This window comes from Oscillospiraceae bacterium, assembly GCA_022483045.1.
Taxonomy (GTDB): Bacteria; Bacillota; Clostridia; order Oscillospirales; family Acutalibacteraceae; genus Caproicibacterium.
The window spans coordinates 1,233,992-1,280,000 of the sequence record JAKVOA010000001.1; the positions used below are offsets into that span (position 1 = coordinate 1,233,992).

The 46,009-nt window shown below is 50.5% G+C and carries 40 protein-coding genes and 2 other RNA genes (1 of these 42 only partly in view); 23 read left to right on the forward strand and 19 right to left on the reverse strand.

The annotated features are described in order from the left end of the window. The 16 genes from LKE53_05935 to LKE53_06010 all read left to right on the forward strand — a co-directional run. Nucleotides 1-481, forward strand: the end of a protein-coding gene (locus LKE53_05935) for an extracellular solute-binding protein (GenBank protein MCH3972293.1). The gene continues 824 nt to the left of window position 1, outside the view; 481 of the gene's 1,305 nt are visible here — the last part of the coding sequence; its start codon lies beyond the left edge, outside the window; it ends in the stop codon at nucleotides 479-481. A gap of 18 nt (nucleotides 482-499) precedes the next feature. Then, nucleotides 500-1,390 carry a sugar ABC transporter permease gene (locus tag LKE53_05940; protein ID MCH3972294.1) on the forward strand — a complete coding sequence of 297 codons (891 nt, stop codon included), beginning with the start codon at nucleotides 500-502 and terminating at the stop codon, nucleotides 1,388-1,390. Continuing rightward, nucleotides 1,387-2,241 (forward strand): carbohydrate ABC transporter permease, encoded by an 855-nt coding sequence (locus LKE53_05945; GenBank protein ID MCH3972295.1) that lies wholly within the window; start codon nucleotides 1,387-1,389, stop codon nucleotides 2,239-2,241. The genes LKE53_05940 and LKE53_05945 overlap by 4 nt, the downstream gene beginning before the upstream one ends. Nucleotides 2,242-2,355: 114 nt before the next feature. After that, nucleotides 2,356-3,009: a hypothetical protein gene (locus LKE53_05950; GenBank protein ID MCH3972296.1), complete on the forward strand. Its 654-nt coding sequence runs from the start codon at nucleotides 2,356-2,358 to the stop codon at nucleotides 3,007-3,009. Between the two features lie 165 nt (nucleotides 3,010-3,174). Then, nucleotides 3,175-4,179, forward strand: a complete 1,005-nt coding sequence (locus LKE53_05955; GenBank protein ID MCH3972297.1) for a LacI family transcriptional regulator — start codon at nucleotides 3,175-3,177, stop codon at nucleotides 4,177-4,179. A gap of 211 nt (nucleotides 4,180-4,390) precedes the next feature. Continuing rightward, nucleotides 4,391-5,689, forward strand: a complete 1,299-nt coding sequence (locus tag LKE53_05960) for an extracellular solute-binding protein (GenBank protein MCH3972298.1) — start codon at nucleotides 4,391-4,393, stop codon at nucleotides 5,687-5,689. Between the two features lie 76 nt (nucleotides 5,690-5,765). After that, on the forward strand, nucleotides 5,766-6,641 hold the full coding sequence (locus LKE53_05965; protein ID MCH3972299.1) for a sugar ABC transporter permease: 876 nt from the start codon (nucleotides 5,766-5,768) through the stop codon (nucleotides 6,639-6,641). Further along, nucleotides 6,638-7,483, forward strand: a complete 846-nt coding sequence (locus tag LKE53_05970; GenBank protein MCH3972300.1) for a carbohydrate ABC transporter permease — start codon at nucleotides 6,638-6,640, stop codon at nucleotides 7,481-7,483. The genes LKE53_05965 and LKE53_05970 overlap by 4 nt, the downstream gene beginning before the upstream one ends. Nucleotides 7,484-7,525: 42 nt before the next feature. Continuing rightward, a complete protein-coding gene (locus LKE53_05975; protein MCH3972301.1) occupies nucleotides 7,526-9,217 on the forward strand; it encodes an alpha-glucosidase in 1,692 nt (563 codons plus the stop codon). A gap of 426 nt (nucleotides 9,218-9,643) precedes the next feature. Further along, nucleotides 9,644-9,985 carry a (2Fe-2S)-binding protein gene (locus tag LKE53_05980; GenBank protein MCH3972302.1) on the forward strand — a complete coding sequence of 114 codons (342 nt, stop codon included), beginning with the start codon at nucleotides 9,644-9,646 and terminating at the stop codon, nucleotides 9,983-9,985. Continuing rightward, on the forward strand, nucleotides 9,982-11,562 hold the full coding sequence (locus LKE53_05985; protein MCH3972303.1) for an FAD-dependent oxidoreductase: 1,581 nt from the start codon (nucleotides 9,982-9,984) through the stop codon (nucleotides 11,560-11,562). The genes LKE53_05980 and LKE53_05985 overlap by 4 nt, the downstream gene beginning before the upstream one ends. Before the next feature lie 52 nt (nucleotides 11,563-11,614). Next, nucleotides 11,615-11,938 (forward strand): (2Fe-2S)-binding protein, encoded by a 324-nt coding sequence (locus LKE53_05990; GenBank protein ID MCH3972304.1) that lies wholly within the window; start codon nucleotides 11,615-11,617, stop codon nucleotides 11,936-11,938. Beyond that, nucleotides 11,938-13,068, forward strand: a complete 1,131-nt coding sequence (locus tag LKE53_05995; GenBank protein MCH3972305.1) for an FAD-binding oxidoreductase — start codon at nucleotides 11,938-11,940, stop codon at nucleotides 13,066-13,068. Before LKE53_05990 ends, LKE53_05995 begins: the two co-directional genes overlap by 1 nt. A 129-nt stretch (nucleotides 13,069-13,197) precedes the next feature. Next, nucleotides 13,198-14,325, forward strand: coding sequence for a tyramine oxidase subunit B (locus LKE53_06000; protein ID MCH3972306.1), 1,128 nt, complete (start codon nucleotides 13,198-13,200; stop codon nucleotides 14,323-14,325). A 72-nt stretch (nucleotides 14,326-14,397) separates the two neighbouring features. Next, nucleotides 14,398-14,745 (forward strand): P-II family nitrogen regulator, encoded by a 348-nt coding sequence (locus tag LKE53_06005; protein MCH3972307.1) that lies wholly within the window; start codon nucleotides 14,398-14,400, stop codon nucleotides 14,743-14,745. A gap of 18 nt (nucleotides 14,746-14,763) precedes the next feature. After that, nucleotides 14,764-16,170: an APC family permease gene (locus LKE53_06010; protein ID MCH3972308.1), complete on the forward strand. Its 1,407-nt coding sequence runs from the start codon at nucleotides 14,764-14,766 to the stop codon at nucleotides 16,168-16,170. Between the two features lie 94 nt (nucleotides 16,171-16,264). Here the strand turns inward: LKE53_06010 and LKE53_06015 are convergent, their stop codons facing one another. Both LKE53_06015 and LKE53_06020 read right to left on the reverse strand, forming a co-directional pair. Next, complete coding sequence (locus LKE53_06015) at nucleotides 16,265-17,032, reverse strand: LuxR C-terminal-related transcriptional regulator (GenBank protein ID MCH3972309.1); 768 nt, start codon at nucleotides 17,030-17,032, stop codon at nucleotides 16,265-16,267. 549 nt (nucleotides 17,033-17,581) lie between these two features. After that, nucleotides 17,582-19,972: a phosphoketolase family protein gene (locus tag LKE53_06020; protein MCH3972310.1), complete on the reverse strand. Its 2,391-nt coding sequence runs from the start codon at nucleotides 19,970-19,972 to the stop codon at nucleotides 17,582-17,584. Between the two features lie 329 nt (nucleotides 19,973-20,301). Here LKE53_06020 and LKE53_06025 point away from each other — a divergent pair, with 329 nt between their 5' ends. After that, nucleotides 20,302-21,378 (forward strand): DUF5067 domain-containing protein, encoded by a 1,077-nt coding sequence (locus tag LKE53_06025; GenBank protein MCH3972311.1) that lies wholly within the window; start codon nucleotides 20,302-20,304, stop codon nucleotides 21,376-21,378. 96 nt (nucleotides 21,379-21,474) lie between these two features. Here the strand turns inward: LKE53_06025 and LKE53_06030 are convergent, their stop codons facing one another. The 9 genes from LKE53_06030 to ffs all read right to left on the reverse strand — a co-directional run bounded on the left by LKE53_06030 (nucleotide 21,475) and on the right by ffs (nucleotide 29,705). Further along, nucleotides 21,475-22,374: a carbohydrate ABC transporter permease gene (locus tag LKE53_06030; GenBank protein ID MCH3972312.1), complete on the reverse strand. Its 900-nt coding sequence runs from the start codon at nucleotides 22,372-22,374 to the stop codon at nucleotides 21,475-21,477. Beyond that, nucleotides 22,371-23,345 carry a sugar ABC transporter permease gene (locus LKE53_06035; GenBank protein ID MCH3972313.1) on the reverse strand — a complete coding sequence of 325 codons (975 nt, stop codon included), beginning with the start codon at nucleotides 23,343-23,345 and terminating at the stop codon, nucleotides 22,371-22,373. Before LKE53_06035 ends, LKE53_06030 begins: the two co-directional genes overlap by 4 nt. Before the next feature lie 129 nt (nucleotides 23,346-23,474). Beyond that, complete coding sequence (locus tag LKE53_06040; GenBank protein ID MCH3972314.1) at nucleotides 23,475-24,899, reverse strand: carbohydrate ABC transporter substrate-binding protein; 1,425 nt, start codon at nucleotides 24,897-24,899, stop codon at nucleotides 23,475-23,477. Between the two features lie 734 nt (nucleotides 24,900-25,633). Beyond that, nucleotides 25,634-26,030, reverse strand: a transfer-messenger RNA (tmRNA) gene (ssrA, locus tag LKE53_06045). A gap of 71 nt (nucleotides 26,031-26,101) precedes the next feature. Continuing rightward, entirely contained in the window at nucleotides 26,102-26,569 is a 468-nt protein-coding gene (gene smpB / locus LKE53_06050; GenBank protein MCH3972315.1) for an SsrA-binding protein SmpB, read from the reverse strand. A gap of 26 nt (nucleotides 26,570-26,595) precedes the next feature. Beyond that, nucleotides 26,596-27,198, reverse strand: a complete 603-nt coding sequence (gene recR, locus LKE53_06055) for a recombination mediator RecR (GenBank protein ID MCH3972316.1) — start codon at nucleotides 27,196-27,198, stop codon at nucleotides 26,596-26,598. Continuing rightward, nucleotides 27,199-27,540, reverse strand: a complete 342-nt coding sequence (locus LKE53_06060) for a YbaB/EbfC family nucleoid-associated protein (GenBank protein MCH3972317.1) — start codon at nucleotides 27,538-27,540, stop codon at nucleotides 27,199-27,201. It abuts the gene before it with no gap. Nucleotides 27,541-27,646: 106 nt separating this feature from the next. Then, nucleotides 27,647-29,410, reverse strand: a complete 1,764-nt coding sequence (gene dnaX, locus LKE53_06065) for a DNA polymerase III subunit gamma/tau (GenBank protein MCH3972318.1) — start codon at nucleotides 29,408-29,410, stop codon at nucleotides 27,647-27,649. Between the two features lie 200 nt (nucleotides 29,411-29,610). Next, nucleotides 29,611-29,705, reverse strand: an RNA gene (gene ffs, locus LKE53_06070) — signal recognition particle sRNA small type. Between the two features lie 228 nt (nucleotides 29,706-29,933). Between ffs and LKE53_06075 the strand changes: the two genes are divergently transcribed. The 4 genes from LKE53_06075 (at nucleotide 29,934) to LKE53_06090 (ending at nucleotide 33,475) form a co-directional block, all read left to right on the forward strand. Next, a complete protein-coding gene (locus LKE53_06075; protein ID MCH3972319.1) occupies nucleotides 29,934-31,307 on the forward strand; it encodes a Sapep family Mn(2+)-dependent dipeptidase in 1,374 nt (457 codons plus the stop codon). An 87-nt stretch (nucleotides 31,308-31,394) separates the two neighbouring features. Next, nucleotides 31,395-31,817, forward strand: coding sequence for a flavodoxin (locus tag LKE53_06080; GenBank protein MCH3972320.1), 423 nt, complete (start codon nucleotides 31,395-31,397; stop codon nucleotides 31,815-31,817). 10 nt (nucleotides 31,818-31,827) lie between these two features. After that, a complete protein-coding gene (locus LKE53_06085) occupies nucleotides 31,828-32,643 on the forward strand; it encodes an SDR family oxidoreductase (GenBank protein ID MCH3972321.1) in 816 nt (271 codons plus the stop codon). A gap of 481 nt (nucleotides 32,644-33,124) precedes the next feature. After that, the gene (locus LKE53_06090; GenBank protein MCH3972322.1) at nucleotides 33,125-33,475 is read left to right on the forward strand and encodes a hypothetical protein; all 351 of its coding nucleotides are present in this window, start codon (nucleotides 33,125-33,127) and stop codon (nucleotides 33,473-33,475) included. Nucleotides 33,476-33,559: 84 nt separating this feature from the next. On the opposite strand, the gene LKE53_06095 is transcribed toward LKE53_06090, so the two are convergent. From LKE53_06095 to LKE53_06120, 6 genes are all read right to left on the reverse strand, one after another. Next, a complete protein-coding gene (locus LKE53_06095; GenBank protein ID MCH3972323.1) occupies nucleotides 33,560-34,798 on the reverse strand; it encodes a glycosyltransferase family 4 protein in 1,239 nt (412 codons plus the stop codon). A 7-nt stretch (nucleotides 34,799-34,805) separates the two neighbouring features. After that, nucleotides 34,806-35,894, reverse strand: coding sequence for a UDP-N-acetylglucosamine 2-epimerase (non-hydrolyzing) (gene wecB / locus LKE53_06100; protein ID MCH3972324.1), 1,089 nt, complete (start codon nucleotides 35,892-35,894; stop codon nucleotides 34,806-34,808). Between the two features lie 21 nt (nucleotides 35,895-35,915). Then, nucleotides 35,916-37,016 (reverse strand): Gfo/Idh/MocA family oxidoreductase, encoded by a 1,101-nt coding sequence (locus LKE53_06105; GenBank protein MCH3972325.1) that lies wholly within the window; start codon nucleotides 37,014-37,016, stop codon nucleotides 35,916-35,918. Nucleotides 37,017-37,109: 93 nt separating this feature from the next. Next, nucleotides 37,110-38,429 carry a nucleotide sugar dehydrogenase gene (locus tag LKE53_06110; GenBank protein MCH3972326.1) on the reverse strand — a complete coding sequence of 440 codons (1,320 nt, stop codon included), beginning with the start codon at nucleotides 38,427-38,429 and terminating at the stop codon, nucleotides 37,110-37,112. A 74-nt stretch (nucleotides 38,430-38,503) separates the two neighbouring features. Next, on the reverse strand, nucleotides 38,504-39,631 hold the full coding sequence (locus tag LKE53_06115; protein ID MCH3972327.1) for a DegT/DnrJ/EryC1/StrS family aminotransferase: 1,128 nt from the start codon (nucleotides 39,629-39,631) through the stop codon (nucleotides 38,504-38,506). A gap of 48 nt (nucleotides 39,632-39,679) precedes the next feature. Continuing rightward, a complete protein-coding gene (locus LKE53_06120) occupies nucleotides 39,680-40,255 on the reverse strand; it encodes an N-acetyltransferase (protein ID MCH3972328.1) in 576 nt (191 codons plus the stop codon). Nucleotides 40,256-40,686: 431 nt separating this feature from the next. On the opposite strand from LKE53_06120, the gene LKE53_06125 reads away from it, so the two are divergent. Together LKE53_06125 and LKE53_06130 are read left to right on the forward strand one after the other, a co-directional pair. Beyond that, entirely contained in the window at nucleotides 40,687-41,865 is a 1,179-nt protein-coding gene (locus tag LKE53_06125) for a DegT/DnrJ/EryC1/StrS family aminotransferase (GenBank protein ID MCH3972329.1), read from the forward strand. Nucleotides 41,866-41,930: 65 nt separating this feature from the next. Next, nucleotides 41,931-43,040, forward strand: a complete 1,110-nt coding sequence (locus LKE53_06130) for an ABC transporter substrate-binding protein (GenBank protein ID MCH3972330.1) — start codon at nucleotides 41,931-41,933, stop codon at nucleotides 43,038-43,040. Between the two features lie 221 nt (nucleotides 43,041-43,261). Here the strand turns inward: LKE53_06130 and LKE53_06135 are convergent, their stop codons facing one another. Beyond that, nucleotides 43,262-44,449, reverse strand: coding sequence for a pyridoxal phosphate-dependent aminotransferase (locus LKE53_06135; protein MCH3972331.1), 1,188 nt, complete (start codon nucleotides 44,447-44,449; stop codon nucleotides 43,262-43,264). Between the two features lie 110 nt (nucleotides 44,450-44,559). Continuing rightward, nucleotides 44,560-45,702, reverse strand: a complete 1,143-nt coding sequence (locus tag LKE53_06140) for a PLP-dependent aspartate aminotransferase family protein (GenBank protein MCH3972332.1) — start codon at nucleotides 45,700-45,702, stop codon at nucleotides 44,560-44,562. Between the last annotated feature and the right edge of the window lie 307 nt (nucleotides 45,703-46,009).

Genomic DNA, 46,009 nt, shown 5'->3' on the forward strand with positions numbered 1-46,009 from the left:
GATTAAGACTGTCAACGCCGATATCGACATTGACTCCTTTGTTTTGCCGGCCAGCAGCAGCGCCACCGAAAACAAGCTGAACTCTGGTAATGACCTGCAGTTCAGCATTATGAAAGGGACGAAAGACAAAGCCACCTGCTACCGTGTACTGGACTATATGCTGAAAGACGAAAATGTACAGAAATATGTAGATGATCAAAACGCTGTTTCCTGCAAGACCGGCAGCTTTACGCTTCCCTCTATGCTTGACGGCATGAAGTTATATATCCAGCAAAACAAGATGGCAGACTATCAGGACCACCACTATCCATCTGAAATGTCTGCCGATGCGCTGATTCAAACCTATCTGCTCGGCCAAAGCAAAGCGGATTTTCTGCAGACCTTTGATACAAACTGGAAGCGGTATAACCGTGACACTATTGCAAAGCTGAAAAAATACGAAACAGAGCACGGCTCTGTTTCCACCAGCTCTGTATCTTAAGAGAGGAGTTCTGTGCGTATGAACCGTCAAAAAGCAAAGAAGCCGCTTGGCAGCCGGGAACGCTCTTATTTCTTCATTTTGCTGCCTATCCTGATTCTATTTTTCCTGTTTAACACCCTGCCGCTCATTCAGGGCTTTCTGTACAGCTTCACAAATTTCCGTGGTTTCGGGAGCTACGACTGGGTGGGCCTGCGAAACTACGCTGACCTTTTCGGCGACGGCCGTGTCGGAAATTCGTACCGTTTTACCTTTCTTTTTGCCGTTGTATCCACTGTACTGGTTAATGTGGTCAGTTTAATTCTTGCCCTTGGCCTGAACTCTAAAATTTACGCAAAATCGGCCCTGCGCGGCATTTATTTTGTCCCAAACGTACTGGGTGGACTGGTGGTTGGCTATATCTTTTCATTTTTCTTTACCTATATTCTGCCCGCAATCGGCACTGCACTGGGCATTGCCGACCTCAGCTCAAGCTGGCTTGCCCGCACAGACCGCGCTTGGTTCGCCATTGTGCTGGTTGCCGCGTGGCAGTCTATTGCGATGAATACACTGATTTATATTTCCGGTCTGCAGACTGTACCATCAGATGTCTATGAGGCCGGCGCAATCGACGGTGCAACTGGCTGGAAGCGCTTTCGGTCCATTACCCTGCCGCTGATTATGCCCTTTGTCACGGTGAACTTGGTGCTGAGTATGAAAAACGCGCTGATGGTTTTTGATCAGATCATGTCCCTGACACAGGGCGGCCCTGCACAGAGCACGGAATCTATTTCTTACCTGATTTACAACAACGGCATGGGTGGCGGACAGTTCGGCTACCAAAGCGCCAACGCGGTCGTGTTCTTCATTGTCATTGTCGCGATTTCCGTATTCCAGATGAAATATCTGGGAAGCAAGGAGGAGCAGCTATGAATCAGAAAACATCTGTAAAAACCAGGAATTCGAAAAACGTCCCTATCACGGTTCTGCTGCTGATTGGCTGTATCACAATCTTTTTCCCACTTTATATGACGATCGTAATCGCGTTCAAGAAGCCCGCCGAGATGACAAACGACATCATGGGTGCACTGAAGCTACCTATGCAGTGGAGCCTGTCAAATTTTTCTGAAGCGATGCAGGTGACAGATTTCTGGCACTCCCTGCTGAACTCCATGGTGATTACCCTGTGCACCGTGGCGCTGTGCGTGCTGATCCACCCGCTGGCGGCCTACGCCATAGGCAGAAACATGAAGCGACACAAGTTTTACAAATTTTCTTATATGTACCTAGTAAGCGGTATGTTCGTTCCTTTTGCCATTCTGATGATGCCGGAAGCAAAGCTGACTGCCTTTTTCCACTTGACAAACTGGGCCGGTGTCATTATCCTTTATGTGGTCTTTTACCTGCCTATGGACCTGATGCTTTACACCGGATACCTGAAAAATGTTCCCCTTTCGCTGGAGGAAGCCGCCTACGTCGACGGCGCAAGCGTCTGGACTGCCTACTGGCATATCATCTTTCCCAACATGAAACCGATGCACGCAACTGTAGCGGTCTTGGCCGCACTCGGCGCATGGAACGACGTAATGACACCGCTGATTCTGATGGGCGGCAGCGGCAGCAACACTCTGCCGCTGGCACAGCTCAACTTTCAGAGTCAGTTCAGCACAAACTACAACCTGGCCTTTGCGTCTTACCTGCTGGCGCTGGTACCCATTCTTGTATTTTACCTGGTGTGCCAAAAGCAGATTATCAGCGGCGTTATCAACGGCGCTGTCAAATAAAGCAACGCTTTCTTTTTCAAAAAGTCTGTACCGCCGCGGAGCAGCGTCCCGGGCGGTGCAGGCTTTGCCTGTTTTACACACTACAAACTGCAATTTTGGGAGGCAATTAGTCAGATGCTCAAAAAATATGGATTTCGCGCCGCAAATGTTGTACTGGGAATTTTTCTAATTGGCATTGCCGTTGGGTTTTTACGCATGGCAGCCTTTGGCTGCGACCCCTTTACAACTATGAACCTCGGCATTAGCGGCCTGCTAAAGCTGCAGTTCGGCAATCTGCAGCTGCTCGTCAATTTTATTCTGCTGGTACCGGTGCTTTTGCTGCGCCGGAAAGACCTGATCGGATTTGGCACTGTCTTCAACATGGTTTTTGTCGGTTATCTCGCGGATTTCACCGTGTTTCTGTTTCACGCCGCCGGTATCACCGCCTCTGCCATGCCCGCCCGCATTTTCCTTTTTGCTGCCGCTTTCTTTATCATCTGCTTGGGAGATTCCCTGTATATCGGCGCAAGCATGGGGGTTGCCCCCTATGATGCGGCAGCCTATCTTTTGGAAACACTGACGCACAAAAAACTACCTTTCAAATATGCCCGTATTTTAAGCGATGTTTCCTGTGTTGTGGCAGGCACACTGACCAGCCTGCCCACCGGGAAGCTTTGGAGCATTGTCGGCCTAGGCACGATTGTGATTGCCTGCGGCACCGGCCCCATGGTTCAGCTTTTTCTTGACCGGATTGCTTCCCCGCTCTTTACCCACTATGCGTATGACTAAGACCTACAAAGGACCCGCATTGCCGCCTGGCAGTGCGGCCTTTTTGTATACAAAAAAGAAAAGTACAGAAAAATGAATAAATTATTTTAACTTTCTATTGACTTTTTATTCTATAAGTGCTATCTTAGCTGTAGTAAACGATTACGTAGTAAGGGAGCGACAAACATGGCGAAAAATCCAACTGTAAAGGACGTTGCCGAAAAAGCAAACGTTTCTGTCGCGACCGTTTCAAGAGTTCTGAACGGCCTGCCTGGATTTTCGCCGGAAACAAAAGAAAAAGTACAGGAAGCCATTGACTCGCTCGGTTACCAGTGCAACATTGTCGCACGCAACCTGAAAACAAAGAAGTCAAACATTGTCGCCGTTCTGCTGCCAAAAGTAGAAACCACATTCTATGTCAAAATACTAGATGGCATTGAGGACGCCGCGCAAAAGCAGGGCTACAACGTAATGATGTGCCATGTCGGCGTTTCCGGCAACCGCACCCAGCAGTACATAAAAATGCTGATGGAACGCCAAACAGACGGTATAATCGGCTGCAGCCTGCCACCAAAAGAGAAAATCGACGCATTGGTCAGCCAAAGCGGGATTCCGTGTGTGCTGGTCTCTACCCTCTCGCCGCGTTACCCAATTCCCTACATTCGTGTAGATGACTTTCAGGCTTCCTACAAAGCAACTGCTTACTTAATCGAAAAAGGCCACCGCAAAATTGCGATGCTTTCCGGCTCAAAGCACGATATGGTCGCCGGCAGACTTCGCCTGGAGGGATACCGCAAGGCACTGGAAGACCACGCTATTCCCTACAGTGACGACTTGGTACGCTACACCGGATTCATCTATGAAAAGGGTATACAGGCAATGAAGGAACTCATCAAAAGCAGGCAGTCCTTTACTGGCGTTGTCGCCTGCTGCGACGAAGTTGCTGCGGGTGCTATGACAGCTGCTTCCCTTTTAGGCTGCAAGGTCCCGGATGATTTTTCTATCATAGGTTATGACAACACCCGCACCGCAAAAATGACCGTACCACAGCTGACCACTGTTGCACAGCCGCTCTACCGCATGGGGCGCGAAGCTTTTGCAATGCTGAAAATGGGAATGGAGCATCAGCCGGTGCAGAGCAGGATTCTTCCCTTTAAAATTGTCGAAAGAGATTCTGTACGCAAAATTTAATTGCCGCGCTTTTTTGGCACTTTACGTAAACGATTACTCAGCATTCTGTACAAATTTTCTAAATATAATCAGTCATTGTCTTTTACGTAATCGATTACTAAAATGAGCAGTTCTACTCAGCAGCGCACAAGTTGTGTGCGCTTTTTGCCGGAGGATTCTCCTGTTTTGGGAGTTTCACATATTATTATTTTTTCTCTAGGAGGAGTAAAAGATGAAAGGTTTTACCAAAATAACAGCTGTATCGCTAAGTGCAGCAATGACGCTCTCTATGGCCGGGTGCGCAGGCGGCGGGGCTTCCACAACCTCTGCTGCAGGCTCTACCACAGCAGACAGCAGCAAGGCTGTCTCTCTGGAGCTTTTCTCAACAAAGACAGAGAATGCTTCCACTCTAAAAGAACTGATTGCTGCATTCCACGCCAAGCACCCGAACATCACCATTACGCTCTCCAGCCCGCAGGACGCCGGCACGGTCCTGAAAACACGGCTTACAAAAGACAATATTCCAGACATCATTGCCATGGGCGGCGACTCGACCTACACTGAAGTGCAGAGCGCCGGCGTGCTGGAAGACTTGAGCAGTGAATCCTATGTAAGTGGCATACAGAACGCCTATAAGAAGATGGTTTACGACGTACAACAGGACAAAGAACAGAAGCTTTACGGCATTCCTTATGCCACCAATGCTTCCGGTGTACTTTATAATGAAGATTTGTTTAAGAGCAAGGGTCTGTTTGTACCAAAGACGTGGGATGAATTCATCGCCCTATGCAAAAAGCTGCAGAGCGGTGGCACTACACCGTTTGAGCTGACCTTTAAAGACAGCTGGTGCACCCTGCCGGCATGGAACAGCCTTGCCCCGGACCTGCAGCCCGCGAACTTCACCGATGACCGCAAAAACGGTAAGACCACCTTTGCAGCAACTCATAAAGAAATCGCTCAGAAGTATCTGGACCTGCTGCCCTTTGCACAGAAAGATTACATGGGCACAACCTATGCAGACGGCAACACCGCCTTTGCACAGGGAAAAGCTGCTATGATGATCAACGGCAACTGGGCAATTCCAGAGTTTAAGAAAGTCAACTCCAGCTTTAAAGTAAACATGTTTGCGTTCCCCTCCAGCAACGACAGCAGCAAAAACTATGTCACTTCCGGTGTCGATGTCCTTTTGGCAGTCAGCTCTAAGTCTGCAAACAAAGAGGCCGCTAAAGAATTCGTCAGCTTTATGATGCAGAAAGAAAATGCACAGAAATACATCACCGAACAGTTTGCTTTCTCTGCGATTAACGGTGTTGAGCAGAACGACAAAACAGTTGCCGGCGTCAAAGAAGATATCGCAAGCGGCAAAGTTGCGAACTACCCTGACCACTACTATCCCTCTGGTTTTGACCTGGCATCTCTCGCACAGAACTTCGGCAAAAATGCGGCGGCCGGCATGGCTGCAGACAAAAACATTGCCGATTTCTTAAAGCAGTGCGACACAAAGTATGACGCTGCAAATGTTTCTGACTGATGGGAAACCGATGAAGCAGCTGCCGCGGCTTTGACAGCTGCTTTTTCAAGACTGATTTATAGAATGAGGTGTTCAGATGAAACACAAAAGAAGCAGAGTGTCACCGGTTTTTTACCTCATGGTGCTGCCGATGACCGTACTATTCTTCCTATTGCACACCTATCCGTTTTTAGAGGGTATTTTCTACAGCTTTACAAACTGGAAAGGCTATGGGCAGTGGCACTTTGTGGGTCTGCGCAACTACGCCCATATCTTTACGGACCCCGATATCGGCCACGCCTATGGTTTCACATTTGTTTTTGCTATCCTGGCAACGGTACTGGTCAATGTCATCAGCCTGCTGCTGGCCATCTGCCTGACCAAGCGAATCAAGCTGAAAAAGACGCTGCGCGCTGTCTACTTTCTGCCCTACATTCTCGGCAACCTGATTGTCGGCTATGTTTTCAACTTTATCTTTGCAAACCTGCTGCCGCAGGTGGGCAAAGCACTGGGAATCGGCTGGCTGAGTGTCAACATTCTCGGCACAGACAACGCCTGGATAGGCCTTTTGTTTGTCACAGTATGGCAGTCGCTCGCGTTTAACACACTGATTTACATTTCCGGACTGCAGACGGTTGACCCTGACCTGTACGAAGCCGCTGACCTTGATGGCGCCTCTGGCTGGGCGCGTTTCTCAAAAATCACTTTCCCACTGATTGCCCCCTTCTTTACCATCAACATGGTACTCTGCGTAAAGAACTTCCTGATGACCTTTGACCAGGTCATGGCTATGACAAACGGCGGCCCGGGCACAGCAACCACCACGGTCTCTGTGTTGATTTACAAGCGCGGGTTTCAAGGCGCGCAGTTTGCCTATCAATCTGCAAACGCGGTCCTGCTGTTCCTGATTATCGGCGGCATTTCCCTGTTCCAGCTTCTTGTCCTTGAGAAAAGGGAGGAAAAACTATCATGAAAAAAAGGCACACTGAGGTAAACACAAAGACCCGCTGGCCCGCAACCATCCTCCTGATTGTACTGGCAGCCGCATTCATTCTGTTTCCGTTGTATTTGACCATCATTATCGCCCTAAAAACGCCAAACGAAATGGGCAATATTCTCGCGCTGCCAAAGACCATTCGCTGGCAGAACTTCGCCGACGCATGGAAAATGGTGAATTATCCGCAGAAATTTCTCAACACCTTTCTAATCACTGTATTTGCGCTGATTTTTACGCTGCTTACAAACTCCATGGTGGCCTATGCCATTTCGCGCAACCGCGCCAAGAGCAAATTTTTCAACTTGCTTTATTACTACTTCATCAGCGCAATGTTCATCCCCTTTGCGGTGTTAATGCTGCCGCTGGTGAAGCAGGCCAACACCCTGCACATCGACAACGTAGCCGGCATTACCCTGCTGTACATTGTCATGGGCCTGCCGATGAACACCTTCCTTTACAGCGGGTACTTAAAGTCTATTCCGCACTCTCTGGACGAGGCCGCTATGATTGACGGCGCAAGTCCATGGCAGACCTTCGTACATATCATTTTCCCGCTGATGACCCCCATGCACGCGACCGTCGCCATCTTCACTTTTATGTGGACCTGGAATGACTTCTTAATGCCCCTGGTATTGCTCAGCAAACCAGAAGAACAAACGCTGCAGCTTTCACAGTATGTTTTCCAGGGACAGTTCTCGACCAACTACAACCTTGCGTTTGCCTCGTACCTCATGGCTCTGCTGCCAATCCTCATTTTCTATTTGGTCGGACAAAAATGGATTATCGGCGGCGTTACAAAAGGCGCTGTAAAACAATAAGCATATACCGCGCATACTTTCTTTACAAAGGAATGATGTACAATGAATGAAAAGAAGTGGTGGAAAGAAGCCACAGTCTATCAAATTTACCCCCGGAGCTTTATGGACAGCAGCGGCGATGGCATCGGCGACCTGCCAGGCATTCTCAGCAAACTGGACTATATTCGTGAGCTGGGTGCAGATGTCATCTGGCTCTGCCCCATCTATGACTCCCCAAATGCCGACAACGGATACGATATCCGCGACTACCGCGCCATTATGCGGGAATTCGGCACCATGGCAAATTTTGACCAGCTGCTGGAGGCAGCACACAACAAGGGCCTGCGCATTGTCATGGACCTGGTAGTAAACCACACCTCTGACGAACACGAATGGTTTCGAAAAAGCTGCCAAGCCCCCGCAAACAAATACCGCAATTACTACATCTGGAAAGACGGCAAAAACGGCGGTGCACCCAACAACTGGGGAAGCGTCTTTGGCGGGTCCGCGTGGAAGTACAGCGACAGCACGCGGCAGTACTACCTGCACATGTTTGCAGAAAAGCAGCCGGACCTCAACTGGGAAAATTCAGAGGTACGCCGCTCTGTATACGATATGATGAAGTGGTGGCTCAACAAAGGCATTGATGGTTTCCGTATGGATGTTATCAATCTGCTTTCTAAAGAACCGGCCTTTCCCGATGCTCCTCTTGCCAAAGGGGAAAAGTACGGCAACGGCTGGCCCTATGTCTCTAATGGCCCGCACGAGCACGCTTTTCTGCAGGAAATGAACCGTGAGGTCCTGAGCCACTATGATATTATGACAGTCGGCGAAACAGGCGGTATCGCACCTGACGACGCCCTGCGTTATGCCGGCTTTGACAGCCGCGAACTCAATATGGTATTTCAGTTTGAGCATGTAGACCTGGGGATAAACGAAGATGGGAAATGGAACGATGCGCCTGTTGCCCTGAAAGACCTGAAATCCATCGTAACCCGATGGCAGACGCAGCTAGACGGAAAAGCCTGGAACAGCATTTACTGGGGCAACCATGACCAGCCGCGCGCTGTCTCGCGCTTTGGCAGCAGGAACCCGGCATACCGCGAAAAATCGGCAAAGCTGCTCGCCACACTGCAGTTCACTTTGCAGGGAACACCGTATGTCTTTCAAGGGGAAGAAATTGGCATGACGAATGTGCCGTTTACGGATATTTCTCAGTACAGAGATCTCGAAACGCACAACGCGTACCGGGAATTGTGCAAAAAGTACCCGGACGACAAAGAAAAAGTCATGCGCGCCATCCGCTTTAAAAGCCGCGACAACGCACGCACGCCCATGCAGTGGGACAGCTCGAAAAACGCAGGATTCTCTCGCGGCAAGCCCTGGATTGGCGTCAATCCAAACTGCAAAACCATCAATGTACAAGAAAATCGACAGAATCCCAATTCGGTATTTCACTACTACCAAAAACTGATTCGTCTGCGCAAAACATATTTAGGGCTAGTGTACGGCTCTTATACGCCTCTTTTGGAAGACGATAGCCAGGTTTTTGCCTATCTGCGAAAAGACGGACAGCAGACGTTTTTAATCCTGCTAAATTTCAGCGGCCGGCCCGCACAAGTAAACTTGCCAAAGCTGCCGCAGGCCGAAAACGCCGCTCTGCTGATTTCAAACGAGGCGGCAGACTCCGACTGCACGCTTAAAGAGCACATGTCCCTCTCCCCTTACGAGGCAAATGTCTACCTGCTGCCGTAAGGATCTGAGCGGCCGCACCTATCTTTTAATACGTCAACAAGCTTTTCACTCCTCTCTCTTTCAATTTCTTTTGGCCTGCTATTTGCAAAAAGTTCCCCGCAAATGCAGGCACAAGCACCGCCCTGAAACCGACAGCTGCCTGCTGTCCTTTGGGGCGGTGCTTTTAGAATACACAAAGGAATGCTGCCTGGGTACAGAATTTTGTTTTATACTCCTTTTAGGTCATTTTTACGCAAAAAAGATTATTTAAATGGGGAAAATGAGGACTTGAAAGGTCACATTTCCTGTTATATAATTTATCCAAGTCAAATGAAAAAACATTGGCAAGGGCGCCGCTGCAGATTTGCAGCGGCGCTTTTTGATTGTCAAAATCAATCTGATGAAGAGCAAGTCATCTTTTTCTTTTCGCAAAACAGGAGGCAGACGATGGAAAACCGTATCACAGAGCACCCGATTCTGGGTACATTTGAAAAAGGCAGACAGGTTGCCTTTACTTACGACGGCAAAACCCTTATGGGCTATGAGGGCGAGCCGATTGCCGCAGCGCTGAAAGCAAATGGCGTCATGGTGCACCGGTACACAAAAAAGCAGCACAAGCCGCGCGGCATCTTCTGTGCAATCGGCAGATGTACCGACTGCGTGATGGTCGTAAACGGTGAACCAAACGTACGCACTTGTATGACACCGCTTGCGGCCGGCATGACCGTACAGACACAGTACGGCACATCGGCAGAACCCTTCGCTGTGAAAGATGGTGAAAAAGCATGAAAAGATATGATTTAATCGTCATCGGCGCAGGCCCCTCCGGCCTTTCCGCCGCCATAGAGGCCGCCAAGCGCGGTGCTTCCGTACTGGTCTTTGACGAAAACGCGCGCCCCGGCGGGCAGCTCTTTAAGCAGATTCATAAATTTTTCGGCTCAAAAGAACACCGGGCAAAAATCCGGGGCTTCCGCATCGGACAGCAGCTGCTGGACGAAGCCGGAAAAGCAGGTGTTCAGGTTCGGCTGAACGCAGCCGTCATCGGCATTTATCAGGACAAAGAAGTGGTGGTGCGCATCAGCGACGCAATCGAGCACTTTAAGGCCGACACCATCATTGTGGCAACCGGCGCTTCTGAAAACATGGTGCCCTTTGACGGCTGGACCCTGCCGGGGGTCATCGGCGCAGGCGCCGCGCAGACGTTGATGAATCTGCACGGCGTAAAACCCGGAAACCGTATTCTAATGCTCGGCTCCGGCAATGTCGGCCTGGTTGTCAGCTACCAGCTCAAACAGAGCGGCTGTGAAGTGGTGGCTCTGGCAGACGCGGCCCCGAAAATCGGCGGCTATGGCGTACATGCCGCGAAAGTGGCCCGTACAGGCATTCCTTTCTACCTTCCTTATACCATACAGAAAGTAGACGGCACCGACCACGTGACCGGCGTGACCATTGCGAAAGTAGACGCGCATTTTCAGTTTATTCCGGGTACGGAGGTTCACTTTGATGTCGATACTATCTGTGTGGCGGTTGGTCTTTCGCCCATGAGCCAGCTGCTGAAAATGGTCGGCTGCAAAATGGACGACAATCCGAAAAAAGGCGGCCAGGTGCCGGTGATTGACGCGCACGGTCAGACCTCCATTCCGGGTATTTTCGCAGCAGGGGATGTTTCCGGCATTGAGGAGGCGAGCTCTGCGATGATTGAAGGACGGCAAGCCGGCATTTACGCTTCTGAATATCTTGGCTACATGAATAAAGCAGCGCTTGACAGTGAGGAAGCTGACCTGGATAAAGCTCTGGATGGCCTGCGGCAGGGCATGTTTGCCCCCGGAAATAAGGGCAGAAAAATTGACAAAACTGAAGAGGGCATTCCTGTTTCGAAAAGTCTGTTGCAGCACGGCTTTGTCGCCGACGAAGAGATTGGACGCTTCCCGGGCGTGGTACAGAAAGCCGGCATTCATCCGGTTATGGAATGTACACAGAATATCCCCTGCAACCCGTGCCAGGACGCCTGCCCGAAACACTGCATTCGCATTGGCAGCAACATTACCTCCCTGCCGGCGGTCGAAGCAGACGCGCAGTGCATCGGCTGCGGCATGTGTGTAGCCTCCTGTCCGGGACAGGCAATCTTTCTGGTAAATGAAGACTGCGGCGACGAAACAGCAGAAGTAACCCTTCCGTATGAATTTTTACCTCTGCCAAAGGCCGGTGACAAGGGCAAGGGCCTTTCCCGCAGTGGAAAACCAATCTGCGAAGCTGAAATTGTATCCGTCAAGTCATCGCCGGCATTTGATAAAACAAATCTGCTGACTATGAAAGTGCCGAAAGCATACGCGGGAAAAGCGCGCTTTTTTCAGGCGGAAAATTGAATGACCCGCAGGCAGAGCGTGTCTGCGTTTATAGAAACCCGGAGGCTGTGAAATGAGCAAAAGAATCGATCGTTCCAAAGACATCGGCGAATTTACCGCGCACAGCGACGACGATATGATTATCTGCCGCTGTGAAGAGATTACAAAGGGAGAAATCAGGCGCGCCGTACACGATGGCATGTGGACTATGGCAGAAATCCGGCGGTACCTGCGCTGTGGCATGGGCCTCTGCCAGGGACAAACCTGCGGCAAGCTGGTAAAGGGCATTGTCGCACGCGAACTGGGTGTTTCGCCGGCAGAGCTGGAGGCAGCAACCTCCCGCTCCCCCATGCGCCCAACGGAAATGAACGTTTTTGCGAAGGAGGTCGAAGAGTAATGTCAGAACATACAGCAGAGGTCGTCATTGTCGGCGCCGGCGTCATTGGCTGCGCGACCGCCTATTATCTTTCCAAAAAAGGCGTTTCCGTTACCGTGCTCGACTGCGATGAAGTAATCGGCAACGGCGGCTCCAGCCGAAACGGCGGCGGGGTGCGCCAGTCAGGCCGTGACCCGCGGGAACTGCCACTGGCTATTTACGGTGTAGAGCATGTCTGGCCGTCTCTTTCCGAAGAACTGGGTACAGATGTCGAATACCATAAAGAGGGCAACCTGCGCCTAGGCAAGACCGAAAAACACCGGCAAATTCTGCAGGGGCTGACAGCCCGCGCAGCTGCCTGCGGGCTGGGTGTGCGCATGATTGACGGCAGCGAGGTCCGCAAAATCAACCCCTATCTTTCCGATGAAGTCATCTGCGCCAGTTGGTGCCCAACAGACGGCCACGCAAACCCGCTGAAAACCACCCTTGCCTTTTACCGGGCCGCTCGGCAGCGCGGGGTTCGGTTTATTACCGGGGAAAAGGTGACCGGCCTGCAGAAAGTGTGCGGTGAAGTCAAAGAAGTGCTGACCGAAAAGGCTGTGTACGGCTGTGACAAAGTGATTGTCGCCTCCGGCTATGACAGCCGCGCAATCACCGCCTCTGTCGGCATTGACATTCCCATGAAAAAAGAGCTGATTGAGGCTCTGGTCACAGAGGCTGAGCCGCCCATGTTTGCGCAAATGCTCGGCACCGCAGATGCGGATTTTTACGGTCACCAGACCAACCACGGTTCTTTTGTTTTCGGCGGTGCATCGGGATATGAAGAGGAAAATAAAGACAACGGCTGCATGGCTACTTCCAGTATCACTGCGCCGTGCATCTGCCGTGGTATTATGAAGTATATCCCACGGCTGGCACACGCAAAGATTGTGCGCACCTGGGCGGGCTATGAGGATGACAGTGCCGACAAAGTACCCGTCATCAGTGAAGTTGAGGAAGCGCCCGGCCTGATTCTCGCCTGCGGCTTTACCGGCCACGGTTTCGGTATTTCCCCTGTGGTAGGGCAGCTTTTGGCGCAGATGACCGTCGGCGAAAAGCCAATGCTGGACCTTTCCGCGTTTCGCTACGACCGCTTCAAAGCCTGTATTTGATTTTGATACAGAAAGTGGATACGTCAATTCTTTTTATACACAGCTGAATCAAAAAGGAAACCGGCGGCGCCATTCTTTCCGCGTTTCGCTACGACCGTTTCAAAGCCTGTATTTCATTGGAGGTAAAAAATGGATACATCAATTTCGTTTTTATACTTGGATGAGCCGGACATGATAAAAGCCGGCGTCAAGGATATGAGCAAGTGCATTCTTTCCATGGAGGATATGTTGCTGCTGCTGAAAAAAGGCGACTACGTCATGGGCGGCGAAAATCACAACTCTCACGGCTGTATGATTACTTTCCCAAATGACCCGCAATTTCCGGGTATGCCAAAAAACGCATTTGACCGGCGCTTTATGGCAATGCCCGCCTACCTTGGCGGCAAATACCAGATGGCAGGCGTAAAATGGTATGGCTCCAACGTAGAAAATAAAGAAAAAGGCCTGCCGCGCTCCATCTTGATGATGACTTTGAGTGACAAAGACACAGGCGCACCGCTCGCTTTTATGTCGGCAAACCTCTTGAGTGCCTACCGCACCGGCGGCATTCCAGGGGTGGGTGCCAAATATCTGGCAAGGAAAGATTCGCGGACAGCTGCCGTGATTGGCCCCGGCGTCATGGGCAAGACTTCGCTTGCCGCGTTTGCTGCCGCCTGCCCCAAACTTTCCCGTGTGCAGATTAAAGGCCGCGGCCAGCGCTCGATTGATTCCTTTATCACTTTTATTAAAGAAGAGCTGCCGCAGATTAAAGAAATCAAAGTCTGTGACACCGTGGAGGAAGCCGTACGTGGCAGCGACATCATCAGCTTTACAACAACCGTAAAAGACGACGTTTCTACCTTCCCTTACATTAACGGCAGCTGGATTAAAAAAGGCGCCCTCATCAGCATGCCATCCGCCGCCCGGTTTGACGACGATTATCTGTCCCAATGCCGTTTGGTAGTTGACAACTCCAAACTTTACGAGGCATGGGAGGAAGAGTACCCGTACCCCACCTACCCCAAAATGCAGATTATCGGCACCAAATTCACAGACCTTATCCATGATGGGCTGGTAAAGCGCGAAGATGTAACAGACATTACCGATATCATCACCGGCGCGGCCCCGGGCAGAAAAAGTGAAGACGAAGTCATTGTATACTCTGTGGGCGGCATGCCAGTAGAGGATATTGCGTGGGGCTGCACCGTTTACCGCAGCGCCCTGGAAAAAGGCATTGGCCGCGTGCTTCCTTTGTGGGAAAAGCCGGAAATGGCATAAAAGCAGACAGGCACCTACACAAAAAATACCCTGCGGTATTTTCCCGCAGACACTCCGGAAAGGAAATGAAATATGAGCGAATTATCAAAGATCGAAATTATCACCGATATGTCGAAATATACAGACCTGAAAGCTTCCCTAAGCAAACTGCAGATTGGCGGCATGACCATGATGCAGGTACTGGGTTGCGGCGTAGAAAAGGGCACAAAGGAATACGAAGTGGATAAGAACTTTGAAATGGAGCTGCTGCCCAAAATTCAAATCAACATCGTGGTAGAAACCGCTAAGGCAAAGGAAATTGTAGAGATGGTAAAGCAGGTGCTCTACACGGGCCATATTGGCGACGGCAAAATTTTTGTGTACGATATTACGAATGTCGTACGTGTAAGGACAGGCGACGAAGGCAAAGATGCCCTGTAACAGGGAGGCTGGCAAAACATGAAAAAGCAAAAGAAGCTCGGGCTTGGCAGTGTTATTTCCATCTCTGTCGGGCTGGTAGTTGCGACCAGCAGTCTGGTATCCCTGGGGCAGGGCGCCGGCACGCTGGGTACCATGTTCATCATTCCGATGATCATTGCCTGTATTCTCAACATCATTACTATTGCCTCACTCTCTGAGCTAAACGCGCTGATGCCAAACACCACTGGTGGGCTGGCACAGTACACTCTGGCCTGCATGGGGCCGTTTCCCACGATGATTTCCATGGTGGGCGGATACTTAATCTGCAATATCATGTCGTGCGGGGTTGAAGCCTCTATCTTTGCCTATGCCTGCGCGCAAACCATTCCACTTAAAATTCCAAGCATTGTCTACACGCTCGTTATGACTGTGGGCGTAACGATTGCGAATTTGTACGGGGTCGATATTTTTGCGAAGGTGCAGAATCTGGTTGCTTTCCTTTTAGTCGGCTCCATGCTGGTAATGGGGATTATCGGCGCCTGCAGCGCTGGTACACAGCCCACTGTCAGTCAACCGGCTGTCATCTCAACCAACTTTAACGACATTGTTTCCATGACAGCCGTGGCATTTTGGCTCTTTATTGGTGCTGAATACGCCATTCCAGTATCAAAGGATGTAAAAAATGCGAAAAAGAATGTTCCCCTCGGCATGATGCTCGGCCTGGTGCTGATCGGGATTGTACAGGCAATTATGGTTTTTGGCTTTCACAACTACACCGCCTGGGGTGACCTGACAAATTCACCGGCACCGCACCTGTTGTACGGCGAAAAGCTGCTGGGACAGGGCGGAAAGATTTGGATGACCTGTGTCTCCGCTCTGGCTGTCATCAGCACACAGAATTCCACGGTCAACGGCCTGAGCAGCATCAGCGAAGGCATGGCGAAAATGAACATGATGCCGCGTGTTTTCAGCAAAACGAATAAGCGAAACGTACCCTGGTTCGGCGTTCTGTTTGTCAGCGTCTTCATTTTTGTATTCGCAGCAATCAGCGATAATTCCTCCAGTATCATTTCGTTCCTGATTCTGGTAGGCTCTGTGTTCTGGATGGTTTCGTATATCCTTGCACACATTGATGTACTGATTTTGCGCCACAGACTGCCCAAAGCGCCGCGCTCCTTTAAGGTACCGCTCGGCCCGGTGCTGCCGATTATCGGCATTGCCGGCACAGCCTACATGATTCTCAATATTTCCACTGATCCGGTTGAACGAAACAACATTTGGCTCATCACGGGTATTACATTCCTGCTGCTGGGCATCTTCTCGTATTTCTGGATTAAGAAACGCATGAAGCGCCCCGTCTTTCAGCATGTGCCTATGGAAGAAGTCATGGCAATGGAAAACAGCATGTACTACACAATTCGGAAAAAGCGCGGCATTTGGAAATAACCGCTGCCTGCAAATCTCATAAACCGAAGAAGGCAGTCCCACAAAACGTGTACCGCAAAAGCTGCGGCGCGCTGTGTGGGACTGTCTTCTTTTTTTACGAGTTTTCTTCCGGCAGTTCGCATTCCACAATCATTTGAAACATCTGCAGACGTTTGCAAATGCCAAGTTTGCGGTAAAGATTGAGAATATGCTTTTTCAGCGTATTTGGGCTGATAACCAATTTTTCGCAGATGGCGTCTTTGTCCAGTCCACACATTTCCAGCCGCAGCACAGTGGCCTCTCTTTTGGTAAGCCCATATTTTTCCGCCGCCTCTTCCACGGTAATTCTGCCGCGGGCCGCCCGGCTTTTTCGCCGCTCCTCTGCCAAGCGGTAAGCAAGGTGGTCTTTGAGCATATCTAAAATTTGAATATCATCGTACAAGAAATTATTCTTCCCGATAGTGCGGTAAAACGTGATAACCCCCAAAAGCTTTTTGTCCTTTGCCATAATCATCTGCAGGGAAAAGTGCCAGTTGTTTGGCTGATAAACTTTACGATAATACTCTGTCTGCACCCGCTTTTCATCGCTGATGATGTCCGTTTCGCGGTAAATCAGACTTTTGCCGCCGTACAGGATTCCCCGGCTGTAGTCGAGAAAATCGTAGGTCTGTGAGCAGGCGCCATCGCAGTTGTAAGTAACGGGGTCGGTCAGCGCATCGCTGCCATCCTGTGCAGCCAAAAAGAAATCAGCGCTGTCAAAGTCAAGCAGCATTTTCAGCTGCTCTAAAAGCTGCGTACGCATGGCACAAAAATCTTTTGTCGTATAGATTTTATAAATAATGCTGTTTAAAAGAAGCCAATCATTTGTCTCAAGCTGTCTCATGCTATTGCCCCCTGCCATATAAAAAGGCGCAGAAGCATATAAGCTTCTGCGCCTTTGCGAATACGTTTATGGTATCATGCCACCAGACGAATTGCAATAGAAAGCAATAAAATACGCAAAATACACCCGAAAGAATACTAAGAATCGTTCTTCTAAATCAGTAACGCTTTCTTTCCCGCATATTTTGAGGCCATTTTTCTTTTCTGCGCACAGCACAGGCTTTAATGGACGAAAAGCCGGCGCAAATTCCTGTTATGACCAAAAAAATTTCCAGCCTGCCCATAAACATGCCGGTCATTTCGGCAATCCCAAATTCAGCGGCATAAGATGCAGTAATCGTGTATTTTTAATGCAGTTGCAATCAGATTAGGCATAGCAGAACCGCCTTCCGTCATATGAACACTTTAGCCTGTAATGAAGACCGCACAAAGGGAAAAATTCGAAGCAAGTGTAATCGCCCGCCCAAAAAGCGCCTACCCCCCAAAGGAAGTAAGCGCTTTTCTATCTTCATTCTATTTTATTTTCTGTACAGAAAACAGTTGCACAGAATCAGGCATTGTCCTTGGGGGTATGCCATTTCCAGTCACGCACTTCCGGCAGATCCTGCCCGTAGGTGGAAATATACTGCTTATGTGCCACCAGGGTATCGTTCATCTTCTGCACAAGGTAAGCTCCGCGGTTGCCCAGCTGCGGCAAACGCTCGATGACATCCTTTACCAGGTGGAAACGATCGATGTGGTTCTGCACACGCATATCAAACGGCGTGGTAATGGTGCCCTCTTCCTCATAGCCGCATACGTGCATGTTGCGGTTATGGCGGTGATAGGTCAGCTCGTGTACCAGGGTCGGGTAGCCGTGGAAAGCAAAGACGATAGGCTTATCTTTGGTGAAGAGTTCATCATACTCAACATCGGAAAGGCCGTGCGGGTGCTTGTATTTTGGCTGCAGCTTCATCAGGTCTACAACATTGATGACGCGAATCTTCAGCTCTGGCATGTTGTCGCGCAGAATGGTAACCGCAGCCAGCGTCTCTAAAGTTGGGGTGTCGCCGCAGCAGGCCATGACAACGTCTGGTTCAGCACCCTGGTCGTTGCTCGCCCACTCCCAGATACCGATACCCTGAGTGCAGTGTTTTACAGCTTGGTCCATCGTAAGCCACTGCGGGCGCGGATGCTTGGAAGTAACCATGACATTCACATAGTTTTTGCTGCGAATGCAGTGGTCAAATACGGAAAGCAGGCAGTTGGTATCCGGAGGCAGATACAGACGCACCACGTCTGCTTTTTTGTTGGCAATATGATCCAGAAAACCGGGGTCCTGGTGCGTGAAACCGTTGTGGTCCTGCTGCCAGACATTAGAGGTCAAGATCAGGTTCAGCGAAGCAATAGGCTGGCGCCATGGAATCTGATTGCAAACTTTTAGCCACTTGGCATGTTGTGAAGCCATGCTGTCGACAATACGGATAAATGCCTCATAGCTGGCAAAGAAGCCGTGGCGGCCTGTGAGCAGGTAGCCCTCAAGCCAGCCCTCGCACATGTGCTCGCTGAGCATAGAATCCATTACGCGGCCGTCAGAAGCAAGGAATTCGTCGCTGTCCAGGCGCTTAGCGTTCCAGTCGCGGTTTGTCGCCTCAAAGACTTTGTTCAGGCGGTTCGACATCGTCTCATCCGGCCCAAAGATGCGGAAGTTGCGGCTTTCTTCATTCAGTCTGAAGATATCACGCACAAAACCGCCAAGTTCAATCATATCCTGTTTTTCTACCTGGCCAGGCGCGGGCACATCTACGCCGTAGCTGCGGAAATCGGGCAGGCGCAGGTCGCGCAACAGCTTGCCGCCGTTTGCGTGTGGGTTTGCGCCGATACGGTGGTTTCCGGTAGGGGCAAGTGCCTGCAGCTCAGGAATCAGGCGGCCGTTTTCATCAAACAGCTCTTCAGGGCGATAGCTGTGCAGCCAGTCGCTGAGAATCTGCAGATGTCCTGGGTTTTCCATCGTCATTGGCACCTGGTGTGCGCGGAAAGAGCCCTCAATCTGCTTGCCGTCCACCACTTTAGGGCCGGTCCAGCCCTTGGGGGTGCGCATCACAATCATCGGCCAGCGTGGGCGGGTGGTATCGCCTGTCTCGCGGGCATGCTTTTGGATTGCTTTGATTTCTTCAATAACGGTATCAAGGGTTTCGGCCATTTTGCGGTGCATTGTCATGGGGTCATCGCCCTCGACAAAGTAAGGCTTCCAGCCGCAGCCTAAGAAGAAGTCCTCCACCTCTTCATGCGACATGCGTGAAAAGATGGTCGGGTTGCTGATTTTGTAGCCGTTGAGGTGCAGAATAGGCAGCACCGCGCCATCGTTAATAGGATTTAAGAATTTGTTGGACTGCCAGCTGGTGGCAAGCGGGCCTGTTTCGCTCTCGCCGTCGCCTACAATGCAGGCAGTGATGAGGTCGGGGTTGTCAAACACAGAGCCAAAAGCATGGGCAATGGAGTAGCCCAGTTCGCCGCCCTCATTGATAGAGCCGGGAGTTTCCGGCGCAACATGGCTGGAAATACCGCCCGGGAACGAGAACTGTTTAAAGAGCTTTTTCATACCCTCTTCGTCCTGGCTGATGTTCGGGTAAACTTCGCTGTAGGTGCCCTCCAAGTACGTGTTGGCAACAAAGAAGTTTCCTCCGTGGCCCGGGCCGGAAATAAGGACCATATCCAGGTCGTACTTCTTAATGACGCGGTTCAGGTGCACATAAACGAAATTCTGCCCTGGCACCGTGCCCCAGTGGCCTACAATCTTCTTTTTGACATCGTTCATCGTGAGCGGGCGGCGAAGCAGCGGATTGTCCAGCAGATAGAGCTGGCCTGCGCCAAGGTAGTTGGCGGCGCGCCAGTAGGCATTCATTTTCTGCAGATAATCGTCGGTGAGGGGCTGCTTTTCGACACACGCCTGGTCCTGCATGGCTTTTGTCATTTTGTATCCATCACTTTCCATTAGAGTATTCCGCGGTGCATGTGCACGAGCACATGATAGACCCACTGCGGCATTTACAGAATGATATATATGAAGAATAGGACGGCACGCCGAGTTTGTCAAGCCTTATTGAGAATTCTTTTTTCCACGCTACACAAAAAGTTTTCGTTTTTATGCAGACCGATGTGTTTGTAAAGGCAAAGGTCCAAAAATGGGCCACAGCAAAAAGATTGTATACGATTTCCGTTTAAGCGGGTGTACATGTATCAAAAGGAATATTATAGTAAATACAGAGTAAATTTTTAGGAGGAAATTTTATGAAAATGAAAAAGACTGCCGCTGTTATTTTGGCCCTGCTTATGTGCCTTCCCATAAGCGCGTGCCAAAGCGCAGCAAAACCAGAAAATACTGTAACAGGCTTTTTTGAGGCAGGAAAGAGCTGCGATACTGCAAAGATGCGCTCTTTCATTAATCCAAAGAATGCAAGTTCCAGCAGTTCTTCAAGTGCATCTTCCGACAAAAATGGTGCTGACTTTCAGAAATACTGCACAGATTACCTGAAAGGCAATGCGAAAAAGATCACCTACAACATCAAAGACAGTAGCATCAAAGATTCTTCTGCCACTGTCACTGTGGACTGCAAATATGTTGATGCCTCTGCAATTTTAAAAAGCGCAGTTTCAGAATATATGGTAAAAGCATTTGGCGAAGCTTTCTCCGGCACACAGGCTTCAAGTGATTCTTCTTCTAAAGAAATAAGTCAGCTTATAACCGATAAAATCAAAACGACAAAAGAAACTTTTGTTTCAAAGACAGTGAAAATAAATTGCGTAAAGGTCAGTGACAAATGGTATATCGATAAATTAAGTGATGACCTTGCCGATGTCTTCCTCTCTGGATTTGTATCAGCCGGAAATGAAATTTCAAAATCATTTAACAGTGCAGGTTCCTCATCATCAAATTCCAGCAGCAAATCCAGTTCATCAGCATCTGCTTCTGAATTCAAAAACCATGTTTTAACAACCAGTCATTTCAAAATTGAAATTACAAAAAGTAAAGTAATTGCTCCTGGAGAAAAAGGAAATGAGTATGGTGACAAGTCACTCATCGCTTTTTGGTACAAAACGACAAATTTATCTGGAGAAGAACTGGACCCCTGGAGTGCCTGGTCCACAGCATTTGATGTGATTCAGGATAACAACCCAAACTCTGTAAACAGCTTAAAACTCAGCGGCCTGCCCGATGACAAATTTTCAGATACTGAAATGGAGAAAATCAAAAAGGGCGGTACAGTAGAGAATGCTATATCGTATGAACTCAGTGATACAAAAACGCCGGTAACCGTAAAGACGAATGACAACGTCGGTGAGCAGGTGTTTCCTGTAAAAAAATAGAAAATAGCATTTTATCTGCTTTCATACAAAACAAAAACCGGTTGCGCTAAGGCAACCGGTTTTTTTCGTCATACAGAAGATATTAAAATAAAAGGTTTAGCCCTTAACGCCGCCAAGTGCAACACCGCGGACAATAAATTTGGACAAGCACAGGTAAACAATGATGACAGGTACAATTGCAATGGTGATAAGCATATAGACCTGCCCCATATCAAACTTTAAGAAATCGGCGCCTCTGAGCTGCGCAATGAGAATTGGCAGAGTCTTTTTATTTGCCGAGTCAAGCAGCAGCGCTGGCACGAAGTAATTGTTCCACGCACCTACAAAGGTAAAGATTGCCTGTACAGCGATTGCCGGTTTCATAATCGGCAGTACAATTTTGTTGAAAGTCATAAACTCACTGCTGCCGTCAATTCTGGCAGCCTCCACAATCTCCATCGGCATATTGCTGTCCATGTACTGCTTCATAAAGAAGAAAACGACTGGACTGGCGATTGCAGGCAGGAACAGAGGAATCAGAGAGTTTTTCAGACCTATGGCCGTCATTTCATTGACAAAACCGACAGCAGAAATCTGAGTTGGCATAGTCATAATCAGAAGAATAAGCGCAAACGCGGCTTTCTTCAATTTAAAATCGTAGGCGTGTATCGCATAAGCGGTGAGTGTAGAAAAATAGGTTGCCAACAGCGCACTGAGTGCAGAAACGATGAGGCTGTTCATAATACCGCTGAGTACTGGAATATTTGCGTTGTTAAGTGTGTTGTTCAAGTTGATCCAAAAACTTCTGCCCGGCAGGAAAGAGAAACCCTGCTGAATCTGGAATGTGTTTCGGGATGAATTGATGAGCAGCATATAGAAGAAGAAGAGACACAAAAAGCATAGAAAGCACAGCACAATATAGCAGCCGACTCTGGCCGCGGTCAGTTTACCTTTTCCGCTTTTGATTTCCGGGAAAGCGCTTGTCTTTTCAGTTGAAACCTGCTTATTGTTTGTCATTCCTTTGCGCCCCCTTTATGTGCTTTCGCCTTTCTCAGGCTTTGCGCGGATTCGTTATCCCGTGTCAAAGAGAAATAAACCAGCAGGCAGAGTACCGCGCACAGAATAAACAATACCGTAGAAATGGCACCGGCCATGCCGTAATTCTTACTGTACATATAATTATTCAAATACATAATCATTGTGGTTGTGTTGCGGTCCGGCGCACCGGTGCCGTTTGTCAGGATCTGCGGAACATCAAACATCTGCAGGCCGCCGATCAGTGCCGTGATAAACGTGTAAACAAGGATTGGGCGGATCAGTGGAATCGTAATGCGCCAGAACATCTGTTGCGAAGAGGCACCATCGATTTCAGCTGCTTCATACAGACCAGGGTCCACACCCATGATAGCAGCCAGTAGCACAATGGTTGTGTTTCCAAACCACATTAGGAAGTTCATAAAGCAAACCAGCCCGCGTGAGCCAAGCACTGTGGAAAGGAACTGAATCGGTGTTTTAATAATACCCATCGACATCAGTGACGCATTTACCGGACCATTGTCAGAAAACAGAGTGAAAAACAGCATTGCGAAAGCAGAAGCCATAATAAGGTTTGGCATATAAATCACTGTTTTGAAAAATCCCTGGCACCGCAGCTTGAGGCGTGTGTTGGTAAACCATGCCGCCAGCAGCAGCGCAACAATGATCTGCGGTACAAAACCGATCACCCACATCAGCAGAGTGTTGCCCATGTATTTTGGCAGATCGGTCTGAAACAGACTGGCATAGTTTTTCATTCCTATGAATGTAGGGCCTATGATGCGCAGCCCAGAACGAAAATACTGGAAAAAACTATAATAAATTGTCTGAACAAGCGGGACAAATTGGAAAATAGCAAAAGCCGCAAAAAACGGAATCAAAAATATGTATCCATACTTTGCGTAATTTACTCTTTTCGCTTTCTTCCTCTCTAGTAAATTTCCGGTGCGCATTAGAAAGTCCCCTCTCCTCTGAAAACAAAAGCTGCGCTGCCGTGGGTTTGAAAAATCCGGCTCGCGGCAGTGCAGTCTCTTTATGTAGTCCTCTTATGCTGCTGTGTCAGTCGGCTGTGCTGTGTTTTTTCAGTCAGCAGGCCATTTGATGTCTGTAATTTCCGGATATTTTTCTTTTACAATCTTTTCAAAGTTTGATTTGCACTTTGCTTCGTTGGCATTGCCGGTAAAGTAGTCTTTAAAAGCAGTCTGGATACCTTCATTCATTCCCTGGTCATAAGCACCGGCTTTGCTCATGTCGATTTTCGGTGCAACTTCTGCGAAAAGCTTGATGTGGTTCTGCCCGCCGAGGAAAGCTGACTTGTAGTCACTATTTGCAATTTCTTCCATAGCGGCCTTGTTGTTGGTGTAGTCCTGGCTTTGCTCGGTAATCTTTTTCATATTGTCTTTGTCGCAGGTCATCGACTTCATAATGTCTTTAATTGTGCCCAAGTTGTCAGAACCTTTGCAGGCGCACATCCAAGTGCCGCCCCAGTAGTAGCTCTGTGGCCCTTTGCAGACAGCATAGTCGCCATAAATGCCGTTGCCCACTTCTTCTTTGCCGCCCTCTTTGGTCGGTGTTTTCAGAGAGTTGCCAACCAGTGTAAAGTTAATTCCCCAAGTGGAGTAGAAGAAGCCCATAACTTTGCCAGTCGGGCCCTGGTCTGCCTGCCACTTGTCATCCCACAGGGAAGTCTTGTTGTTGTAGCCTTTGTTCGTGTAGTCTTTTGTCTGTTTTACCCACTTCATTATATTCGGGTCAACAGTTGCGGTCGTGCCCGTTACCCACGGTGCAGAAACGTTATTGGAAAAGACACGGTAGCTGTCATCGAAGCCAGAGAGCATCTTGTAGCCCATCGTATTTGTTTTTTTTGCAACTGCGTCAAATTTTGCCCAGTCAGAGAGCTGTTCTTGCACTTTATCCGGGTCATCTGTGCCTAGCACTTTTTTGGCAATAGAACGGCGGTAAGCAAAAAGGCCTGGGGTTGCCTGCCAAGATGTACCCTTGATTGCCTTATTTTTATCCGTTACAATATCTTTTGTATACTGGTACTGATTGGAAAGGTCATCATCTGTCAAACCGACATCTTTCTTTATATCCAGTGTGTATTCGGAGTCGACGTACTTCAAAGCATAGTCCGCCTCTACCAAAAACATGTCAATCTTATCATCTGTTTTTGCTGAATCCTGCGCCTGCAAAGCGGCATCCAGTTTGTTTTGGTAGTTGTTGTTATCGTTGGGATTAATCGTCCACTTTACGACTGTGCCATCTTTGAGTGTGGTTGTTGATTTATCTTTTGCCACCCCTTTGACATTCGGATAGAACTTGTTGAACTGTCCTTGGAATTCATCGTTCCAGCACCAAATATTCAGTGTCTTTCCTTCCTTTGCAGCAGTGCTGCTTGTGGCAGCGCCGTTTTGAGAACTTGACGATGCTCCACCACAGGCTGCTGCCGATACGGCGATTGCCGCTGCCAATGCAACTGCGGCCCATCTTTTTACGCTTTTTTTCATAATACTTATCCTCCTTTGATTTCCATATAAAATCAAATATTGTATATCAGGTGCTCCTCACCTGTTGATACGCCGAAACCATTTTGCCCGGTAAGTACGTAAGGCTGCTTTGCCGAAAGTTAGCCGTCCCGTATCTAATTTGGCAAATTCCTTTTCATAAAGCTATGTTAAAACGTTTTCATGAGTCTAATATAGCATATGTATTCAGCAAATGCAATAGTTTCTATTGAAAAAATAAAATATAAATTAGAGAAATTATCTTAATAATCCCCAGATAATTTCCTAATAAAATTTTTTTAGATTTAAATTTGTACTTTTACATCTTGATTGCGCATAAAATCAGTGTTTTTACGAAATCGTTTAATTTTTTTGCACGTGTGGATCCTTTCTGCCTCTGATAGTATGTAAAATAATTTGTATATCCTGTACAAAATTCTTTCTGATAAGGAGTTTTCCGTACAGGCACTTGCTTAACTTTCCGCAAAGCAAAAGAGAATTCCAATATTAAGAAAACGTTTTCAAGCATGCCCTTTCGTATTCTACACAGCACAGCAGCAAACTCAATACCCTGAAAGGAAGCCATTTTCACATTCTTTACAGCTGCCCTTGCTGCACAAAAAAATTCCTCGGACTACCTTTTTCGGTAATCCGAGGAATTTCTATTTATGCTGCGAAATGTTACAGAGCGAGCAAACCCTGTCGCTTACAATAAGACTTTTCGCATGGCACTTATTTGGTGGAGATGAGGAGAGTCGAACTCCTGTCCGAAAGCCGTTTGCCTAGGTTTTCTACGAGCGTAGCCAGTGGTTTTATTCTCCCGGTGCACAGCGCCCTACTGGCAGGCTCAGTGCACCGGCAGCCCCTGCTTCATGACCGGGCGAGGGGCAGCGCTCGGTTCACGTTCACCGCTGAGTTACGCCCTCAGCCGGGCCGCGGTACTCCCGGAGAGGACGGCAGCTTTTTAATTAAGCTGCAACAGCCATCCCATAATTGTTAAAGTTAACGTTCATGACATTGCTGTTTTTCTTAGAAGATTTCTCAACTAAATTTAGGGTGCGGATTGATGAAGCGGTCCCGCTCCGCTACTCGCTTGCCGAGGTTCTCAGCCCCCGTCGAAACCTTTACATCCCCCTAAAAGGCCGGATTCCAGCCTAATTTTAGTATAGCATAGAATCCAGCAGAATACAACATACAGAAAATGTTCAGCGGTACTGCGTCTTTACTGCACGGTCAATGTCGCGTTTTGCTGCGCGTGCAGCCATATCTGCGCGCTTATCATACAGCTTTTTACCACGGCACAACCCAACCTGCACTTTTACCAGACTTCCCTTAAAATATACAGAAAGCGGAATGAGCGAATAGCCCTGCTGTTTGACAATACCGAAAAGGCGCATAATCTCGCGCTTGTGCATCAGCAGGCGGCGCGCACGCACTGGGTCGCGGTTAAACTGATTGCCGTGTTCATAGGGGCTAATGTGCATTCCCCGCACCAGCAGCTCACCATTTTCGACCGCACACCACGCGTCTTTCAGATTGCAGCCGCCAGCACGCAGGGACTTTACCTCTGTGCCGCACAGCTCAATGCCCGCCTCGAAAGATTCCTCTACAAAATAATCATGGTAGGCTTTTTTGTTACGGGCAATCGTCTTGAAATTTTCTTTGCGTTCCATTTGCACACCCCGTTTCCGGCAGCTTTTTACAGTTCGCTGCGGCCCTCTAATGCGCGCAGCAGCGTCACTTCATCCGCGTACTCCAAATCGCCGCCTACAGGAATACCGTAGGCAAGGCGTGTTACCTTAATGCCCAGCGGCTTTATCAGGCGCGATATGTACATGGCAGTCGCTTCTCCCTCTACTGTGGGGTTCGTAGCCATAATCACTTCTTTTACCGTGCCATCGTGCAGACGGTCCAAAAGTTCCTTAATACACAGCTGGTCCGGCCCAACATCGGAAAGCGGCGAAATTGCCCCATGCAGCACATGGTATGTACCGGTATACTCATTAGTGCGCTCCATAGCAGCCACATCGCGGGGATCCTCTACCACGCAAATGACCGACTTGTCGCGGCGGTCGTCCCGGCAGATAGGACACAGCGGCTGGTCAGTGAGATTACAGCAGACCTTGCAGTAATGAATTTTCTCGTGCGCTTCCAGCAAAGCATCGGCAAATGCCTGCACCTGCTCTTTGCTCATACCAAGCACATGGTAAGCAAGGCGCTGAGCGCTTTTGTGCCCAACCCCCGGCAGCTGCTCAAACTGGTCGACCAAGCGCGCCAGCGGCGCAACATGATACCCTGCCATTTAAAACAGCCCTGGCACATTCAGCCCGCCGGAAAGGGCCTCCATCTGCTCATCTTTGTCTTTAGCTGCCGCGCGCAGCGCTTCGTTTACCGCAGCCATGACCAAGTCAGACAGCATCTCTACGTCCTCCGGGTCAACAACCTCGGGCTTAATTTCAATACTCTTTACTTCCATTTTTCCCAGTACTGTTGCCTTTACAGCATCGCCGCCAGAGGTGGCAGAATACTCTTTTTCGTCTAATTCCTGGTTCAGTTCATTCATCTGCTCCTGCAGTTTCTGTGCTTGTTTGGCAATCTGCTGCAGGTTCTGCGGACCTTTGCTCTGGGGAACTCTTGCCTTCATAATTGAAACCTCCGCCTATTTCTGTTTTCTATCTGCGCTTTGTGCGCGGACTTTTTTCTGTGTCAAACCATCATATAACATCCCAGCCAGACAGGTCAAGGAGTTTTTATTTTTCAATAACAGGAATTCCCTGTTCCTTTGCGCGCTGCTCCATTTCTTTGAGCGGGTCGCTCTGTTGCTCGCGCTTTTGCGCTGAGCGGTACGGTCCCAGGTGATACATCTTTCCTGTCACCTGCTGGATTGCGCGGCGCATACTGTCCCGCTGAGAGGACTCACGTAAAAGACGAAACGCCAATTCATTATTGGCATCAATTAGAACATAGTTTCCGCTGACATACGCTTTCGTTCCGTGAAACGCCGCTGCAATCGACTTAGAATACCGTTTCAGCGCCTGCACAATTTCGGGCCACTCGGCAAGAGGCACCGCGTTTGCCGCAAGTTCTTCTGCGGTCTGCGGCTTTGCCCGCTTTTCCGGCAGCGGCTCGCTCTGCGGCAAAGTCGCTTCCGCAAGCGGTGTTTCCGTTGCAGCAGCCTTTGGCACCTGCTCTAGTGGATTTTCCGGTACATCTGCCAGGGCCGGCACAGCCGGCGATTCTGTTGTTGGTTCCGTTTGCAGCGGTGCAGCCGAAACTTTCGGTGTAACCGCTGCGGCCGGCGTTTTCGGCAGAGACCCTTTGGTAGGTACCGCGGAAGCAGGCCGCTGTGCAGTCGGTGCCTGCAGCGGTGCTGCAGGCCCACGCTGTTCCAGTGCACAAATACGGCGCACCAGCGCGGCTTTGCTGTCGTCCAGTTCTGGACAGCAAAGCCGCAGCATGCTCATTTCCATCTCGGTGCGGCGGTCTACGCCCCGGTACATGCGCTCGAGTGTATCTTGCAGAGTATCTAAGCCGTGCAAAATAACCGGCAGCGGAATTTTCAGGGCCTGCTGCTCTAGTTTTCTGTACTCGTCCTCGGTCACAGCCACTAGGGAGCGGGCGTCTTTCATGGTCTTAATCAGCATCAGCGCCCGCAAATGCGCGGAAAACTCCTCGCACAGACGCGCCATGTCTTTGCCGCTTTTATGCGCTTCATCAATCACCGCAAGCGCCTCGGCGCTGTCCTGCCGATAAACAGCATCTGCCAAACGAAATAAATGGTCGCGGCTGGCAAGGCCTGCCGCTTCGTTTACGATCTGTACTGTCACTTCTCTGCCGCGGCCCAGACATTGGTCCAAAAGGGAGAGTGCGTCACGCATGGCACCATCTGAAAGGCGCGCAAGCAGCAAAGCTGCCTCTGGCTCCAGGGACGCGCCCTCCTGCCCAGCAATATACGTCAAGCGGGCGGCAATCTCTTCCGGTGCGATCCGGTGGAAGTCAAAGCGCTGGCAGCGGGAAAGAATGGTCGCCGGCAGCTTCTGTACTTCTGTAGTTGCTAAAATAAAAATAACATGGGCTGGCGGCTCTTCTAAAGTCTTGAGCAGCGCATTGAATGCACCGCTTGAGAGCATGTGCACTTCGTCGATGATGTACACGCGGTACTTTGCCACTGCCGGGGTGAAATTCGCCTCTTCGCGCAGCATACGGATACTGTCGACGCCGTTATTGCTGGCAGCATCAATTTCCACAATATCCATAATGCTGCCGTCCTGTACGCCGCGGCAGATTTCGCATTTCCCACAGGGTTCGCCGTCTTTGGGGTGCAGGCAGTTGACCGCTTTTGCTAAAATCTTGGCACAGGTAGTTTTGCCGGTGCCATGGCAGCCGGTAAACAAGTAAGCGTGTGCCACTCTGCCCGCAGTCAGCTCGTTTTTCAGCGTCTTTGTGACCTGCGGCTGACCAATGACATCCGCAAAAACCTGCGGGCGCCATTTGCGGTAAAGCACTTGATACATGCACACACTTCCTTGTTTTTTCTGCTCGCACGATAAAAATTCTATACCGGAACAGCATACAAAAGATCTATCTTTTCCCGCCCACAGTTGTCTTCCCTTCCCGCACGAAACGAGTGCTTTGTTTCGGGAAAAAGTTCGCTGTGTGCAAAAAAAGCAAGGCAGGCGCTTTGCGCCGCCGCACAGCCGGATATACAGATGGACAGACAAACCTGCATCGCACAGGGCCACTCCGCTTAATGCTGCTCGGTTCCCCGCCTGACATGGTTCACGGCGCCCCGCCGCACAGAGCCCGCCCATCTGCATATCCCGCCGCGCGATTTTTGCCTTGCTTCTGCAGTCTTTCGCACACTATAGAATACAGGAATATATTATATACGATTTTCTGAAAAAACTCAAGCTTTTTCAGAATTTTCCTGTGGCCTTGTATGCAGCAGGCAGGCTTTGTGCTATACTAGAAAAAGCGGTTACCGCTTTTTGCGGCCATTCCGTTTTTCTATATTCTCATTAAAAAAGGAGCCTTTTTATGCTGTTTGGTGAACACATTCTTCCGTACAAAAAGCAAATCCTGCGGGATTTAAAAGAATTAGTCAGAATTCCCTCCGTTGTCAGCAGCCCATTGCCCGGGAAACCTTTTGGTGAAGAGAGTGCCCGTGCTCTGCAGACCATCTTAAAAATGGCCGGCAGCCTGGGACTCGAAACCAAAAACGTCGGCAACTACGCCGGCCATGCGGTTTACGGCCAGGGCAGCGACTTTGCCGATGTGCTGTGCCATGTTGATGTCGTACCCGCCGGCGATGGCTGGGAAACCGAGCCGTTTGACACCACCGAAAAGGACGGCCAGCTTTACGGCCGCGGCACCGCCGATGATAAAGGTGCCGCTGTGGTCGCGCTGTACTGTCTGAAAGCCCTGCAGGACGCCGGGGTAAAGACCAAGCGCCGCATTCGCGTGATTTTCGGTGCCGGTGAAGAAGTCGCAAGCAACGACATCGCCACCTATTATGCTTCCGAGCACCTGCCGGTCTTTGGCTTTACGCCCGACAGCGATTACGGTATCTGCAACCGTGAAAAGGGTATTTTGCGGCTCGACTTTTCCGGTGGTGATGACTCCACAGCCGTGCGCCTGTTTACAGCAGGCGATGTAGTGAACGCCGTGCCAGCCAAAGCAGAGACGGTTGTTGTCTGCTCGGAAGAGCAGGCCAACGCATTCTTGGAAATGACCGAAGATGCCGACAATTTCCGCTGCACCAGAACCCCCGATGGCGTCTGCATTGACTCTGAGGGAGTTGCTTCTCATGCCATGCAGCCGCAGGAGGGCGTAAATGCCGCCGAAAAGCTGATTTTGCTGCTTGCCGATGTGCTGAATAAAGAAGAGCTCGGCAGTCTTTTATGCTTCTTAGATGAAAAAGTAAAGAATGAATACAACGGTGCCACTGCCGGCATTCAGCAGAGCGATGAGCCCTCTGGTCCGCTGACCTTAAACCTCGGTTTGGTGCGTATCGGCGAGGGCACCCCCTCTGCCGGCATTGATATCCGCTACCCGGTGACGGCCAGCGGAGACGATATTTTTGCACAGATGCAGCGTATCAGTGCGCCATACGGCCTTACCTGCGTACGCACCTGCGAAAATGTACCGCTCTACTTGCCGGAAGACAGCGAGCTGATTCGCCTTTTAAAGGGCTCTTATGCCGCTGTCATGGGTGAAGAGCCCACCGTATATGCAACCGGCGGCGGCACCTATGCCCGTGAGCTTGAGGGCCGCGGCGTTGCTTTCGGTCCCTTTTTCCCGGATGAGCCGGATCGCCGCCTGCACAACACAAATGAAAGCATTGACCTTGCCCGTTTTGAGCAGCATGCGCAAATCTGCATGCAGGCTATGTATGATATGGCTGTAAAATAAAGAATACGAAAATTAGAAATAACTGCAAAGTGACTGCCCAGAATCTGTGACGCCGGGCAGCCGCTCTTTAGAGAGGAAGGAAAAGCTGTGAATCTCGCAATTCGGTACTATACAAAAACAGGAAATACAAAAAAATTGGCCGAAGCCGCCGCGGAAACCCTCGGCGTGCCCGCACTGCCCGTCTCTGTGCCGCTGAAAGAGCCAGCCGACATTTTGTTTTTGGGCAGCTCGGTCTACGCTGGTTACGTAGACCAGGCAGTGGAGCAGTTTATCGCTTCTTTAGACAAGTCTCAGGTAAAGAAAGTGGTGAATTTCAGCACGGCCGCTGTGCTCTCTTCCACCTACGGCAGCATGAAAAAGCTGCTCACCGCAAAGGGAATCCCGCTGGACAGCCGCGAATTTCACTGCCGCGGAAAGTTCTTCTTTCTGCACCGCAGCCACCCAAACCAGGCCGACCTTTCACGTATGAAAGCGTTTGTCAAAAACGTGGTTTCTTCTGACGAAAAATGAGGCAAGCAGAATGAAATACACGAATTGCCCACCGCACGAAACAGCCTTGATTACCGGTGCTTCCTCCGGGATTGGAAAAGAGATGGCTGTCCTTTTTGCCGCGCACGGCTTTGACCTGGTTCTGACCGCAAGAAACCGCCAGCGGCTGGAAGCCCTTGCCGCGCAGCTGCGCAGCGCTTACCATATTAAAGTTTTGATTCTACCAGCAGATCTTTCAGACCCCTCGAGTGCAGAAAAGCTGTACAGCGCGGTGCACGAAAGGGGAATCGTGATTGACCAGTTTGTCGACAACGCCGGCAGCGGCTGCCGGCAGGAGGTGAGCAAAGCCGACCCAAAAACCATGGTTGACACCATTAACCTAAACGTCAGCAGCGTGACCCTTTTGGCACACTACTTTGCTGCAGAAATGGTCGCGCGCGGCAGCGGTAAAATTCTGATCACCTCCTCTGTCAGCGCTTTTGCGCCGGACCCATACTTTGCGGTCTACTGTGCAACAAAGGCCTACGACCTGCTGTTTGGCAAAACGCTGTGGGCAGAGCTGCGCAAAACACCGGTCAGTGTGAGTATCCTATGTCCTGGGCCTACAAAGACCAACTTTTCACAGAATGCCGGCCGCAAGGATGCCGCCTTCGCGGCAAATCCGCGTGCGGTGGCGCTTTCCGCTTATCAGGGAATGCAGCGCGGCAAGTTTTTGATTATCCCCTCGCCTCTATACAAAGCCGCCTATGTCGCAGCCCGCGTGCTGCCAACAAAGCTGTGTCTCTGCTTCATTGAGCGCTACCAAAAGGGGCTTGCGCCGGAGGGCGTCGCCCGCACAAAAGGCTAGCCTATTTCATGCGGCTCGCGGGAAAGTTCTGTACTGCCGCTTCTTGTAAACAAATTTGATTCTGCAAAGGCTTTCCCACTTTTACCGGTGGAAAGGCCTTTTCGTTTGCTCACAAAGCTGTGCCTCTGCTTTATGGAGCACTGCCAAAAGGGGCTTGCGCCGGAGGGCGTCGCCCGCACAAAAGGCTAGCCTATTTCATGCGGCCTGCAGGAAAATCCTGTACTGCCATGCCCCAGTGGCACTTTTTGCTGCAGCGCATACTATGAACTGTACCGAACATGCAAAACAAAAAGCCATTTTTGCCGAAATGCAGTTTTTGCAGCAACGGCCCTTTTCCCGTCCTTTTCCAAAGGCCGCCTTACGAAAGCGACTTCTATTTTGCGTAAAAGCTTTCGCCGGCTTCAGCACCGCTGGTACCGGCGATTTCTGCGCTGTGCGCTGCGGGCAAAACCGTGCGCCGCCTGACAAAGGAGAGAAACAAATGGATACCTACGAACCCTCTGACCAATGGAGCGATAAATTTGATGATTCCCAGCTGCCGCCTATCCCGCAGCAGGCCGGCTCATGCACCTCTGTGGGCAGCCACCGTGCCCAGGTGACTTTGCCGGTCGCCCTAAAGCCAAAAACCACCTTGGGAAGTGTTGAAACCGAGTGCTGTGGCGACCCCTCCATTATCTGCCGCGAAAACCGCTGCACGCATCTGTGTGAATTTTTAATCGTACAAAAGATCTGCATTAAAATTCCCGTCACGTACTCTACCACTGCCAGCGCCGGCGACCCCTCTATTTTCTGCGGACGCTGCGGAGAGTGCGGCTGCGGCAGAGACGAATAATCCGCCAAATAAAAAGGGACTGCACAGAGAGCGTCAGCAGCTTTCTGTACAGTCTTTTTTATAGTTTTTTATTTTAATGAAACTCTATTTGTGTTTCAGGTGCTCCTGCATCACCTGCAGGAACTGCTGCGCCAAAACATCGTACTCGTGGTGCTGCAGAATGTAGGCATGGCCTCGGGCGCCCATGGCGGCAAGTTTTTCTTTTGGCATAGCCGCCAATTCCTGCGCGGCGGCAGCTATGGCTGAGCTGTCCTCCGGAGGAATGGAAACGCCACAGCCGGCCTCGGCCACCATATCGTTGCCGGCCTCAACAGCAAAGATAACCGGCTTGCCGGCCATCATATAATCCATCAGTTTATTTGGGGAAACGCCGAAGCGAAACAGCGGCTGCCGCTGCAGGCCAATATATAAAGCATCCATCTGTGCCAAAAGCTCGGGCACCTGACCGCGGGATACCGGCTCTAAAAAGCTGACGTTTTGGAGACCGGCGGCTTTCTTTTTCAGGCGTTCGCGCTCCGGCCCAGGGCCGATGAGCAAAAGCTTTATCTTTTTTCCCTGCAGCTTCTGTCCAGCCTCTACAAAGCTGTCAAGTGCATTGGCGACGCCATGCGCACCAGTGTAGGCCACTAAGAACCAGCCCTCATCATGCCAGCGCCCAATCTGCTCAGCATACACCGGCTGCGCGGGCAGGGGCTTTTCCCAGTCGGCTTTTACAATTCCGTTTGGGATACAATAAAAGGCTTCCGGCCGCATGCCATGTTCGACAAAGTGCTCTTTTGAGCACGGCAATAAACTGACGATTGCGTCGGTCGATCTGCAGCATTCATTCTCTGCATGCTGCATCACCATGATAAACGGATGATGTGCACTCATGTGCCCCAGTTCCATCGGGCTGAGCGGCCACAGGTCGTGCACTTCATAAATGACCTCGGCATTATAACGCTTTGCAATCGCCTCTGCCGGGTAAATATCCAGGGGATAAGTACTGGAGGCAATAACAACATCCGGCTTTCCTACGGCGCAGATTTCTTTCTGATATTTTTTTACGCCGTGCAGGAACGACAGAATATTGCGAATGCGGCCGACGCCGTTTCCATCATACTGCGGCCCGGCAATCCAGAACCAGCGGATGCCATCCTCTGTTTCTGTAAAAAACGGCCGGCCTTTCATGTCGGGGTTTTGGGTACGCAGGTGGCTATAAGAACTTGCAACAATCGTTACAGTATGGCCTGCCTCTGCCCAGCGCTTCGCCATAAAATACGGCCGAAACTCCATACCAAGCTTTGGGGAACCCGCATAGTGCTCAAGGTAAATGATGTTCATGCGGTTTTCACTCCCCCTGCCCGCAAACAATGCGGGCAATCTTTTCACTGGCGTGGCCGTCGCCAAACGGGTGCGCATTGCGCACAGACGGGTCGGGCACGGTATGAAGTGCCTTATTCAAAATATCCTGTGTCTCAAGTTTGGCCAGCACATTCCAGCCGCCGGCCAGAGTTTCAATCCATTCTGTCTCACTGCGCAGGGTAATACACGGCACTTCCATAAACCATGCCTCTTTCTGCAATCCACCGCTGTCGGTGAGCACCTGGCAGGCGCCGTTTGTCAAAAGCAGCATTTCCAAGTAGCCCACTGGGTCAATCAGCTGAATGTTCTTGTAGCCGCGGTGCTTGAGCGCCTGCTCTGCTAAGGGGCGGGTGCGTGGGTGAATCGGAATGACCACGCGCTGCGGCAGCTGCTCAAAGGCATCAAAGATACGCTCAATGGCCGCTTCGCCGCCGTCGGTCGTTTCGGCGCGGTGCAGAGTCGCCAGGCGATACTGCTTTGGCGCAATGCCCAGCTGCTCGTAAATCTTACGCTTCTCCGGATTTTTCAGGGCAACTTCACGGAAATGCAGAACGCTGTCAAGCATAACATCCCCGGTCACAGAGACTCCTTCTGTAATGCCCTCTTTTGCCAAATTCTTTTTGGCTGTTTCGGTCGGGCAGAAAAGCCATGTGGAAATGTGATCACTCAAAATGCGGTTCTGCTCTTCCGGCATACGCATATTGTAAGAGCGCAGACCGGCCTCGACATGTGCCACCGGAATGTGCAGCTTGCTTGCTGCCAAAGCGCCCGCCAAAGTAGAGTTAGTGTCACCATACACCAGCATTACATCTGGTTTTTCCTTAAAAAGAATTTCTTCAATGCCAATCAGCATTTCACCGGTCTGGCGGCCGTGTGTGCCGCTGCCTACACCCAGATTGTACGCTGGGTGCGGAATTTGCAGCTCCTCAAAAAAGACCGCAGACATATTCTTATCATAATGCTGCCCGGTATGCACCAAAACTTCCTGGCACAGTGGAGCCAAAGCGGCGGAAACCACGCTAGCCTTGATAAACTGCGGCCGTGCGCCAACTACCGTAACAATTTTCATGACAATCCTCCTGCTTTTTTGCCTGTTTCAGCGCACTTTTACGTCTTCGCTGCACATCTCTGTGCTGGCAAAAGACAGGCCGTCAAACTTCACAGCCTTGCCGGTCTTCTGGCTCTTATAGGCAGCTAAGATAATCTTCATGGCCTTAATGCCCTCGTACCCGGAAACCAGCGGGCGGGTGTGCGTATTGATTGCATGAATATAGTTGGCGTACAGGGCGTTGTGTCCGCTGCCATAAACGTCTTTCGGGTCTTTGCCAGCAAGCTTGGCAACTGCTTCATCCTGCTCAGCGGGCTTTTCAAAGTTCCATGTCTGCACACGGTTAACTGCCAGGCCGCCGATAACCGCACAGCCGGTCGCACCGAAAATAGAAAGCGTTTCTTCCAGGTTTTTCGGGTATACACAGGCGGTGCCCTCTACAATGCCGATAGCGCCGTTTTTAAAGCGAATCAAAATAGAGCCGAAGTCCTCGGCCTCGATGTCACGCAGATAGTTGCCGGTCATAGCCATGATGGTGTCCGGCTGGCCACCCAGGCTCCACTGCAGCAGGTCAATATTGTGAATGCACTGATTCATCAGTGTGCCGCCGTCCTGCGCCCAGGTGCCGCGCCACGGGGCCTGCTGATAATACGACATGTTGCGGTTCCATAAAATGCGTGCAGTACCGCTCACCAGTTTGCCAAAGCGGCCGTCGTCCAGCGCCTTGTGCAGCTGCTGAATCGGCTCGTTGAAGCGGTTTTGGTGGCAGACGCCCAAAGTCACGTTCTTTGCTTCTGCGGTGGCAATCATCTTTTCCGCATCAGCTGTAGAGAGAGCCATTGGCTTTTCAGTCAGCACATGTTTACCGTGCTCCATGCAGTAAATGGCAATCTGTGCATGATAGCCGCTCTCGGTTGCAATAGAGCAGGCGTTGATTTCTTGTTCTTCCAGTGCTTTTTTGTAGTCGGTATAGATAAGCGGCTCATAACCAGCCTGTTCTTTGAGCATGGCAGCCTTTGCCTCGGCGCGCTCGCGTACCGGGTCACAGACAACTGCAAGGGTCATGGTGTCTTTATTTGCAGCAGCAGCCGCAATGTGGTTTTTACTGATACGGCCGCAGCCGATAAGCATAAAGCGTAATTTTGCCATTCTAGTAAAACTCTCCTTTACACAAATTTTGCGCTCTTCCGTGGGAAAAGCGCAAAATTGCAGCACCGCCTTTGACGGCGCAGTTTTGTATTTTTACAGCAATTCGATATTGCTGCGGTCCTTTACATCTTTCATTGCATTGCGGGTATCAAAGATTTCTTTTGCAGTCTTCTGGATATGGTCGTAATCAAAGCAGCTGTGTGATGTGCAGATGACCACGATATCCGCATTGCGCAGCATGTCGTCTGTCAAAGCCGGCTCGCTCTTGTGTACAACCCCCTTGTGGGTGTACTGCGGGATATATGGGTCGTAATAAGTTGTATCTGCGCCCTGCTTAATGAAGTTTGCAATCACGTTGATTGCCGGGCTTTCACGGCAGTCATCAATATCATTTTTATACGCAACACCCAGAACCAGAACTTTTGCACCGTTGAGTGCGGTCTTTCTGCGGCTGAGCACCTTCATTACACGGTCGACAACGTACTCTGGCATAGAGGTGTTGATTTCGCCGGAAGTTTCAATCAGGCGGGTATGGTAGTCATACTCACGCGCTTTCCAGGAAAGATAGAACGGGTCCAGCGGAATGCAGTGACCGCCCAGGCCCGGGCCCGGATAAAACGCCTGGAAACCATAGGGCTTTGTCTTAGCGGCGTCGATGACTTCCCAGACATTGATACCCATGCGGTTGCAGATAATGGCCATTTCGTTTGCCAGGCCAATATTGATGTTGCGGTAAGTGTTCTCCAGCAGCTTTTCCATCTCAGCAACAGCCGGGGAGGAAACTTCGTAAACGCCGCCCTCAAGCACATTGCGGTAAAGCGCAGCAGCCACGTTGGTAGCATCTTTGCCAATACCGCCTACGACCTTCGGTGTATTTTTGGTCTTGTACTGCTTGTTGCCGGGATCCACGCGCTCTGGGGAAAAAGCAAGGTAGAAATCCTCGCCGCACTTGAGGCCGCTCTTTTCAAGAATCGGCTTGAGCAGTTCCTCAGTTGTTCCCGGATAAGTGGTGCTTTCCAGAATAATGACCATGCCGGAGTGCACATACTCAGCAACACTTTCAGTAGAGCTCTTGACATAGCTGATATCCGGCTGCTGGTGAGCATCCAGAGGAGTCGGTACACAAATGGCAACCGCATCTACTTCTTTGATAAAAGAGAAGTCGCTGGTTGCACGCAGCTTGCCAGTCTCGACTTCTTTTTTCAGTGTATCGCCGACAATATCGCCAATGTAATTATGCCCTGCATTTACAGAGTCAACTTTTTTCTTCTGCACATCAAAGCCGATGGTCGTGTAGCCTGAACGTGCGAACTCAACGGCCAGCGGCAGACCGACATAGCCAAGGCCGACAATGCCGACTTTTGCTGTTTTGCTGTTGATTTTTTCGAGCAGCTCTGCTTTAACATTTGCCATTTTTATTTTCCCTCATTTTTTGTAGAATTAAAGAATCTATATAAAAAGCAAAAAAGCTTTTGCAAATTTACGGTTTACAGCTTCTGCAGGACTCCGCAGACATAGTCAATCACTTCGTCGGTGATGTAGCCGTGCATTGGCAGGCTGAAGACGGTCTTGGCCAAGCTCTCTGCCACTGGCAGATCGCCCGGCTTGTAGCCCAGCGGCGCATACACCTTTTGCAGGTGCAGCGGGCACGGATAATAGATAATCGACGGTACACCGGCTTCTTTCAGAGCAGCCATGGCGCGGGTGCGCTCTTCTTCGCTTTTGGCACACAGGGTATAGTAGCCAAAGCTCGAATGGTAACCTGACAGCACAACAGGCGTCTGAAATTTATTCTTCAGTGCGTCGCTGTAGCGCTGTGCGGCACGGCTGCGGTGCGCATCTTCGGTATCAAAGGCATGCAGTTTTGGCAGCAGAACTGCCGCCTGCAGCGTATCCAGACGGGAGTTAACGCCAATACGTACATTCTCATACTTCATTTTACCCTTGCCATGTACACGAATGGATTTAAGCACCGTGTACAATTCCGGGTCGTCGGTAAAGACGGCACCGCCATCGCCATAGCAGCCAAGCGCCTTTGCCGGGAAAAAGCTGGTCGCGGAAGCATCGCCGAAAGAGCATGCGCGCCTGTCGCCAATGCGCCCGCCAAAACCCTGTGCACCGTCTTCCAGTACTTTCAAGCCGTTTGCCTTTGCAATTTTCTCGATTTCCGGAAACTGTGCCGGCTGGCCAAACAAGTCTACCGCAATAACCGCGCGCGGGGTCAGCTTGCCTTCTGCTTTGACCGCAGCAATCTTTTTCTGCAAATCCGCCGGGTCCATATCAAAGGTGTCAGGACGGCTGTCAACAAAGACAGGCGTGCCGCCGCACAGGCTGATGACCTCACTGCTGGCGAAGAATGTAAAGGCCGGCACAAATACAGCATCGCCTGCCTGAATACCCCACGCCATCAGCGGTATACGCAACGCGTCGGTGCCGTTGCCGCAGGTCACGCAGTATTTGCGCCCTGTATAGGCGCACAGTTCCTTTTCCAGCTGTTCTATCTGCGGGCCGGAAATAAAATGGGCGCCCGCAATGACATCGGCAATGCCCGCGTCGATTTCCGGTTTCAGCGCACGGTACTGGGCGCCGAGGTCATTAAACTTTATTTCATCCATATTGTTGCTTCCTCCTGAAAATACAGTAAGAATTTTCCGCACGGTCTTTCAGTCTTTCACTTCATGCAGGCCGTCTTCCTCCTCAGCGTACCGGCGGCCGCATTTGGGACAGCGCAGGTGTTCGTCCAATGTTTCGCCGCACTCGCAGGCCCAGCCGTGCTGCCGCGCAGGCACGCCCATCATAATTGCGTGGGCAGGCACGTCTTTGGTAACAACGCTCCCCGCGGCAATAAAGGCGTTTCTGCCAATGCTATGTCCGCAGACAATGGTGGCATTTGCCCCGATTGAGGCGCCGTCGCCAATCGGCGTTGGCTTATAAAACTGCGACCCTTTCTGCGGGTAGCGGCAGCGTGGCCGCGGCACATTGGTAAACACCATGCTCGGCCCGCAGAAGACATAGTCACCAAGCTCTACACCTTCGTAAACACTGACATTGTTTTGTATTTTGCAGTAGCTGCCGATTTTCACGCCACCTGCTACAAACACATTTTGCCCAAGCGTGCAGCCCGCGCCGATTTTTACACCGCCGCTGATATGCGAAAAATGCCAGATCTTTGTGCCCTCGCCAATTTCAGCGCCTTTGTCGACACAGGCACTGGGGTGGACAAAATAAGAGTCGCTCATTGTGATTGCACAGCTTCCTTCATCATTTCAGTATTTCCATTTTAGGGACAGGCAGCGCAGCAAAGGAAGGCCGCGCCAGAGCTTTTTCAGCAGCCGCACCGGACGCAGTCAGGGAGCATCTCCCTCTTCTTATTTTAAGTTCTGCCGCCAAAAAGCCAGGCTGCGGTTTTACGAGGCAGGCGCTTCCTTTCCAGAATATATCCTTTAACTAATGTATTATAGTATAAACGGGCGCTATCGTCAAATGTTTTATCGCCTCTTTTCTTCCTTTTCGTCCCGGCTTTCGCATTGACTTTGTGTGTATTATAGATTATGATGTAATCTGAAACTGCAGAAAAGCTGCCACCTTTCCGTGGGTTTTGCCGCGGCGGCCGGCTGTGCTTCTGTTTTTTCCGTGAAATCTTGAAACTTAAATAAAGAAGGACAGAAAAATGAGCAATTTTCATGTCAGAAAGGATTTTATCCCCTATAACCGTCCGGATATTACCGACGCCGAAATTAACGAGGTAGTGGATACCCTGAAATCCGGCTGGATTGCCAAAGGGCCGCGCACCGTAGAATTTGAAAAAAAATTTGCAGAGTACCTGGGTGCCAAGCACGCACTGGCGCTTAACTCCTGCACTGCTGCGCTGCATGTTTCCCTTTTAAGCGCAGGTATCAAGGCGGGTGACGAGGTCATCACCACCCCCATGACGTTTGCCTCTACGGCAAGCACTATTATCCACTGCGGTGCCAAGCCTGTTTTTGCCGACATTGACTATCGCACCGGCTGCATTGACCCAGCGGAAATTGCCAAAAAAATCACGCCAAAGACAAAAGCCATTGTCCCCGTGCACTACAGCGGTCAGGTCTGCGACCTCGACCCGATTTATGAATTGGCAGACAAATATAATCTGTATGTCAGCGAAGATGCGGCCCACGCCCTGTGGAGCCGCTACAAAGGTCGCCTAATCGGCAACAAGCTGAAAGGCGCTGCCTGCTACAGCTTCTATGCAACCAAAAACCTGACCACTGGCGAAGGCGGCATGCTGGTAACCGACAACGACGAAATCGACGCAAAAGCACGTATCTGGGCTGGACAAGGCATGAGCCACAACGCCTGGAACCGCTATGCGAAAGGCGGCTCTTGGCAGTACGATATCTGCGAGCCCGGCTTTAAATACAATATGTTTGACATTCAGGCTGCTATGGGTCTGCACCAACTGGGCCGCCTGGAAGAAATGCAGCAGAAGCGGCTGAAAATTGCCGCCCGCTACCAGGAAGCTTTTAGCAAATGCGACGCACTTGACCCGCCCTTTGTGCCAGACTACACAACCCACTGCTGGCATTTGTATGTTCTGCGCATTGTACCCGAAAACCTGACTATTGACCGCGACCAGTTTATTGTTGAACTCAATAACCGCAACGTCGGCACCAGTGTTCACTTTATCCCGGTCACCATGATGAGCGCCTATACCAGCCGCTACGGCTTTAAGCCCGGCGACTTTCCGAATGCAGAAAAACATTTTCAGCGCATCATCAGCTTACCGCTGTACCCAACTATGACTGAAGAACAGGTACAGTATGTCATCGATGCGGTTATGGATATTGTAGAAAAATATCACAAGTAATCTGGAATAACATTGTATGGAAAGCCCGCGGGCTTTCCATTTTCCGCTTTTGGGAGGAACCTTTCATGAACTGCAAACGAACGATTTCCGCTTTTTTGGCGCTGGCAGCGGGGCTGTCGATGGCAGCCTGCACAAATGCCGGCCAAAGCGCGTCGTCCTCTTCCGCCGCCTCTTCGGCTGTTTCATCGGCGGCGGTTTCCAACATCGAAGCTGCCTCGTCATCGTCCTCTGCAAGCAGCGCGCCGCAGATCAAGCTGACGCTTGCTGTCAGCCCGGATACCTCTGCACCGCTGCTGGGCGGCCTGTACGCTGCCCGCAAGCAGGGCTACTTTGCAAGTTACGGTCTGGATGTCACCATTACAACGGCAAAGTCTGCCGCGCAGGCTGTTGACCTTGCCAGCGCCGGCACGGCCCAGTTTACCACGACAGAGCAGAGTACTTCTTTTGCGGATGCACTTATCGCCAAAAAAGACGTCACCGCTGTCGCAGCCCTGCAGCAGCACAACGACGCCGGTGTGCTGAGCCTGACTGACAAAAAGATCACCCGGCCAAAGCAGCTGGAAAACACCGCCTGCCAAACAGACGGCACTCCGCTGGCAGAGGCAATGCTGAAAGAAGCAGTTACCGCAGACGGAGGTAACGCGGCCCTTGTAAAAACACAGATTGCCTCAACTTCCGGCACGACTGCCGCTGTAAAGGGCGGTGCCCTCACCTGCGGCAGCTACAGCTGGAGCGGCCTCAGCTGTAAGGAAAGCGGCGTTTCAGCCAGCTTTCTGTTTTACCGTGACACGGCGCCGGTACTGGATGAATACCCCTGCCTGCTGGCGGCAAATAATACCTTTTTAAAGCAGCACCCCCAGACCGCAAAAGATTTCCTTTCCGCAGCCAATCTCGGCTATCTTTACGCAGCCGCGCACCCTGACATCACCGCGAAAGAAGTTTGCGCACAAGTTCCCGCCGTTAAAAATCAGCAGGCACTGGTGCAGCGCTCATTGACATGGCTCGCGGGAAAATATACGGACGATGCCATCCTTTGGGGAAGCCTCGACACCCAGCGCTGGAACCGCTTTTACACCTGGATGAACCAAAAGAAACTTTCAAAAAGCAGTGTCCCCCTCAGTACGGGCTTCTCTTCCGATTATCTGCCACAGCCTACTTCCAGTGCTGTATCTTAAAACATGATTTACACAACGAGCCGCCGGAAAGCAATTTTCCGACGGCCTTTTTTATGGCTGCCTCCCTCGCATAGGCAGCTACTCGCCGGGGTCAGCAGATTGGAACAGCAGAAAATGCCAGGTACACACAACGAGCCGCCGGAAAGCAATTTTCCGACGGCCCGTTGTGCTAAAAATTCTGATAAGTGCTATCGACGAAGCTCATACGAAAGTTCTATGGTTTACGAAATCAGCGGACTTTCTGCAACCGCTTTCTGCAGCTGCTGCAGTGCCTTTTGCAGTGTTTCGCGCTGGCATGCAATATTGATACGTTCAAAGCCTTCGCCTGTCTTGCCAAAAACACTTCCGCTGTCAAGCCAAAGTTTTGCACGGTTAACGACCAAATCTTCCAGCTGTTCCTGTGTTAGGCCAAAACCGCGGCAGTCCAGCCACAACAGGTAGGTGCCTTCCGGCTCAATCAGTTGAATCTGCGACAGATTCTTTTGTAAAAATTCGCGTACAAAACGGATATTCCCCTGCAGATACTGCAGCAGTGCTTCCAGCCATGGCTCCCCATAACGATAAGCTGTTTCGCAAGCAATCAGACCCATCTGGTTAAGCTGACTGTATCCCGCAGCGGCAATCTGCTTTTCCAATTTTTTACGCAGCTGCTGATTGGCTACAAAAATATTGCTTGTCTGCAGGCCAGCCAGATTAAACGTCTTGCTGGGCGCAGTGCACAGCACTGTGCTGTCAAGGAAACGCGGATCCACCGCCAGGAACGGAGTGTGCGTATGTCCGGGCCAAACAAAATCCGCATGAATCTCATCGGCGGCGACAATGACATGATACTTTAGGCAGATCTCCCCCATGCGCTGCAGCTCTTCCCGCTTCCAAACGCGGCCAACCGGATTGTGCGGGCTGCACAGCAAAAAGAGTTTGACATGGTTTTCACGAATCTTTGTTTCAAAATCCTGAAAATCAATTTCGTAGTGTCCGTCTTTCAGCACCAGTGGATTATTGACCAGCTGCCGGCCGTTGTCGCGGATAATCTCTGAAAAAGGATAATATACCGGCTGCTGTAACAAAACCGCCTCACCGGGCTGTGTAAAGGCACGCACAGCCGCCGCAAGCGCAAAGACGACCCCCGGTGTTTTGACCAGCCACTCTTTTTCGGGACGCCAGCCATGCCGCTTTGCAAACCAATCGGCGACTGCCTGAAAATAGCTGTCCGTACTTTCGGTATACCCAAATACGCCGAAACGTGCCGCTTTCTCTAGAGCCTCACTCACCTGCGGAACCGTTTGAAAATCCATATCTGCCACCCACAGAGGTAAAACATCTGCAGGCTTGCCGCGCTGAGCGGCAAAGTCATATTTTAAACTGCCGGTTCCGTGCCGGTCTACCGGCGTTGAAAAATCAAAATTCATATTTGTATCCTCTCTCTGATACTTTTTTAAGTTCTGCGCCTGCAAACAAACCGAATCCGGCTTTCTATATTTTTCTTCTGTACTTGAAATTCGTGCAAAGAATATTTTTCTCAAATATCCTTTGCAGCCGCGGCCTGCTGCAGGTCCTCTTCCAGATCCGTGACTTCTTCCAAGCCTACCGAAAGGCGAAGCAGGCAGTCATTGATACCGCGGGCCTCCCGCTCCTCTTTTGGTAAGTCGGCGTGGGTCTGCGTCATCGGGTAGGTCAGCAGCGTTTCAGTACCGCCGAGGCTCTCTGCAAAAAGGATCAGCTGCACATTGCGCAGCAGGCGCAGCGCCGTTTTGCTGCTATCAACGACAAACGAAATCATCGCACCGGCACCGCGGCTCTGCTTACAGTTGATTTCATAGCCCGGATGCTCCGGCAAACCCACGTACAGCACTTTGCGCACCCAAGACTGCTTTTGCAGCCACTGCGCCAAGGCAAGCGCATTTTGCTGCTGGCGTTCCATACGCACTGCCAAAGTCTTAATACCGCGCAGGACCAGCCAGCTGTCCATCGGGGAAAGACATGCGCCGGTCGTCATGTAGTACCAGCGCAGCTTTTCCAGCAGCTGCGGATCTTTTGCTACCAAAAATCCTGCCAGCGTATCGTTGTGCCCGGCTAAGAACTTTGTACCGCTATGAATAACCACATCGGCACCAAGTTCTAACGGATTCTGCAGATACGGCGTTAAGAAGGTATTATCTACCAACAAAAGCAAATGCTTTTCGCGGCAAAGGGCAGCCACCGCGCGCAAATCAGTGACCTGCATCATCGGGTTAGTAGGCGTCTCGATAAAGAGAGCCTTTGTCTGCGGACGCAGCCGCTTGCGCACCTTTTCTATATCGGAAGTATCCATAAAATCAAAGGAAAGGCCGTTTTTCTCCCCCACCCCGCGGAAAAGGCGAATGCTGCCGCCGTACAAATCATCAGTCGCCAGAATATGGTCTCCCGGCTGAAAAAGCTCCATCAGGCAGGTAATCGCCGCCATGCCGGAAGAAAAGCCAATGGCGCCGCAACCATGCTCTAAGCCGGCAACCAACTGCTCTAATTTTTCACGGGTTGGATTCTGCTGACGGCTGTAGTCATAGCCGCCCTCGCCAATATCGTGGTGCCGAAACATCGCTGTCTGGTAAATCGGCATTTCCACCGCTCCGGTTGGGTCATCGTCCCGTATACCGCCATGTACGCAAAGTGTCCGCAAATTCATTTGTAAGCCCTCCATATATACTTTACTTCTTATATATGTTTTCTTTCTTGTAAGGATACTCGCTTTTGCAGAATCTGTCAATACTGCGCGCCATATTCTTTTAAAAAGAATATGGCGCGCTGAAAATACAGAATGCTGTATAGATAAAAAGCGCTGCCTAATGCACAGCGCAAAGATTTTCGCTCTATTCGCAAGCCTCATCTTGAATTGCATCTGAATTGCTTTTTTTAATTCGCTAAGTTTTTCCTATTTTGCGTTAATTTTTCACGTTAATAATGAGCGCATCAAATAAGCAACAAAAATCCCC

Bases quoted from the DNA above. Each gene is read 5' to 3' on its own strand.
- LKE53_05940 (MCH3972294.1), top strand. From the start codon at position 500: ATGAACCGTCAAAAAGCAAAGAAGCCGCTTGGCAGCCGGGAACGCTCT.
- LKE53_05945 (MCH3972295.1), top strand. From the start codon at position 1,387: ATGAATCAGAAAACATCTGTAAAAACCAGGAATTCGAAAAACGTCCCT.
- LKE53_05950 (MCH3972296.1), top strand. From the start codon at position 2,356: ATGCTCAAAAAATATGGATTTCGCGCCGCAAATGTTGTACTGGGAATT.
- LKE53_05955 (MCH3972297.1), top strand. From the start codon at position 3,175: ATGGCGAAAAATCCAACTGTAAAGGACGTTGCCGAAAAAGCAAACGTT.
- LKE53_05960 (MCH3972298.1), top strand. From the start codon at position 4,391: ATGAAAGGTTTTACCAAAATAACAGCTGTATCGCTAAGTGCAGCAATG.
- LKE53_05965 (MCH3972299.1), top strand. From the start codon at position 5,766: ATGAAACACAAAAGAAGCAGAGTGTCACCGGTTTTTTACCTCATGGTG.
- LKE53_05970 (MCH3972300.1), top strand. From the start codon at position 6,638: ATGAAAAAAAGGCACACTGAGGTAAACACAAAGACCCGCTGGCCCGCA.
- LKE53_05975 (MCH3972301.1), top strand. From the start codon at position 7,526: ATGAATGAAAAGAAGTGGTGGAAAGAAGCCACAGTCTATCAAATTTAC.
- LKE53_05980 (MCH3972302.1), top strand. From the start codon at position 9,644: ATGGAAAACCGTATCACAGAGCACCCGATTCTGGGTACATTTGAAAAA.
- LKE53_05985 (MCH3972303.1), top strand. From the start codon at position 9,982: ATGAAAAGATATGATTTAATCGTCATCGGCGCAGGCCCCTCCGGCCTT.
- LKE53_05990 (MCH3972304.1), top strand. From the start codon at position 11,615: ATGAGCAAAAGAATCGATCGTTCCAAAGACATCGGCGAATTTACCGCG.
- LKE53_05995 (MCH3972305.1), top strand. From the start codon at position 11,938: ATGTCAGAACATACAGCAGAGGTCGTCATTGTCGGCGCCGGCGTCATT.
- LKE53_06000 (MCH3972306.1), top strand. From the start codon at position 13,198: ATGGATACATCAATTTCGTTTTTATACTTGGATGAGCCGGACATGATA.
- LKE53_06005 (MCH3972307.1), top strand. From the start codon at position 14,398: ATGAGCGAATTATCAAAGATCGAAATTATCACCGATATGTCGAAATAT.
- LKE53_06010 (MCH3972308.1), top strand. From the start codon at position 14,764: ATGAAAAAGCAAAAGAAGCTCGGGCTTGGCAGTGTTATTTCCATCTCT.
- LKE53_06015 (MCH3972309.1), bottom strand. From the start codon at position 17,032: ATGAGACAGCTTGAGACAAATGATTGGCTTCTTTTAAACAGCATTATT.
- LKE53_06020 (MCH3972310.1), bottom strand. From the start codon at position 19,972: ATGCAGGACCAGGCGTGTGTCGAAAAGCAGCCCCTCACCGACGATTAT.
- LKE53_06025 (MCH3972311.1), top strand. From the start codon at position 20,302: ATGAAAATGAAAAAGACTGCCGCTGTTATTTTGGCCCTGCTTATGTGC.
- LKE53_06030 (MCH3972312.1), bottom strand. From the start codon at position 22,374: ATGACAAACAATAAGCAGGTTTCAACTGAAAAGACAAGCGCTTTCCCG.
- LKE53_06035 (MCH3972313.1), bottom strand. From the start codon at position 23,345: ATGCGCACCGGAAATTTACTAGAGAGGAAGAAAGCGAAAAGAGTAAAT.
- LKE53_06040 (MCH3972314.1), bottom strand. From the start codon at position 24,899: ATGAAAAAAAGCGTAAAAAGATGGGCCGCAGTTGCATTGGCAGCGGCA.
- smpB (MCH3972315.1), bottom strand. From the start codon at position 26,569: ATGGAACGCAAAGAAAATTTCAAGACGATTGCCCGTAACAAAAAAGCC.
- recR (MCH3972316.1), bottom strand. From the start codon at position 27,198: ATGGCAGGGTATCATGTTGCGCCGCTGGCGCGCTTGGTCGACCAGTTT.
- LKE53_06060 (MCH3972317.1), bottom strand. From the start codon at position 27,540: ATGAAGGCAAGAGTTCCCCAGAGCAAAGGTCCGCAGAACCTGCAGCAG.
- dnaX (MCH3972318.1), bottom strand. From the start codon at position 29,410: ATGTATCAAGTGCTTTACCGCAAATGGCGCCCGCAGGTTTTTGCGGAT.
- LKE53_06075 (MCH3972319.1), top strand. From the start codon at position 29,934: ATGCTGTTTGGTGAACACATTCTTCCGTACAAAAAGCAAATCCTGCGG.
- LKE53_06085 (MCH3972321.1), top strand. From the start codon at position 31,828: ATGAAATACACGAATTGCCCACCGCACGAAACAGCCTTGATTACCGGT.
- LKE53_06090 (MCH3972322.1), top strand. From the start codon at position 33,125: ATGGATACCTACGAACCCTCTGACCAATGGAGCGATAAATTTGATGAT.
- LKE53_06095 (MCH3972323.1), bottom strand. From the start codon at position 34,798: ATGAACATCATTTACCTTGAGCACTATGCGGGTTCCCCAAAGCTTGGT.
- LKE53_06105 (MCH3972325.1), bottom strand. From the start codon at position 37,016: ATGGCAAAATTACGCTTTATGCTTATCGGCTGCGGCCGTATCAGTAAA.
- LKE53_06110 (MCH3972326.1), bottom strand. From the start codon at position 38,429: ATGGCAAATGTTAAAGCAGAGCTGCTCGAAAAAATCAACAGCAAAACA.
- LKE53_06115 (MCH3972327.1), bottom strand. From the start codon at position 39,631: ATGGATGAAATAAAGTTTAATGACCTCGGCGCCCAGTACCGTGCGCTG.
- LKE53_06120 (MCH3972328.1), bottom strand. From the start codon at position 40,255: ATGAGCGACTCTTATTTTGTCCACCCCAGTGCCTGTGTCGACAAAGGC.
- LKE53_06125 (MCH3972329.1), top strand. From the start codon at position 40,687: ATGAGCAATTTTCATGTCAGAAAGGATTTTATCCCCTATAACCGTCCG.
- LKE53_06130 (MCH3972330.1), top strand. From the start codon at position 41,931: ATGAACTGCAAACGAACGATTTCCGCTTTTTTGGCGCTGGCAGCGGGG.
- LKE53_06135 (MCH3972331.1), bottom strand. From the start codon at position 44,449: ATGAATTTTGATTTTTCAACGCCGGTAGACCGGCACGGAACCGGCAGT.
- LKE53_06140 (MCH3972332.1), bottom strand. From the start codon at position 45,702: ATGAATTTGCGGACACTTTGCGTACATGGCGGTATACGGGACGATGAC.